At 66.0% G+C, this 57671-nt stretch carries 49 protein-coding genes and 1 pseudogene (1 of these 50 running past the window's edge); 28 read left to right on the forward strand and 22 right to left on the reverse strand.

The annotated features are described in order from the left end of the window. A pseudogene (locus tag AC1DRO_RS14505) lies at positions 1-290 on the reverse strand (ABC transporter permease); the annotation flags it as partial. A 52-nt stretch (positions 291-342) separates the two neighbouring features. Beyond that, positions 343-1338, reverse strand: a complete 996-nt coding sequence (locus tag AC1DRO_RS14510; protein WP_476951342.1) for a substrate-binding domain-containing protein — start codon at positions 1336-1338, stop codon at positions 343-345. Positions 1339-1583: 245 nt separating this feature from the next. Here AC1DRO_RS14510 and AC1DRO_RS14515 point away from each other — a divergent pair, with 245 nt between their 5' ends. The 3 genes from AC1DRO_RS14515 to AC1DRO_RS14525 all read left to right on the forward strand — a co-directional run bounded on the left by AC1DRO_RS14515 (position 1584) and on the right by AC1DRO_RS14525 (position 4506). Continuing rightward, entirely contained in the window at positions 1584-2468 is an 885-nt protein-coding gene (locus AC1DRO_RS14515) for a sugar phosphate isomerase/epimerase family protein (protein WP_476951343.1), read from the forward strand. Positions 2469-2750: 282 nt separating this feature from the next. Then, complete coding sequence (locus tag AC1DRO_RS14520; RefSeq protein ID WP_476951344.1) at positions 2751-4010, forward strand: NYN domain-containing protein; 1260 nt, start codon at positions 2751-2753, stop codon at positions 4008-4010. Between the two features lie 103 nt (positions 4011-4113). Beyond that, positions 4114-4506, forward strand: coding sequence for a VOC family protein (locus tag AC1DRO_RS14525; protein ID WP_243181647.1), 393 nt, complete (start codon positions 4114-4116; stop codon positions 4504-4506). 153 nt (positions 4507-4659) lie between these two features. Here AC1DRO_RS14525 and AC1DRO_RS14530 read toward each other — a convergent pair whose 3' ends face one another. Continuing rightward, on the reverse strand, positions 4660-5835 hold the full coding sequence (locus tag AC1DRO_RS14530; RefSeq protein WP_230010888.1) for a zinc-dependent alcohol dehydrogenase: 1176 nt from the start codon (positions 5833-5835) through the stop codon (positions 4660-4662). Between the two features lie 1197 nt (positions 5836-7032). Here AC1DRO_RS14530 and AC1DRO_RS14535 point away from each other — a divergent pair. Further along, on the forward strand, positions 7033-9297 hold the full coding sequence (locus AC1DRO_RS14535) for a hypothetical protein (protein WP_476951345.1): 2265 nt from the start codon (positions 7033-7035) through the stop codon (positions 9295-9297). Positions 9298-9613: 316 nt separating this feature from the next. Beyond that, the gene (locus AC1DRO_RS14540; protein ID WP_476951346.1) at positions 9614-10090 is read left to right on the forward strand and encodes a hypothetical protein; all 477 of its coding nucleotides are present in this window, start codon (positions 9614-9616) and stop codon (positions 10088-10090) included. 67 nt (positions 10091-10157) lie between these two features. Here AC1DRO_RS14540 and AC1DRO_RS14545 read toward each other — a convergent pair whose 3' ends face one another. From AC1DRO_RS14545 to AC1DRO_RS14555, 3 genes are all read right to left on the reverse strand, one after another. Further along, positions 10158-11162 (reverse strand): PDR/VanB family oxidoreductase, encoded by a 1005-nt coding sequence (locus AC1DRO_RS14545; RefSeq protein WP_476951347.1) that lies wholly within the window; start codon positions 11160-11162, stop codon positions 10158-10160. Positions 11163-11197: 35 nt separating this feature from the next. Beyond that, positions 11198-12295: an aromatic ring-hydroxylating oxygenase subunit alpha gene (locus AC1DRO_RS14550; RefSeq protein WP_028277775.1), complete on the reverse strand. Its 1098-nt coding sequence runs from the start codon at positions 12293-12295 to the stop codon at positions 11198-11200. 172 nt (positions 12296-12467) lie between these two features. Continuing rightward, the gene (locus tag AC1DRO_RS14555; RefSeq protein ID WP_459385646.1) at positions 12468-13049 is read right to left on the reverse strand and encodes a PadR family transcriptional regulator; all 582 of its coding nucleotides are present in this window, start codon (positions 13047-13049) and stop codon (positions 12468-12470) included. A 267-nt stretch (positions 13050-13316) separates the two neighbouring features. On the opposite strand from AC1DRO_RS14555, the gene AC1DRO_RS14560 reads away from it, so the two are divergent. Then, positions 13317-14660 carry an MFS transporter gene (locus AC1DRO_RS14560; RefSeq protein ID WP_476859945.1) on the forward strand — a complete coding sequence of 448 codons (1344 nt, stop codon included), beginning with the start codon at positions 13317-13319 and terminating at the stop codon, positions 14658-14660. 329 nt (positions 14661-14989) lie between these two features. Here AC1DRO_RS14560 and AC1DRO_RS14565 read toward each other — a convergent pair whose 3' ends face one another. Next, entirely contained in the window at positions 14990-15472 is a 483-nt protein-coding gene (locus AC1DRO_RS14565) for a hypothetical protein (protein ID WP_476951348.1), read from the reverse strand. A 288-nt stretch (positions 15473-15760) separates the two neighbouring features. Beyond that, entirely contained in the window at positions 15761-16540 is a 780-nt protein-coding gene (locus AC1DRO_RS14570; protein WP_476951349.1) for an SDR family NAD(P)-dependent oxidoreductase, read from the reverse strand. 83 nt (positions 16541-16623) lie between these two features. Here AC1DRO_RS14570 and AC1DRO_RS14575 point away from each other — a divergent pair, with 83 nt between their 5' ends. Together AC1DRO_RS14575 and AC1DRO_RS14580 are read left to right on the forward strand one after the other, a co-directional pair. Next, positions 16624-17241, forward strand: a complete 618-nt coding sequence (locus AC1DRO_RS14575; protein WP_476951350.1) for a TetR family transcriptional regulator — start codon at positions 16624-16626, stop codon at positions 17239-17241. Positions 17242-17343: 102 nt separating this feature from the next. Then, complete coding sequence (locus AC1DRO_RS14580; protein ID WP_476951351.1) at positions 17344-18012, forward strand: alpha/beta fold hydrolase; 669 nt, start codon at positions 17344-17346, stop codon at positions 18010-18012. A 16-nt stretch (positions 18013-18028) separates the two neighbouring features. Here AC1DRO_RS14580 and AC1DRO_RS14585 read toward each other — a convergent pair whose 3' ends face one another. The 3 genes from AC1DRO_RS14585 to AC1DRO_RS14595 are packed head-to-tail and all read right to left on the reverse strand — an operon-like array spanning position 18029 to position 21491. After that, the gene (locus AC1DRO_RS14585) at positions 18029-19717 is read right to left on the reverse strand and encodes a cytochrome b/b6 domain-containing protein (RefSeq protein ID WP_476951352.1); all 1689 of its coding nucleotides are present in this window, start codon (positions 19715-19717) and stop codon (positions 18029-18031) included. Positions 19718-19719: 2 nt separating this feature from the next. Continuing rightward, on the reverse strand, positions 19720-20703 hold the full coding sequence (locus AC1DRO_RS14590) for an electron transfer flavoprotein subunit alpha/FixB family protein (RefSeq protein ID WP_476951353.1): 984 nt from the start codon (positions 20701-20703) through the stop codon (positions 19720-19722). Between the two features lie 11 nt (positions 20704-20714). Further along, positions 20715-21491: an electron transfer flavoprotein subunit beta/FixA family protein gene (locus tag AC1DRO_RS14595; RefSeq protein ID WP_476951354.1), complete on the reverse strand. Its 777-nt coding sequence runs from the start codon at positions 21489-21491 to the stop codon at positions 20715-20717. A gap of 226 nt (positions 21492-21717) precedes the next feature. Here AC1DRO_RS14595 and AC1DRO_RS14600 point away from each other — a divergent pair, with 226 nt between their 5' ends. The 10 genes from AC1DRO_RS14600 to AC1DRO_RS14645 all read left to right on the forward strand — a co-directional run bounded on the left by AC1DRO_RS14600 (position 21718) and on the right by AC1DRO_RS14645 (position 32273). Further along, entirely contained in the window at positions 21718-22740 is a 1023-nt protein-coding gene (locus tag AC1DRO_RS14600; protein WP_476951355.1) for a LacI family DNA-binding transcriptional regulator, read from the forward strand. A gap of 153 nt (positions 22741-22893) precedes the next feature. Then, on the forward strand, positions 22894-24189 hold the full coding sequence (locus tag AC1DRO_RS14605) for a sugar ABC transporter substrate-binding protein (RefSeq protein WP_476951356.1): 1296 nt from the start codon (positions 22894-22896) through the stop codon (positions 24187-24189). 79 nt (positions 24190-24268) lie between these two features. After that, the gene (locus tag AC1DRO_RS14610) at positions 24269-25228 is read left to right on the forward strand and encodes a carbohydrate ABC transporter permease (RefSeq protein WP_476951357.1); all 960 of its coding nucleotides are present in this window, start codon (positions 24269-24271) and stop codon (positions 25226-25228) included. A 1-nt stretch (position 25229) separates the two neighbouring features. Further along, complete coding sequence (locus AC1DRO_RS14615) at positions 25230-26117, forward strand: carbohydrate ABC transporter permease (RefSeq protein ID WP_018775539.1); 888 nt, start codon at positions 25230-25232, stop codon at positions 26115-26117. Positions 26118-26153: 36 nt separating this feature from the next. Continuing rightward, positions 26154-27689 (forward strand): glycoside hydrolase family 32 protein, encoded by a 1536-nt coding sequence (locus tag AC1DRO_RS14620; RefSeq protein WP_476951358.1) that lies wholly within the window; start codon positions 26154-26156, stop codon positions 27687-27689. 174 nt (positions 27690-27863) lie between these two features. Beyond that, positions 27864-28871, forward strand: a complete 1008-nt coding sequence (locus AC1DRO_RS14625) for a DUF6454 family protein (RefSeq protein ID WP_476951359.1) — start codon at positions 27864-27866, stop codon at positions 28869-28871. Between the two features lie 80 nt (positions 28872-28951). Continuing rightward, positions 28952-30655 carry a phospholipase C gene (locus AC1DRO_RS14630; RefSeq protein ID WP_476951360.1) on the forward strand — a complete coding sequence of 568 codons (1704 nt, stop codon included), beginning with the start codon at positions 28952-28954 and terminating at the stop codon, positions 30653-30655. Positions 30656-30860: 205 nt separating this feature from the next. Then, the gene (locus tag AC1DRO_RS14635) at positions 30861-31274 is read left to right on the forward strand and encodes a hypothetical protein (RefSeq protein WP_476951361.1); all 414 of its coding nucleotides are present in this window, start codon (positions 30861-30863) and stop codon (positions 31272-31274) included. A 1-nt stretch (position 31275) separates the two neighbouring features. Continuing rightward, entirely contained in the window at positions 31276-31671 is a 396-nt protein-coding gene (locus tag AC1DRO_RS14640) for a PEP-utilizing enzyme (protein ID WP_476951362.1), read from the forward strand. Beyond that, a complete protein-coding gene (locus tag AC1DRO_RS14645; RefSeq protein WP_476951363.1) occupies positions 31668-32273 on the forward strand; it encodes a hypothetical protein in 606 nt (201 codons plus the stop codon). Before AC1DRO_RS14640 ends, AC1DRO_RS14645 begins: the two co-directional genes overlap by 4 nt. Positions 32274-32415: 142 nt before the next feature. Here AC1DRO_RS14645 and eda read toward each other — a convergent pair whose 3' ends face one another. The 6 genes from eda to AC1DRO_RS14675 form a co-directional block, all read right to left on the reverse strand. Continuing rightward, a complete protein-coding gene (eda, locus tag AC1DRO_RS14650) occupies positions 32416-33045 on the reverse strand; it encodes a bifunctional 4-hydroxy-2-oxoglutarate aldolase/2-dehydro-3-deoxy-phosphogluconate aldolase (RefSeq protein ID WP_476951364.1) in 630 nt (209 codons plus the stop codon). Next, entirely contained in the window at positions 33038-34453 is a 1416-nt protein-coding gene (locus AC1DRO_RS14655; RefSeq protein WP_476951365.1) for a mannitol dehydrogenase family protein, read from the reverse strand. The genes eda and AC1DRO_RS14655 overlap by 8 nt, the downstream gene beginning before the upstream one ends. A gap of 41 nt (positions 34454-34494) precedes the next feature. Continuing rightward, positions 34495-35436, reverse strand: coding sequence for a PfkB family carbohydrate kinase (locus AC1DRO_RS14660; protein WP_476951443.1), 942 nt, complete (start codon positions 35434-35436; stop codon positions 34495-34497). Between the two features lie 62 nt (positions 35437-35498). Beyond that, positions 35499-36710, reverse strand: a complete 1212-nt coding sequence (gene manD / locus AC1DRO_RS14665; RefSeq protein ID WP_476951366.1) for a D-mannonate dehydratase ManD — start codon at positions 36708-36710, stop codon at positions 35499-35501. A 62-nt stretch (positions 36711-36772) separates the two neighbouring features. Beyond that, a complete protein-coding gene (locus AC1DRO_RS14670) occupies positions 36773-37798 on the reverse strand; it encodes an L-idonate 5-dehydrogenase (RefSeq protein ID WP_476951367.1) in 1026 nt (341 codons plus the stop codon). Then, positions 37795-39177 (reverse strand): MFS transporter, encoded by a 1383-nt coding sequence (locus AC1DRO_RS14675; RefSeq protein ID WP_476951368.1) that lies wholly within the window; start codon positions 39175-39177, stop codon positions 37795-37797. Before AC1DRO_RS14675 ends, AC1DRO_RS14670 begins: the two co-directional genes overlap by 4 nt. A gap of 147 nt (positions 39178-39324) precedes the next feature. Here AC1DRO_RS14675 and AC1DRO_RS14680 point away from each other — a divergent pair, with 147 nt between their 5' ends. Beyond that, complete coding sequence (locus AC1DRO_RS14680) at positions 39325-40056, forward strand: GntR family transcriptional regulator (RefSeq protein ID WP_476951369.1); 732 nt, start codon at positions 39325-39327, stop codon at positions 40054-40056. 38 nt (positions 40057-40094) lie between these two features. Here the strand turns inward: AC1DRO_RS14680 and AC1DRO_RS14685 are convergent, their stop codons facing one another. From AC1DRO_RS14685 to AC1DRO_RS14695, 3 genes are read right to left on the reverse strand one after another with little or no spacing between them, the layout of a single operon-like run. Then, complete coding sequence (locus tag AC1DRO_RS14685) at positions 40095-41552, reverse strand: MFS transporter (protein ID WP_476951370.1); 1458 nt, start codon at positions 41550-41552, stop codon at positions 40095-40097. A gap of 32 nt (positions 41553-41584) precedes the next feature. Next, positions 41585-43588 carry a vWA domain-containing protein gene (locus AC1DRO_RS14690; RefSeq protein WP_476951371.1) on the reverse strand — a complete coding sequence of 668 codons (2004 nt, stop codon included), beginning with the start codon at positions 43586-43588 and terminating at the stop codon, positions 41585-41587. A gap of 25 nt (positions 43589-43613) precedes the next feature. After that, positions 43614-45002, reverse strand: coding sequence for a sigma 54-interacting transcriptional regulator (locus tag AC1DRO_RS14695; protein ID WP_476857600.1), 1389 nt, complete (start codon positions 45000-45002; stop codon positions 43614-43616). A 146-nt stretch (positions 45003-45148) separates the two neighbouring features. Here AC1DRO_RS14695 and AC1DRO_RS14700 point away from each other — a divergent pair, with 146 nt between their 5' ends. From AC1DRO_RS14700 to AC1DRO_RS14725, 6 genes are all read left to right on the forward strand, one after another. After that, positions 45149-45826: an MSMEG_4193 family putative phosphomutase gene (locus AC1DRO_RS14700; protein WP_476951372.1), complete on the forward strand. Its 678-nt coding sequence runs from the start codon at positions 45149-45151 to the stop codon at positions 45824-45826. A 13-nt stretch (positions 45827-45839) separates the two neighbouring features. Further along, entirely contained in the window at positions 45840-46541 is a 702-nt protein-coding gene (locus tag AC1DRO_RS14705) for an SCO1664 family protein (protein ID WP_476951444.1), read from the forward strand. Positions 46542-46661: 120 nt separating this feature from the next. Then, positions 46662-48152 carry a MocR-like pyridoxine biosynthesis transcription factor PdxR gene (gene pdxR, locus AC1DRO_RS14710; protein WP_476951373.1) on the forward strand — a complete coding sequence of 497 codons (1491 nt, stop codon included), beginning with the start codon at positions 46662-46664 and terminating at the stop codon, positions 48150-48152. 66 nt (positions 48153-48218) lie between these two features. Next, the gene (locus AC1DRO_RS14715; protein ID WP_476951374.1) at positions 48219-49349 is read left to right on the forward strand and encodes a sugar phosphate isomerase/epimerase family protein; all 1131 of its coding nucleotides are present in this window, start codon (positions 48219-48221) and stop codon (positions 49347-49349) included. Then, the gene (locus tag AC1DRO_RS14720; RefSeq protein ID WP_476951375.1) at positions 49346-50668 is read left to right on the forward strand and encodes an MFS transporter; all 1323 of its coding nucleotides are present in this window, start codon (positions 49346-49348) and stop codon (positions 50666-50668) included. The genes AC1DRO_RS14715 and AC1DRO_RS14720 overlap by 4 nt, the downstream gene beginning before the upstream one ends. A gap of 225 nt (positions 50669-50893) precedes the next feature. Further along, the gene (locus AC1DRO_RS14725; protein ID WP_476951376.1) at positions 50894-51733 is read left to right on the forward strand and encodes a hypothetical protein; all 840 of its coding nucleotides are present in this window, start codon (positions 50894-50896) and stop codon (positions 51731-51733) included. 162 nt (positions 51734-51895) lie between these two features. Here AC1DRO_RS14725 and AC1DRO_RS14730 read toward each other — a convergent pair whose 3' ends face one another. Continuing rightward, positions 51896-53422 (reverse strand): xylulokinase, encoded by a 1527-nt coding sequence (locus AC1DRO_RS14730; protein WP_476951377.1) that lies wholly within the window; start codon positions 53420-53422, stop codon positions 51896-51898. Positions 53423-53441: 19 nt separating this feature from the next. Continuing rightward, positions 53442-54632, reverse strand: a complete 1191-nt coding sequence (gene xylA, locus AC1DRO_RS14735; protein ID WP_476951378.1) for a xylose isomerase — start codon at positions 54630-54632, stop codon at positions 53442-53444. A 387-nt stretch (positions 54633-55019) separates the two neighbouring features. Here xylA and AC1DRO_RS14740 point away from each other — a divergent pair, with 387 nt between their 5' ends. From AC1DRO_RS14740 to AC1DRO_RS14750, 3 genes are all read left to right on the forward strand, one after another. Continuing rightward, positions 55020-56240, forward strand: a complete 1221-nt coding sequence (locus AC1DRO_RS14740) for an ROK family transcriptional regulator (protein ID WP_476951379.1) — start codon at positions 55020-55022, stop codon at positions 56238-56240. A gap of 211 nt (positions 56241-56451) precedes the next feature. Further along, positions 56452-57471 (forward strand): VOC family protein, encoded by a 1020-nt coding sequence (locus AC1DRO_RS14745; RefSeq protein ID WP_476951380.1) that lies wholly within the window; start codon positions 56452-56454, stop codon positions 57469-57471. Positions 57472-57477: 6 nt separating this feature from the next. Continuing rightward, a protein-coding gene (locus tag AC1DRO_RS14750; RefSeq protein ID WP_476951381.1) for a fumarylacetoacetate hydrolase family protein crosses the window boundary here: on the forward strand, positions 57478-57671 show its 5' portion. 769 nt of this gene lie beyond the right edge of the window; the window shows 194 of its 963 coding nt (coding positions 1-194); its start codon is at positions 57478-57480; the stop codon falls past the right edge of the window.

Genomic DNA, 57671 nt, shown 5'->3' on the forward strand with positions numbered 1-57671 from the left:
AGCGCCGAGGTGATCACGGCGACGCCGGTGGAGAGGTCGAACTCGCCGCCGATCATCAGCAAGGACACCCCCACCGCCATGATCCCGATCGTGGAGGACCCGTACAGGATGGTCGCCAGGGCACCGGGCTGGGTAAAGGTCGGGGACACCAACGCGAAGAAGATGAAGAGGACGATCGCGCCCACCAGGGCACCGACCTCGGGACGTCCGAGCAGTTTCTGGAACGGACTGCGCTTGGCGACGCGCTCATCGGGCGCCGGCGACTTTGTCTTGGTCTGGGTGATGGTCATGATAAGTCTCCTAGCCGCCGGGCCGGCGCGAACCGGCCCGGCCAGCGGGCTGTTAGCGGATACCCTGCTCGGCGAAGGTCAGGACATCAGCCGCATTGGACTTGTCCACGACGGCAGGACCGGTATAGACCTGCTGTCCCCCGCCTACCTTGAAGCCGCCTACCTTGTTCAGCCAGACCGAGTCCACAGCACCGTAGCCCTGCAGGTAGGGCTGCTGGTCCACGGTGAATTCCACAGTTCCGTCTTCGATGGCCTTTGCCAGCTCACCGTTGAGGTCAAAGGAGGCAACCTTGACCTTGCTTCCGGACTCCTTGACAGCTTTGACAATCGTCAGCGTGAAGGGGGCACCGAGGCCGACAATGGCATCGGCATCCGGGGTGGACTGGAGCTTCGCGCTGACCGTGGAGGAAACTGATGTCATATCGGCGCCGTTGACGTTGAGGATCTCCGATCCTGGTACCTGCTCCTTGACTCCGGCGCAGCGGTTCTCGAGGCCCACGTGGCCCTGCTCCATGATGACGCAGATCGGGTGCTTGATGCCCTCGGACGCGAGCCGCTGTCCGACGGTAACGCCGGCGAGCTTGTCGCTCTGGCCAAAGTGGGTAATTGCCCCCATGGCCTTTGACTGATCTTCGCCGGCGTTGAAGCTGACCACAGGAATCCCCGCGTCCACCGCCTTCTTCACCACGTCCTTGAGCGCTTCGGGCTTGGCGAGCGTAACGAGGATGCCGTCGACCTTCTGGTCAATGGCCTGCTGCACGAGCTGAGCCTGGCGTCCGCCTTCAGCGTCACCGCTGTACAGAAGGTCCACGTTGTCCTTCTTCGCGGCGGTTTCCGCGCCCTTGCGAACGATGTCCCAGAACGTGTCACCCGCCGCGGCGTGCGTGATCATCGCGACCTTGATGCGCGGGGTATCCACGGCCTGGCCCCCGCCGGCCGTAGCGCCTGAATCTGCCGGCTTGCCGCCGCTGCTCGAACATGCCGCCAACGCCAGAAGCGGAACGACGGCGAGTGCTGTAACGCCCCTCCGCCAAGTGAACTTTGCCACGTGAAATCTCCTTTGATTCGCGCCTTTTCGGCCCTCGGAACGCTTCTGTGTCATGCCGTGGCATGGAGGAAAACGGAGGCCGCCGGTTTGTGAACGATGGTGATCCACCTCTCACGATGGAACGTTCCAACCATAGATCGGGAATATTCTGAATGTCAATGGAACGTTCCAACAATGTGTGGTTTCATTCTTACATCGCACTGACCGCTCCCGGCGGCAGCCCGGATTTGCTTCAAAGGAGAAGAATGACCAAGCCCCATGCTCTGGAACTTGTCGCATCGTGTTGGACCAGCGCCGGCGCCGTGGCGCCGCTGCAGATCCCCGAGACCAGCCCAGTGCCCATCGCCGACCGTCTCGAAGCCATCGCCTCCACCGGGTGGTCAGGCTTCGGGCTCGCCCATGACGACCTCGCCGCCGCGCGCTCAGCCTTGGGCTTTCCGGCCCTGCGGAGCCTCATCGACGACGCCGGCCTCCGCCATGTGGAAGTTGAGCTCCTCAGCGACTGGTGGGACGAGAGCCTCGCGCATCGGTGGCGGCCCCAGTTCGACCTCCTTCTGGAAGCCGCCGAGACACTCGGTGCGCGCTTCATAAAAGTGGGAACGACTATCGGCGAACCCCTGGAGGAGCTCGATTTCCTGGTGGAACCCCTCCGCCGCCTGAGCGCTGAAGCCGCGCTTCGGGGGACGCGCATCGCTCTGGAACCGATGCCATTTTCGATGGTCGGATCGGTGCCGGCTGCGGCGGATCTCATGCGAAACGTCGACATGCCCGGTTGCGGGCTGGTCGTCGACTATTGGCATGTCTTCCGCGCCGGAACCTCCTTGGACGCGTTGTCCGGCAGCCTCGAGGCCCATCAGATTTTCGGAGTGGAACTCAATGACGCGGATACGGCGATCAGAGGTTCCCTTTTCGAAGACACCCGCGACAATCGCCGCCTCTGCGGACAGGGAGACCAGGATGTCTCAGGGTTCATCCAGACACTGAAATCCATCGGCTTCAACGGTCCCTGGGGCGTGGAAATCCTGTCCGAGGAACATCGCGCACTCCCCGTTCAGGACGCGCTGCGGGCCGCCCATGAAACGGCGCTGGCGTGCTTCCCGGAGGTTCCCGCGCTGCGCAGTGAAAAATAGGGTCCACCGGCAAGCGATTTGGGCGCCCTTGGACGGGGAAATTGTCGAAATACGCCTCGGAGACAGACCCGTACGAACAGGAAGGGTCGACGGCGTGACATCTGACGATCAAATACTGTGGATAGCTGCCGACGGCGCCGGGCCGCGCTCAATGTTCGAACGCGTCCACGACTTTTCGGTTTGGATTGAATACAGGTGGGAGTCAGCGTCCAGCGGGCAGTCACTGCCGGGCTGAGCGGCACCCTCTGGCACCTGCTGCCCTCCTGCTGGCACACTGAGCCGATGAGTGATCTCCTCCCCCAGTCCCGGCGGCCTGGCATCCGTGCCGCGATGTTCGTGGACTTCGACAACGTCTATACGGGCCTGATGGCCTTGGACCCGGCGGCCGCGAAGAGATTCGCCGAGGACCCCAAGCACTGGACGGAGGCGCTGGCCGCCGGCGGCGCGGGCGAAGAATCCCGGCGCTTCCTGATCCGTAACTGCTATCTCAATCCGGTGATCTACTCCAAGTACCGGCCGTACTGGACCCGCGCGGGCTTCCGTGTGATCGACTGCCCCTCCCTGACCCAGCGGGGCAAGTCCAGCACCGATATCAACCTGGTGTTGGACGCAATGGATGCCCTGGCCGGCGCGGCCCACATTGAGGAGTTCTTCGTCGCGTCTGCGGACGCCGACTTCACCTCGCTGGTCCAGCGGTTCCGGGCGGCCGACCGGATGACCACCGTCATCGCTGCCGGCGCTGTGGCGTTCGCGTACCGGGAGATGGCCGACAGCGTGGTGGAGTCCCACGATTTCGTGGCAATCCTCAACGGGACAGCGGCCGGCATCCCCCGCATGGTCCCGTCCGCCGGACTTGGCGCCCCGCTCCGCACCGTCCCGGGCACGCCCGGGTCCGCGACGTCGGCCGCCGACGAGGTCCGGGCCCTGGTGCAGGCCGCGCCGGGTCCGGTCACGGGAGCGGTCGCGGCGCACCGGGCCCTCACCGCGGACCCGTCGCTGAAGACAGATTGGGGCGGCCACGGCAAGTTCGGGGCCTGGATCGCCCAGATCGGCCAGGGCGTCCAATACTCGTCCACGCCGTCGCCCGGCTGGGTGTGGGACGCGAAGCGGTTTTCCCCGGAGCCCTCCTCGCTGGCCTCAGACGCCCGGCCCGCGATCGAGGAGCAGGTCACCCGGGTCACGGACGTTCCGGCGCTGTCGGCAGAACAGTTCAGACAGGTCTTCCTGTCCCTGGCGGTGAAGCTGCGCGACCATTCGGGCAACCGCAGCGAATTGGCACGCTCCGTTCGGGACGACTGCGTGGCGGCCGGGCAGCCGGTGTCCCGCTCTGCCGTCAACTTCGTGATCCAGGGCGTGGTGTACGCCGGCGGCTCCCTCGCAGGGGAGATTTCAGCGCGGGAACTCGCTGCCGCGTGGACCCGAAACGTGGAAGAGCTGTGCCGGCTGGCCCTCATGGAGTTCGACGACGCCGAAAAGCTCGCGCTCAGGCGCTGGGCCGGCGGCGGGCTGCTGGAGTCCGGCCCCGGCGCCTCCCGGGCGTAGCGAACCTCCCGCCGTCGTGGGCTTGCGCTGGGTGCGAAACAGATCGACAGTGTGATCTATCTCCATCGAGCACTAACCAAACGAATTCGGAAAGGAGCTGGAAATGCCCAACGACCTTACGGAGCTGGTGAGCGTCCGGTACATGGTGGCCGACGTCGATGCCGCGGTCGACTTCTATACAACGCATCTCGGATTCACCGTCAGGATGAGCGCCGCGCCGGCGTTCGCCGACGTCACCCGCGGCCGGTTGCGGCTCCTCCTGAGCGGGCCGGCCAGCTCGGCAGGCCGTCCCATGCCGGACGGCACGGTGCCCGTGCCGGGAGGGTGGAACCGCATTCACCTCATCGTGGGCGATATCGCGGCCGAAGTGGAGCGGTTGCGCGGCGCAGGCGTCACGTTCCGGAACGACATTGTCAAGGGCCCAGGCGGACAGCAGATCCTGCTGGAGGACCCGTCCGGGAACGTTGTCGAGTTATTCCAACCCGCCGGCGAATAGCGGCCGTTTCACACACAAGCGGACGCCGGCGGGATTCCTCTTCACCGAGGTCGCCTAGCTGGGCTCCCGTTCCCGTCGAATGGGGAGCCCAGCAGCGCTTGGGTCCGGCTGACGGAAGACCTGAGGAGATCTCCCGGAGCGGGGACATCTTCGCTACGGCTTCAGGACCACCTTGATGCAGCCGTCTTCCTTTTTCTGGAAGATCTCGTAGGCGGCCGCGGCACCGTCGAGGTCGACCTCGTGAGTCTTCAGGTCCATGACGCCGAGCGGGTCTGCGGAATCTTCCACGAGCGGGAGCAGCTCGTCCGTCCACCGGCGGACGTTGCACTGGCCCATCCGGAGTTGGATCTGCTTGTCGAACATGCTCAGCAGGGGCATGGGGCTCGCTGTACCCCCGTACACCCCGCTTAGCGAAACGGTGCCTCCCCGGCGCACGGAGTCGATCGCTGCATGGAGGACCGTCATGCGGTCTACGCCCGCAGTCTCCATGGCCTTCTTTGCCAAGGCATCCGGCAAGAGCCCCACCGCATTCTGCGCAAAGGCGCCGACGGGCGAATTGTGCGCTTCCATGCCGACGGCGTCGACGACCGCGTCGGGGCCCCTTCCATCCGTCATATCGCGAAGCTGGTCGCTGACGTCCTTTGTGAAATCGATCGTTTCCACCCCGTGCCGCTCGGCCATGCGGCGGCGTTCCGGAACCGGCTCGATGGCGATGACGCGCTGACCCAGGTGTCGACCGACGCGGCTGGCGAACTGCCCCACCGGGCCGAGACCAAAGACGGCCAGTGTGCCGCCGGCGGGGACGTCGGCGTATTTCACTCCCTGCCAGGCGGTGGGAAGAATATCGGAGAGGTAGAGGTACCGCTCATCAGGCAGTTCGTGCCCGACCTTTATCGGCCCGTAGTCGGCGTGGGGCACGCGCAGGTATTCCGCCTGCCCACCGGGGACCGAACCGTAGAGCTCGGAGAACCCGAACAGGCTCGCCCCGCTGTTGTGGGCATGGACCTGGGTGGTTTCACACTGGGACTGCAGCCCCTGTTTGCACATCCAGCAATGGCCGCAGGAGATGTTGAAGGGGATGACCACCCTGTCGCCCGGCTTGAGGTTCCTGACCTCGGAGCCGACCTCCTCAACGACGCCCATGGGTTCGTGCCCCAGGATGTCGCCGGCCTTCATATAGGGGCCAAGGACCTCGTACAGGTGGAGGTCCGAGCCGCATATGGCCGATGAGGTGATCCTGACGATGGCGTCCGTCCCCTTCTCAATGACCGGATCCGGAACCATCTCCACGCTGACCGACCGCTTTCCCTGCCAGGTAAGTGCCCTCATATTCACTCCTTCAGTCGCAACCAAATTAGTAAGTCTACTGATCAATAAGATCATTCCTTGTTTGCGCCCGGATGGGAAGGAGTGTCGGTCTGAGTTCTACGAGGACGGCGACTTAGATGGTCGAACCGGCTGGCGATAAGCTCGCTCGAAGGGCGGGAGCCAGCGGCTGAGGGCAGGGTGCGGCCACGGCCTGGCATCCGCCCTGGCCGCCCGCCCCAAGTAGCCGCCCGGCGGGTCAGCGGCACCTTCGCACAAAGCGGACGACGGCGGGACTCCCGCCGTCGTCCGCTGCGTTTGGTCTCGTTTACCTACAGTGCCGGCGCTCGAGTGGTTGTGACGATTTCGGCTTCGTCCGTGCTCGCTATTATGCGAGGACCGCCGCCACCGCCACCGCCACCGCCGCTGCCGCCCTCGTTAGTCAGAACATCGCTAATTGCGTCCCAAGCGCGACCGGTGAGGTCCTTAGCCGCGTCCCATATACCCGACAGACTGAACGCAGCTGCCTCAAACCCAGGGCTCGCTGTCCTTGAGACCACGAGATCTGGCGTCTTGCGTTCTGCATCGCATTCAGCTGTTAACAGTGCTGCCCGACCGTGCACCATTGCACGAATTCGATCGCTCTGGCCGAACGCTAGAGGTTCAGATGTAAAAACACCGGGCGCGTCTGCAACCGGCTTGAAGGAATTGCTAATCATTTTCTCTCCGTTGATCCCCAGATTCGGAGCTGTCTAACAGACGCGGAAGCATGAGCTTCGGCGTAAGTGATATTCCGCGGCAACCTGAAATTTGGCGCGGGAATAATCGGCACAGATGCATATTTTTGGCACGTCAGACTTTGAGTTATCCCCCCCATCATTGACTCCCACTCGTCATGGTCCTCGCAGGAGACGCGAAAGTCAACGGGCTGTTTACACGTGATTCCGCGCGGAAGTTTTGACCAAAGCAGCCAGCCGGGAGTGTGAATTGCATGAGCTACTGTCCCTTCGCGAAGCTCCTCGATCGTCGGTCCGCCGTGTCCGGCCTGCCTCGATCGTCTCGACGGTGCGTGACTGCGTCCGGGCCCACCCGGACCCATCAATGTGGCGGCCGGTCGCGAGGCAAAGCACCGGAACCGGGCCGCCGCTCCCCCGAAAATCAATCGGCTATCGAGCTTTGGGGCGATGTTCAAGGACGGTTTGTGGTGGTTATGATTCGGTCATGCCGAACCCGCGATTGTCTCTCGCCCTAGAACGGATTGGCCCTGGAGACTGGGAGATATTCGAATCGTTCGCGTCGGAGTTCTTAGCCGTCGAATATCCAGCCCTGCGGACGATGGCAGCTCCGAACGGAGACAAGGGTAGAGACGCCGAAATATTCACGATTGACGGGGTGCCAAAAGTTGCATTTCAGTACTCTGTCACGGTGAGTTGGAAGTCGAAAATTACGAGCACGCTGGACACCCTCAAGAAGAATTTTCCGTCGGTCAGCACCATGATCTATCTGACTAACCAGGTGATTGGTCCGGCTGCCGATGAACTCAGGGAAGAGTCTCGACGTGATCGGAATATAACCGTAGACATCCGGGACCGGTCGTGGTTTGTGGACCGCGAGAAGTCCTATCCGCAACGACGAGTGGCCAGTGAAGAGCTGGCTCAGCGATTTGTGGATCCGTTCCTGTCCAAACGAGGGGTCCTCGAAAGAATATCGACCTTGACCGCCGATGAGAGCAAGGTCGCGGTGCTGCACTTGGCTCTCGACGGCGAAGATCAGGCAACCGATCAGAGTCTTACCAAGAGCTGCTTCGAGTCATTGGTCTTGGGGGCGCTTCACGATTCGAACACATACAACAGGCTCAGCCTGAGCGAAATCGAAGATGGCGTCGCCCTCCGCATGCCCGTGGGGAAGCGAGGGCAGGTCGATGCTCTGACCCTGAGCGCATTGAACCGCCTGTCTCGGAAGGGCCCCATCAAACAACACAAATCAGCGTCCGGGGCCGAGGACACGTACCATCTCAGTTTTGAGGAGGCCAAGAGGATAAATGATCAGACAGCCAAATTCCTTCTTGATGAAGCTGCCCTCGATGCGAAACTCATTGCGGCGGTTCGAGCCGTCGAAGCACCGAAGGCACTGAGCGAAGCACAGTTGACGGAGATTTCCCGGCAACTGCGAACAGTGTTGGAAGAAACACTCCTGGAACGAGGTGAGTCTTTTGCCGAAGCCGTGGAAACAGGAGCACCGTTCCAACTCAGCCCTGTAGGCATAGCGGACCGAATTACAGCAAATGGTGGCATCCATGAACTCAGTTCTGATGCCGCGGCCGCGGCCATAATGCACGTACTGGAACAGCCTTCGCCGCAAACACAGTCGCATCTTCGGCGACTAGCCGACGCATACACGCTTTTCGCATTCCTAAAACAAACCCCGGACGTCCAGAAAGTCGTGCTCAACGTCTTCAGTGAAGGCGACATATGGATGGACACCACCGCGATCCTGCCCCTTATCGGAGAGAGCCTGGTAGACGATCCGGAAGAGCGCCACTTTACGATTCTGATGCGCGCAGCGGTAGACGCAGGGTTGCTTCTATATGTAACTGACGGAGTCGTTGAAGAAGTTGAAAGACACCTCAACCTGGCGGTTGCTTATGGTCACAACAGAACGTCGACTTGGTCAGGAAGGGTGCCCTTCCTTTATTCGGCCTTCGTGCTCTCGGGCCGACCAGAGACTGAATTCCTGGACTGGCAACGGAACATCTGTGGACGAGAACAGCCGTTGCAGGACGTCAGCGACTACCTTGCCGACGAATTCTCTATCGAGACCAAGAGTCTTCTGGAGTACTCGAATGCCGCATCGACCGAACTCCGGGGTGCAGTTCAGGAACTATGGAATGAGACTCACGAGAGAAGGCGTCAACGAGGTGATTACGGAGCCGAGCAAGGGACGCGGTCTCGCCTGGTTGCCCACGACGTCGAAAACTCAGTCGGCGTCATCGAGTATCGGAGGACGATTGGACCATCACCCATGGGCTACCTTGCATGGTGGCTGACGTTCGACAGAACAGCAATGAAGATGAAGGACCACCTACGGGAGCGCCTTGGCCCGCAAGCCCCTGCGTCGCCGGTGTTGAGTCCGGATTTCCTCACACAATTGCTTCGCTTGGGCCCGCTCCGAACCGCCATCGAACAGGATCTGAGAGTGCAGCTACCCCTGCTCACGGACATGAGCGTCAATCACTACGCTCCTCAGGCTCTGCTCGATTTGGCCAGGGAAACGCGAGAAAAGTCGTCGAGCCAGAATGAACGGGTGGTGCGTCGCGAAGTCCGTGACGCGGTGAACCGTGCAAGGCAGCAGATGGGGCCCGCGGCGGTCGGCGGCGTTCGAGCAATGGAGGATCGAATTTCAGCTTCCATCAGACGTCAGTCACCCGGACGAATCCTGCCGGCGGACGCACATAACCAGCAGTCGGACGGCAGCCGCATTCCATAGGGCGTCTGGCCGAGAGGCTGGCGCACGCCGTGAGACCAAACCTCACTTCCCGTTCCAAACGTTTGACCCTGCCGGCGGATCGATGGGGATCTTCTCCTCACGCGAGGATGCCGAGCGCTTTATCGCCGGTGATCCTTTCACCGTCGAGGGGCTCGCCGTCCCGCGAATCCTTGAGTGGAACGCCGTGCGTTTCGATTAGGCGCATTCGTCGGAGGCCTGAGCTTCGGCACGGCACCGGACGGTACCACCCCGGTTTCGCTCCGAACTGGGCTGCAGCAGCCGCACGCCCACTGCTGACGCATGGGAGTATTCATCTATGACTATCGATAATGATGCTGCCAACCTCCCGGCGCAATTGGACTCTCACGGCACAGACGACTCGATCGAAGTCAACCGTGGCTGGGACCACATCGGGGCCATCATTGTCGATGCGACCCTGCAGCGGCGACAGAACTACCACGCGACCGTCAGGCCGCGCGTTGTCGCTCTGGTCGGGGCATGGCCTGATGCCGCCACGACCAGTGGATTCCGGCGGCGCCTCGATACCGGGACGCTTTCCGAAGTTATCAGCTGGCCGTCCCCCGGCCGCCTCGCCCAGGTTGAGGACATGACGCGCGTGTTCGAGAGCCAGGGCATCGAGACGGTAGTCGAACTCCGAGGAGCACTTGGCGACGACGCCCGCAGAGCCGTTCTCCGGGAGGCCCTTGGGGCCGTGCGGCATGTCAGTCCCAAAACGCTCGATTACATTGACACCCTGAGCGGAGTGTCAACGGGCGGGGCCGTCGAAGAGTAAAAGCGGGGAGTGGTCCAGGTTCGCCAGCGGACTCCAGGTCCACCCCGAGCGGCGGAGTTGTGGGCACTCAAACGTCGATTGTGACGATGGCACAGGAGGTTTCCGAGTCTGCACGTGTGCCGGATTCTAAGCTGACGGCCCGGGAGACGCAGCAGCACATCTTGGCTGCGGAATGCTGCTGACGTTCGCTGTAGAAGACATCGCGGTGGTCGATGGAGCCCCGCAGGCCGAGCAAACGCACTTCACACAGCCCACATTCGCCCTTGCGGCAGTCGAACATCATGTCGACGCCGGCGTCCTCGAGCGCTTCCAGCATGGACTTTCCGGCAGGGACGGTGGCCTCGACGCCCAGCCGGGGCACGCGCACCACGAACTCCTCGGGGTCGAACCAGCCGCTGTTGCCAAAGGTCTCGTAGCGGAGGTTTGTCACGTTGAGCGCCCGGGCATCCCAGCCCCGTTTGACGGCGTCCATGAGCCGGATGGGGCCGCACATGTACAGCTCGGTGTCCGGCTCAATCGTGGCCAGCAGCTCATCTACGTTGAGGGCGGTGCCTTCATCGTCCACGTGGACTCGCAGCGCGTCGCCATGCAGCTGCTCCAATTGCGCCAGGTAGGCCATGGCGGGGCGGCTGCGGCCGGCGTACACGAAGGTGTAGTCGGCCTTGATGTTTCGGAGCACCCGGGCCATGTTGATCATGGCGGTGATGCCGATCCCGCCGGCCAGCAGGACGTAGCGCGGAGCGCCGATCCGCAGAGGGAAATTCTGCAGCGGCTGCGTGATCTCCAGCCGGTCACCTGGCTCTAGGGCCTGCATGAAGTGGGAGCCGCCCCGGGATTGAGGGGCCCTGAAGACGCTGATCGCCACACGTCGGCCGTCCCCGCTCGAATCGACGATGGAGTAGGAGCGCCTGTGCTGCTCGCCGTTGATCGAGACCATCACGTCAATGTGCGAGCCCGGCTCGGCTTTCATGGGCCTGGACTGTTCCAGGACCAGGCGCCGGGTCTTTGCGGTAATGTCCTCCGCCTCGACCACAGTGCCGATCTGCCAGACTTCGATGTTCGTTGCAGCCATGTCTTCTTCTAACTTCCTGGGATCGGGCGATCGGGTCAGGCGGTGGGGATCAGTCGGCCTTCGGCGGCGAGTTGTCGCTCTATCAGCCGTCGCACCCACATGCCGCCGGCGTCGATGTTGAGGTTGTAGAACTCGTAGTCCGGGTTGGCGTCGATGGCATTCTGCTGGGCCGCCAGCATTTCTTCGTCCTCGCCGAACACGCCGTGTACGCCGTTGCGCAGCTGGGTGGTGATCAGCTGGCTTTCCAGCCGGTAGTTGCGCATGAAGGCCCAGAAGTAGTGGCATGTTTTGGCGCTTTCCGGCGAAATCGTGTTCATCACGAAGCCGTTGACGCCCTGGCTGCGGTCGCCTTCGGGGGCGCCAGTGCCCGCCTTGGCTACTCCGACGTCGATGTTGATGGTCGAGGGCGACTGGAAGGTGATGATCTGCCAGCGGTCAACCCGCCCTTCGAAACCCGGGAACTTGTCCCGCATGTTTTTGAGCCAGAACGGCGGAGCCTCGATGTCGAGCATCCAGCGCGATACCGTGACGGTGTTGTCGTCATGGGTCACGACGAAATCGGACTCACTCAGCTCGTCCTGGCCGATCGAGGAAGAGTGGACGAATTCCTCATGGGTGAGGTCCATCAGGTTGTCCAGAACGAGCTGGTAGTTGCACGGTGCCAAAATGGTCTCGCCATCACCGGCCCAATCATCCGAGCTCATTTGGTGCATGTCCGGGATAAGGGCCGGATCCGCGAGGGTGGCATCCCCCAGCCACACCCACACATAGCGGTAGCGCTCGATCACGGGGAAAGACGGTACGGTGGCGCTGGGATTAATGGTTTCCTGGGCGGGCATGGAGACACAGCGGCCGGCGGAGTTGTAGATAATGCCGTGGTACGGGCACTGGATTTGGTCCTTGCCGAGGGTCTTGCCCATGGACAGCGGGGCCAGGCGGTGCCAGCAGGCGTCCGCCAGCGCCACTGCCTTGCCATCCTCGGTGCGGTACAGGGCGAGCGGGCGGTCCGCAATCCGGCGCGACATCGGCTTGCGGGTTACCTCGTGGTCCCACGCGGCGACATACCAGGCGTTAAGCGGATAACCAAGCACTTTGTTCGTTGTAGAGCTCATGGACTGCATCAGCGCGGTCATGATCGATCCTTCCCCTCACGGTATACCTATGCTCATAGGTAGTGGCTTGGATCACAGCATAACTATGTTGATAGGTAGTGGCAAGGCCCCCCAGCTGCCCCCATAAGCGAAACCGCAGAAGGGGACGACAAAAGGCCCGGACACCCAGGCGGGCATCCGGGCCTTTCGGCACTCAAGACTCGAGCTTGTCGATCAGTTCCAGGCCGCGCCTGGCCCACTCGATCTCCGCTTTGGCGCGTTCGATCATGCCTTCATAGGTGAAGATTTTGTAGCCGGCAATCTTGGCCCGGTCCTCCTCAGGCGCGGCCTCGAGGCGGCGCGCAAGCGTGGGGTTGCTCCGGTCTTCCAAGGCGGCAACCATGTTCTGCCACTGCTGCGCGCGGGAGGAGTGATAGGCAATATGGGCGCGCATCTGCGCTCGCGCGGCTTCGGGGTCGGCCCATTCAAGGTAGGCCGCCTTAAGATGGATCGGGTCACGCTCCCGGGCGTAGTCCAGGGTGGTATTCATCCATGCCCGGAAAGCCTCGACCCCTTCCGGAGTGATGTGATAGCGCTTCTTTTTGCCTTTTTTGCCCCAGGGCTCTTCCACTCCGCTCAGCAGGCCATCCTTTTCCATTCGCCGGAGTTCGGGATAGATCTGCGAGTCCGGTGCGTGCCAGACGTAGCCGACGGATTGTTCAAAGTGCTTGAAAACGTCATAGCCCGTGAGGGGCTGAGACGTCAGCAGCGCAAGCAGGGCATAACGCAAACTCACCCGCCACCGATCCTCTCCGTCAGGGCGCCCTGCTGCCGATGCCTTGCGGCAGGGCCGGGCGCCGCCTCCATTAAACCCCTTGTCAACTAACTACGTTCATAGTTATGCTGTGTCCCGCGCCACATTTACCTATCAGTATAGATAGTTTCCCGGCTGCCAGCCTTCAACGTCGAGGCCCGGCCTCCGCCTCCAGAAGAGCCACCAGATCTTCTGCACCTCAGTTTCAGCATCTGCCCGGACCGTCCGTGGCCTCTAGAAAGTAGTCCCATGCAACTTCAAGAACGCATCGACGCGTCCCGTATGTCTCTGTATCAATGGCTGATCGTGGGCCTGTGCATCGTCCTCAACGCCCTCGATGGCTTCGATGTGCTGGCCATGGCCTTCACCGCCAACAGCGTGACCCGGGACTTCGGCCTTAGCGGCGCCGAACTGGGTATCCTGCTAAGCGCCGGACTGGTCGGGATGGCCATCGGCTCGCTGGGCCTCGCGCCCTTTGCCGATGTCATCGGGCGCCGGCCCATGGTCCTGATTTCGGTCGGTCTCGCAACTGCCGGGATGCTGCTGGCCTCCGTAGCGCACTCTGCCGTGGAACTCGGGATTTGGCGCGTGGTCACGGGCCTCGGTATCGGCGGGATACTCGCCTGCACAAATGTCATCGCCAGCGAGTACTCCTCCAAGCGCTGGCGCGGGCTGGCCATCAGCATCTACACCGCGGGATATGGCATCGGGGCAACGCTCGGCGGCGCAGCGGCGGTGACTCTGCAGGCCAGCTTCGGCTGGCGTTCTGTGTTTCTATTCGGCGGCATCTGCACTGCCGCCGTCTTCGTACTGCTCGCTGTCCTTCTGCCCGAGTCTGTGGACTTCCTCGCTAACCGGCGTCCCCGCAATGTCTTGGACCGCCTGAACAGGATCGCGCGCAAGATCGGACAGCCCGCCGTCACCGAACTGCCGGCAGTGGCGGCCAAGAATGATCGCAGGAACAAGGTCTCCGAACTGTTCACAGCCGGCAACCGCCGCTCCACCTGGCTCGTCTGGCTTGCCTTCTTTGCCACCATGTTCGGTTTCTACTTCGTGAACAGCTGGACCCCGCGGCTCCTCGTCACGGCCGGCATGACCGAAAGCCAGGGAGTCGTCGGCGGGCTGATGCTGACCTTAGGCGGCACCTTCGGGTCGTTGCTCTATGGACTGCTGACCATCCGCTGGAACAGCCGGAAGGTGATGGTCATCTTCGCCGTCCTGTCGGCGGCCACCATGGTGATGTTCATTTCCACCGCGGGTATGCTGGTCCTCGCCTTCGTCGCGGGCGGCGTTGTCGGCATGCTCATCAACGGCTGCATCGCGGGCATGTACACAATTACCCCGGCGCTCTATGGCGCTTCCGTCCGGAGCACCGGCGTGGGCTGGGCCATCGGGATAGGCCGCGTTGGCGCCATCGTCGCTCCGCTCATCACCGGAGCCCTGCTCGACGCGCACTGGACAGCGTCCATGCTGTACATGGGCGTCGGCGTCGTAGTCCTGGTGGCAGGCGGCGCAGTTGCGGCAATGCGGCCATCCCAGCAAGATGACGGCGCCCTAATCGACGGAGAGAAGGAACTAGCTCTGCCTGCATAATCCAGGGTCAACGTGCGAGGCTCAGGCGGCCGTGGGCGATGTTGTTCCGGATGCTCCCGCCGAATCAGACGGCAGCACAACGCTATGCGCCTCAACGCCGACGAAACCAGACCCACACGGTGCGGACGACGGCGGGACTTCCCGCCGTCGTCCGCTCCTCCCTGCTGAACCCACAGCACATGACTCTGCGGCCCGCCATCCCTTGACCGAGTCGACGGCCTTGCAGCTAGGCCGGCGGGGGAAGAGCGCCATAGGTATTTGGCAGCGCCTGAGGATTGACGGGCCTGTCCGCGTCGGACGCAGAGGGCTCCCTGGTGTCTGAGGGTCCCTCAGGTCTGGTCCTCTGTGGAGGCGGCGCGCAGGTCGGGGTCCACGCCCCTGGTTCGCTGCGCATTCACAGTCGGTACCGGCTCGTTATCCGCACGGCGAAGATAGAGCCAGGCCGCGACTCCCGCGGTCACCGCAACCGCCGCCACTCCGGCAATCACCCAGGCCTTCCCGGACGCCGTCCGCCGCGACTTAGCCCGGGCGGGTGCCGTGACAACACTCGGTGCAACCCGTTTCAGGCCCTCTTGAACACGGGGAGCAAGAGTTTCCACTCCACCGGCGAGGTCGTCAGCGAGCCGCCGTAGTCCGGTCTGGATTCTCGGAGACGCCGATTCAATCCCGGCATCGAGCCCGGCCACCACTCTTTTCAATGCCGCCTCGACTCCGGGAGTGGCCCACTCCCTCCCCTCGGTGAGCTGAGAGATGAGATTCTCTGAAAGATGGCGGATCTGGTCAGCCTGGTTCTTGGGTGTTGCCGTGCGCATGAGTGCCTCCTCGATGTGGTGGATGCCCATAGCCTACGGCGGTCGGCACCATAGAAACAGGCCCTCCCGGCCGCCGCCACCACGAACGCCGGGGTTTCCTCGGTGCGCTCCCTTCCTACCGGAATCCTGCCTACTGGTCGGCCCTTTGAGAGACATGTTTCCGCGACGGCCCGGAACGGCGGCCGCGACGGACGATCATCGGCGAGGCAGGTCGGGTGTGAACCCTGCACCGCAAGCGGACGACGGCGGAGCTCCCGCCGTCGTCCGCCTGCGTTTTGGTGAGGTGCTTTACAGCGCGGACCAGCCGCCGTCGGAGGCGAGGATGGCGCCGTTGATGTTGGTGCCGTCGTCGCTGAGCAGGAAGGTGATGGACGCGGCGAGCTGCGCGGCGGTGGCGGGCGTGGGGACGGTGGCCTGCATCAGCGGGCCGAGGCGTTCGGCCGCGAGCTGCGATCCCCAGTTGGCCACGATGTTGGTGATGGTGGGGCCGGGGGCCACGGCGTTGAAGCGCAGGCCCCTGGGCCCGTACATCACGGCCGAGTTTTTGGTCAGGCCGACGACGGCGTGCTTGGACGCGGTGTACGCAGCGCCGGCGGCGGACCCGCGCAGGCCGGCCTCGGACGCGACGTTGACCACGGAGCCGGTGCCGGCGTCCAGCATCAGCGGCACCACCGCGCGGGTCAGGCGCATGAGGGCGGTGACGTTGATCCGGAAGACACGGTCCCAAGTGTCGTCGTCCACCTCGTGGATCGGGGCGAAGTTGTCCATGATCCCGGCAACGTTAGCCAGCGCGTCGATGCGTCCGCCGGCGGCAGCGACGACGGCGGCCACGGTCTCCTCGGTGGAGATGTCGCCGGCCACCGGGACCAGGTCCAGCCCGGCGTTCTCGGCCACCAGATCGTCCAGGCGTTCCTTGCTGATGTCGGCGGCGATGACGCGGCCGCCTTCCTTGGCGATGCGCAGCGCGGTGGCCTGGCCGATGCCGGAGGCGGCGCCGGTGACGATGACGGTCCTGCCGGCGAACCGGCCGGTGGTGGTGGCTTCCTGCCATGTAGCTTCGTTGCCCATGATGTCCTTCCAGACGTTGCTGACGGTGATGCGGCCCAGCTTATGACACTCTGTGTCATTATGTAAGGGTGAATACTGGTGGGATGCCTTCGGATGCTGTGACCACCGCCGTCCCGCGTGCCGCCGGGCGTCCTGTGACGATTGATCCCGACGCCGTGGCCGCCATCGCGCTGCGGCTGTTCGCCGAGCGCGGCTACGAGCAGACCTCCATGGAGGACATCGCCCGCGCGGCCGGAATCGGGCGCAAGAGCCTGTACCGCTACTTCTCCAGCAAGGCCGAGCTCGTCTGGGGCGGCATGGACCCGGTGGTCGAGGCCTCGGGGCGGGTCCTGGACTCCGCCCGCGCTGCCGGTGGGGCCGGCGGCGGCGTCCTGGCCGGGCTGCGCGACGCGGCGGTCGCCGGGGTTGCCGTCTTGCCGGACCTGGCGGTCACGCGCGGCCGGCTGCGGCTGATCGCCGAACACCCCGAACTGGCCAGCCGGAGCTACGAGTCCCTGGCGCCGCAGCGCGAGCGGACCCGGGCGTACCTGGTGTCCGCGGGCGTCTCCGGGGATGTCGCCGGGTATCTGTGTGCCGCGCTGATCGGCGCGACGTTCGAGGCCTGGATGCAGTGGGCCGCCGGGACGGACCCGGATCCGGTGCCGTACCTGGTGGCGGCTGTTGGGGTGCTGCGGGTGCCGGAGGCGACGCGGGCGGGGTGACAATGGGGAGATGAGATCCGCATCGAAACGAAGCCGGCCCAACGGCCGCCGCCTGCCGGTCCGGCCCCGGGGTCCCGCCGTCGTCGTTTGGCCGGTGCGGCGGTGAGCAGATTCGTCCTGATCCCCGGAGCGGGCGGCGCGGCCTGGTACTGGAGCCGCGTCGTTCCGCTGCTGCAGAGGGCCGGCCACGAAGCCGTCGCTGTCGATCTGCCCGGCGACGATGAAAGCGCCGGGCTGCCCGAGTACGCGCGCCGGGTGCTCGAAGCCGTCGGTGGACGCCAGGACGTGGTGCTCGTTGCGCAGTCGCTGGGTGGATTCACCGCCCCGCTCGTGTGCGAAAAAGCCCCCGTCGCCGGGCTTGTCCTCGTGAATGCGATGATCCCCGTACCGGGCGAGACCCCCGGCGCATGGTGGGACAACACCGGCTGGGCTGCGGCGCAGCAAAGCGCGGCCCAGGCCCACGGGTACAGCACTGAGTTCGACACGGACACCTATTTCCTGCACGACGTTCCGCCGGAAGTCGCCGCGGAAGGCGAACCGCACCAACGCCCCGAAGCAAACAGAGTCTTCGAATCAGTCTGCAACTTCACGGACTGGCCCAGGATTCCGACCCGCGTCCTGACCGGAAAGGGAGACCGCTTCTTCCCCCTGGCCTTCCAACAACGGCTCGCCCGCGAACGCCTCGGCATAGAGCCCGACGTCCTGCCCGGCGGCCATCTCCTCGCCCTGGCAAACCCGGACGGCGTGGCCGATTACCTGCTGCGCCGCTGAACGCGGGAATTCCGGCCTAGCGGCTGCTCACCTGGCCGAACAGCTTCGCGATAGGCGCGAGCACCAGCGGGCGGGCGGCGTACCATCCGGCCGCCGTGATGGCGATGGCGGCCGCGAAGAGCCAGAACCCGGCCCAGTTCACCACGTCGGTGCCGCCGAACATGTGGTTCAGGTTGCGCAGCGCACCGGTCGCGAACACGAGGCACACGTGGATGAGGATGAACAGCACGAAAAACAGCATGGTCGGGAAGTGCGCCGCACGCGCAACCTCCACCGGGTAGACCTTGTTCAGCGTTTTCGCGTTCTTCGGCCAGAACTCGCTCATGCGCGCACCCGTGATCGCAGCGACGGGGGCCGCGATGAAGACCACCACGAAGTACATGATCTGCTGCAGGCTGTTGTAGTTCACCCAGCCGGTCTCAACGGGCCAGTCCAGTGTCATGTACTGCAGGAGCGCGGAGAGCGCGTTCGGGACGGCCTCCCAACTGCTCGGCACGATCCGCATCCAGCGGCCAGAGGCAAACAGCAGCACCACAAAGATGAGCCCGTTGGCCAGCCACAAAATGTCGAGCGACTGGTGCAGCCACAGGTTAATGCTGATTTTCTTGCCACCGCGCTTCGGCGTCCAGTACGCCGGCGGCTTCTGCTGCGTGCGCACCTGATAGCCGGAGCGAATGATGAGCACCATCAGGAAGATGTTCAGGAAGTGCGCCCACTGTGCCCACCATGGGAAGCCGGGCTCCACCGTATCGGGCAGGTCATAAGCGCCGGGGTATCTCTCGAGGAACTCGGGCACGCCCGGCAGGGTCGTCACGCCGCGCGCGGCGAGCACGAGAATCGCTGCGGCGGCCACTCCGCCGACGGCGAAGAGCACGACGAGCTTGATCCACTGGCCCAGGGTACGTGAGCCGTAGAGCGTTGCCTCGGCCTTGGGCTTCACGGGCTTTTCGACGGCGGCGGGCCGTGCCGCGGGTGCCGGGGCGGCGACGGCGGGCTGTGCCACCGGCGCCAGGCCGGCGGTGGCCGCGGGTGCACTCGACGCCTCGGCGTCGGCCTTCACCACGCTGGTAGCCGGGGCAGGGACAGCGTCGGCAACGCGTTCGGGATGTGCCTGCACCGCGGGGGCGGCAGCGACCGCCGGAGCAAGCCCAGGCGGCGGCCACGGCTCGCCACCGGGGGCACGGGGAAGCCCGCGACGCAGCGAGGTGGTTCCCGTCGTCCGTGTGGCGGACGCGGCTGCCGGAGCAGCTGCAGGCGCCGCCGCCGTCGGCACTGCTGCTTTCTCACCAGCAGCCGCGGCAGCATCTGCGGCCGCATCTACGGCAGATGCCGTCGCGGCACCGGTGGCCGGAGCCCCGGACAGAGCCGCCACCGGTACCGGAGCCCCTCCCGCCGGCGGCCAAGGTTCGCCGCCCGGCACGCGCGGCAGGCCGCGGCGAAGCTGCCGCGCCACCGCGGCGGCCGGAATCACCGTCGGGACCGGCGCGGACAGCGCCGCACCCGGTGCCGTTTCCTGGACAGCAGCCGGGGCGGAGGGCGCGGCGGCCGCGGCCGATTCCACCCCGGAAACAGACGCCGAGAGATCGGCCGCTTCTGCCGCTTCTGCCGTGGCAATGCGGCCGGGCGCCTGGCCTGCTGGAGGCCAAGGTTCGCCACCTTCGACGCGCGGCAGGCCCCGCCGGATGGACCGAGACAGAGTTGCCATCGCTACTTCTTCCGGGCCTCAAGTGCGCTAATGAGCTGGGGAACAACCTTGAAGACGTCGCCGACCACACCGTAGTCCGCGACCTCGAAGATCGGCGCATCCCCGTCCTTGTTGATGGCAACGATCATCTTCGCGGTCTGCATGCCGGCCCGGTGCTGGATCGCGCCGGAAATGCCCAGCGCGACATACAGCTGAGGTGACACGGAAACCCCGGTCTGGCCGACCTGATGCGACGTCGGGACGTAGCCGGCATCCACCGCGGCGCGCGACGCACCAACGGCGGCACCGAGGGTATCGGCGAGCTGTCCAACGAGTGCGAACTGTTCTTCCGAGCCGAGGCCGCGGCCGCCGGCGACAACCTTCGCGGCACCACGCAGCTCCGGCCGCGAGGTGGCGGCAGGCGCCTCCTCGAAGGAGTCGATCCGCGCGGCCGGCTTCGCGGAGCCCGTCACGGCCAAGTTTTCCGACGCTGGCGGCTGAGCCGCCGCCCGCGCCTCGATGGAGCCCTGGCGGACCGTAATCACCGGCGCCCCAAACGTGGACGTCGACGTCACGTTGTAGGCGCCGCCGTAGACGGAGTGGTGTGCCACGACGCCCTCGTCGTCACGGGACACACCGACCGCATCGGCACAAATCGCCGCACGCGAACGGGCAGCGTAACGGCCGGCGAGGTCGCGCCCGTTCAGGGAATGCGAAATCAGGATCGCGTCCGGCTGCACCTGCTCCACGGCGGCGGCAAGCGCGTCAACGCCCGGCACCCCAAGCACGGAAGGATCCGGAGTCTCCGCGATGAGTGCGCGCCCGGCACCAAGGGCCGCGGCCTCCGCGGCGGCGGCGCTTCCGGCGCCGGGTGAGGCAAGTACCAATGCAATCGGCGTGCCAACGGCAGCGGCGGCACCAAAGAGCCCGGCCGCAGCCTTCTCGAGCTCACCGGATGCCCGGGCTTCCACGACAACGAGGATTGCGTCACGAGGGAATTCAGTCATGTCGTTGATCCTTAGGCCAGTCGGTTTTCGATCAGGAACTCAGCGAGCTTCTCGCCGGCATCACCCTCGTCGATGATCTTCACGCCCGCCGCGCGCGGGGGCCTCGCCGCAACGGTCAGCATGATCGAACGCGCCGCCTCCGGATTGTCGGCCGTGACCCCGAGGTCCGCGAGGGTCAGGACCTCAAGGGGCTTCTTCTTCGCGGCCATAATGCCTTTGAAGTTCGGGAAGCGCGCCTCGGGAAGTGCCTCGGTAATGGAGATCACGGCGGGCAGGTTCGCTGAGACCTTCTGCACGCCGGAGTCAACGGCCCTGGAGCCAGCCACCGCACGGTCGCTGATCTCGACGGAGCTGAGGCCGGTGGCATGCGGCACGTCAAGCAATTCTGCAAGCATCGCGGGAATCATGCCGCCGGATCCGTCAGTGGAGACGTTGCCGGTGATCACCAGGTCAAACCCCATGCGACGGATCGCTGCGGCGAGGGTTTCAGCGGTGAGTCCAAGATCCGCACCCCGGAGCGCCTCGTCAGCGACGTGGGTGGCGCTTCCCGCGCCCATCGCAAGCCCCTTGCGGATGGTTGCCGTCGCACTCTCCGGGGCGAGGGAAAGGATTGCGACCTCAGTGCCCTCGTTCGCGTCTGCGTACGTCAGGGCCAACTCCAGGGCCCGCTCACCGATCTCATCAATGACTGCCTCACTTGCTCCTCGATCGGCGAGGCCGGTTTCAAGGTTCAGTTTTCGGTCCCCGTATGTGTCGGGGACCTCCTTTACGAGGACGGTAATCTTCATCGATGGCTCTTCCTGTGGCGGCTTGTCCCTGGAGCGGAGACATTGTCGAACCCATCGAGTCTACGAAACCCGCGCCCTTTCCGGCTGACAGGGCCCGTGTCGTGACGTGAAGTGCCTCGCCATAGGACCGGGATCACGGTGGAACCGGACGTCCCGTTGACAACTGCAAAACGTTTTGTGTAACGTGTCTCACACCAGATACAAAACGTTTTGCAAGGGGAAGTCAATGACGACACGAGTGGGAATACGCGACGTGGCCAAGGCCGCCGGGGTCTCCGTCACCACGGTGTCGCATGCCCTCAACGACGCCACGAGCTTCCGGGTGAAGGCGGCGACGCAGCAACTCGTCCGGGACGTGGCCAGGGATCTTGGGTATGCCCCTAACAAGATGGCCAGCGGCCTGCGCAACCAGCGCTCCCAAATCCTTGGCCTGGTCAGTGACGAAATCACCACCACCCCCTTTGCCGGGGCCATGATCCGCGGGGCGCAGGACGCCGCCTACGACCGCGGCTACGTGGTGATGGTGGTCAACTCCGGCCTGGACAGCGAGTTGGAAAACCGTGAAATCAATATGCTGCGCCAGCACCAGGTGGACGGGGTGGTCTACGCCAGGATGTACCACCAAAGCGTGCAGGTCCCCGCGGAACTGGAGGGACTTCCCACCGTACTGCTGGATTCTGTTACTGACGACAAGTCCATTTCCTCGGTTATCCCCGACGAGGTGGGCGCCGCCGAGACGGCCGTTGAAGCAATCATCCAAGCGGGCCACACCCGGATCGGGATGCTCAACAACATCGACGACATCCCCGCCACGCACGGCCGCAGGGAGGGCTTCCTGAACGCTCTCCGGCGTCACGGCCTGCAGCACGACCCCCGCCACCTCGTGATCGGCCAGCCCGAACCCGCGGGAGGCCGCGAGGCCGCGCTGGGCCTGCTCGGTCAGCCTGACCGCCCCACAGCCCTGTTCTGCTTCAGTGACAGGGTTGCCATGGGCGCCTACCAGGCGGCCACCGCATTGGGGCTGCGCATTCCGGAGGACGTGTCCATTGTGGGGATCGACAATCTCGAAATCATCGCGGACGCCCTGTGGCCGGGGCTCACCACCGTCGCCCTTCCCCACTACGAAATGGGCAGTTGGGCGGTCCACCGAATCCTGGACGACATCGAAAATCCGGGCGCACCCGCAGTCCAGACGCAACTGGACTGCCCCCTGATTGAGCGGGGGTCGCTCGGCCCGCCGCCAAGTTAGCCGATTGCCGGCACCAAGCCGGCATCACCACACCGTTCCACTGCTCCTCTGCCCGGGGACCGCAATAAGAAGGGACGCAGCCGTTGCACCGGCCGCGTCCCGAAGGACCCGGGGCAATCTCCCACGCCAAATTCAGCAGAAAGATTGACCATCATGAACAAGCGATTCACCCGGATCCTCGCCACCAGTGTAGCTGCGGCGGCACTTGTCGGCTCCCTGGGCGCCTGCGGCAAGGGCAGCGCCTCTGCCCCGTCCGCGGGCTCCAACGAGATCACCATGTGGACCCACAACGCGGGCAACGCCGAAGAACTCAAGGCGGTTGAGAACATCGTCGATTCCTACAACAAGAGCGCCGGCGCCAAGGCCAAGATCAAGGTCCAGGCGTTCCCGCAGGACTCCTATAACGACTCCGTGGTCTCGGCCGCGGCTGCCGGGAAGCTCCCCTGCATTGTTGACATCGATGGCCCCAATGTTCCCAACTGGGCCTGGGCCAAGTATCTGACACCCCTGAAACTCGACGCGGATGTTTCCAAGAACCTGCCGAGCACGGTGGCCAAATGGGAGGGCGAGACCTACGCCGTTGGCACCTATGACGTCGCACTGGCGATGCTCGCACGCGCCTCCGACCTCAAGGCAGCCGGTGTCCGCGTCGCCACGGTCGAGAAGCCGTGGACCAAGGACGAGTTCCAGGACGCGCTGACCAAGCTCAAGGCCCTGGGCAAGTGGGAATACCCGCTGGACATGGGTACCGCCGGAACCGGCGAATGGCTGCCCTACGCCTACTCCCCGTTCCTGCAGTCCTTCGGTGGGGACCTGATCAACCGCGACGGGTTCCAGTCGGCAGACGGCGTCCTCAATGGCGACAAGGCCATCGAGTGGGCCCAGTGGTTCCGCGGCCTTGCCGACCAGGGCTTCATGGCTAAGAAGAGCGGCAAGGACTCCACCCAGGACTTCCTCAACAACAAGAGCGGCCTTCTCTACACCGGCTCCTGGGCCGCGGACAAAGCACGCGCAGCGGTAGGTAAGGACCTCGTGGTCATGCCGTCCGTGGACCTCGGGACCGGCCCCAAGATCGGCGGCGCCTCCTGGCAGTGGGGCGTGACCAGCGGCTGCAACAACTCCGCGGCAGCCATGGACTACCTCTCCTACTCACTGAAGCCGGAAAACCTGGCCGCGGTGGCTAAGGCAACGGGCACCATCCCGGCCACCGACGAAGCCGCCGCGCTCATCCCCGCATATGCCAAGGGCGGCACGAACCGGATCTTCATGGACCTTTCCCGCAACTACGCGGTGATGCGTCCCGAGACCCCGGCCTATCCCTTCATCGCCACCGAATACGGCAAGGCGGTTCAGGACATCCTCGCCGGCGCCGACCCCAAGACGGCGCTGGACAAGTCGGTCAAGGCCATCGACGCCAACATCAAGTCCAACGGCGGCTACAAGAACTAGCCGGCTGCCAAACGGTACGACGGCGGTGCGCAACCGCCGTCGAAAGTACCTCCGGCCCTGACTGTCGACGGAGAAAACCATGACAACCACCCAACTCCCCTCCCCCGGGCGCCGTCTGGCGGATCCGGCCCCGGCCGCACCGCCCAGCAAACCGCGCCGCCGGCCGCGCCGCCTGCGCGAACAAATCAGCGGGTGGGGCATGATCGCCCCGGCCGCGGTCCTCCTGCTCGCCTTCGTCTTCCTCCCGGCGGTCCTGGGCTTCGGCCTGGCATTTACGAACGCCCGGCTTGTTTCCCCGCGGCCCGTCGAGTTTGTCGGCACGGACAACTTCGCGCGGCTCTTCGCGGATCCCGTGTTCTGGCGCTCGCTGCTGAACGTCAGCTACTTCGCCGTCGTGGTGGTGCCCGTCCAGTCCGGACTCGCCCTGGCGATGGCCCTCCTGATCAACAAGAAGTTCCGCGGCGTGAACTTCTTCCGCACCATCTACTTCCTTCCCGTGGTGACGTCCATGGTGGTGGTGTCCCTGCTGTGGCTGTTCATGTACCGCAAGGACGGCCTGATCAATGAGTTGCTGTCGGCGGCCAGTTTCGGCCTCATCAACGGCCCGGACTGGCTCAACGATCCCGCCACCGCCATGCCGGCCATCATCGCCCTGTCCATCTGGCAGGCCGCAGGATTCCACATGATCATCTGGCTCGCAGGCCTGCAAAGCATCTCCGGGGAACTGTACGAGGCCGCCCAACTCGACGGGGCCAGCCGCTGGCACCAGTTCCGCTACGTGACCTGGCCCGGCCTCACCCACACCCGCACCCTGGTCCTGGTGACCATCACCATCCAGGCGCTCGGGCTCTTCGACCAGGTCAGCGTCATGACCCAGGGCGGGCCCCTCGATTCCACCACCACCATCATCTACGAGGCGGTGCGCTCCGGCTTCAAGCAGCAGGAGACCTCCTACGCCTCGGCCATCTCGCTCGTGTTCTTCGTGCTCGTCCTGCTGATCTCCGCAGTGCAGCGCTACCTGACCCGAGAGAAGGACTGACGTGAAACAGACACTCATTTCCAAGGGTCTCGGCAGTGCCGCCACCACGGCGGTCCGCCTCCTGTTCGCCGCCGTCGCCGCCTTCCCCATCGTGTTCATGATGGTGTCCTCGCTCAAGCCGGACCAGCAGATCTTCGGCGACATGTCCTCGGTGGCGGCGTTCCTGCCGGTCGGCAACATTTCACTGGACAACTACGCGGCCGTGTTCGACCGGGTACCCGCCGCCCGCTTCCTGATCAACTCCATCGGCATTTCCGCGGTCACGGTGGTGCTCGGCATCTTCATCAACAGCCTCTGCGCGTTTGCCCTGTCCCGCATGGAGGTCCGCGGCAAGCGCGTGGTGTTCACCGCGATCCTCGCCACCCTCATCGTGCCCTTCCAGACGCTGGCGCTGCCGCTGGTGTGGTGGGTCAACCAGTTGCCGTACTTTGAGCTCAACGGGTTCAGCCTCGAGATCTCGAAGGGCTGGCTGGACACCTACCAGGTCCAGATCATCCCGTTCATCGCCAACGCGTTCTCCATCTACCTGTTCCACCAGTACTTCGAGTCCATCCCGAAGGAACTGGACGAGGCCGCCCGGATCGACGGCGCCGGCTGGTTCACCATCTACCGCAAGGTGGTCATGCCGCTCGCGGGACCGGCCACCGCCACCGTGGCCATCCTGACCTTCCTGCCCGCCTGGAACTCCTACCTGTGGCCGCTCATGGTGGTCCAGTCCGAGGAACTCCGCCCGGTGATGATCGGCATCCAGTACTTCTTCCAGCTCAACGTCTCCTGGGGCGAGGTGATGGCTTACGCGTCCCTCATCACCATTCCCGTGGTGGTCCTGTTCATCGCGTTCCAGCGATCCTTCATCAACAGCATCGCCTCCAGCGGCGTCAAGGGCTGACCAGCCTCCTCACGCGAAAGCCTGTAAAGAACCCTCATGAAAGCACTTACAGAACTCGACTGCCAGTACCGGCCAAAGTGGCACTACTCGGCGGAGCGCAACTGGCTCAACGACCCCAACGGGCTGGTCTACGCCAACGGCATCTACCACCTCTTCTACCAGCACAACCCGCACGGCGAGGAGTGGGGCAACATGTCCTGGGGCCACGCCACCTCCACGGACCTGCAGCACTGGGCCGAACAACCCGTGGCCATCGCCTGCGATGAGCAGGAGGCCATCTTTTCCGGCTCCGCGGTGGTCGATGTCCATAACACCAGCGGCTTCGGCGTCGGAGGCGTGCCCCCGCTCGTGGCCATCTACACCAGCGCGTACTCGCCCGCCTCACCGCTCGCCGGACGGCAGGCACAGTCCCTCGCCTACAGCACGGACGACGGCGCCACCTGGACCAAGTACGCCGGGAACCCGGTACTGGACCGCGCCTCCGCGGACTTCCGCGACCCCAAGGTCTTTTGGCACGACGGCGCCGCCGGCAGCTACTGGGTGATGGTCGCCGTCGAGGCGGTCCACCACGAGGTGGTCCTGTACAAGTCGGCGGACCTGTTGACCTGGGAGTACCTGAGCACCTTCGGCCCGGCGAACGCCACGGAAGGGGTGTGGGAATGCCCGGACCTGTTCGAACTGCCGGTGGACGGCCACGCCTCCAACACCCGGTGGGTCCTGGTGGTCAACCTGAGCCCCGGCGGCATCGCCGGCGGCTCGGGCGGCCAGTACTTCATCGGAACCTTCGACGGCGTGACGTTCCGTTCCGAAACCACCGTCACCGACGGCGTGCAGGCCGACGACAGCCGGATGGCCGACTACGGGTGGCTCGACTGGGGCCGGGACTACTACGCGGCCGTGTCCTTCAGCAACGCCCCGGACGGACGGCGGCTCATGATCGGCTGGATGAACAACTGGCAGTACGCCGCTTCAACGCCCTCGGACGGCTGGCGCAGCGCGATGTCCCTGGTCCGTGAAGTCCGGCTGGTCTCCCGCGGCGGGCGCCCGGTGCTGGTGCAGGAGGCGGTGGACCCGTTCCAAAGCCACGGGACCGAGGTGTTCGCCCTGGACCGGCAGCCGTTGGCGGACGGGGTGACCTGGCTTCCGGCCGAGGCCTGCGGTGATGTGCTGCGAATCGATGCGGAGTTCGAGCCCGGCGCTGCCGGCAGGGTAGGTCTGGTGCTTCGGGCAGGCGGCGACGCGGGCGGGGAATCCCCCCACCTCGCTGGAGCCGGATCGCGCACTGTCCTGGCCTACGACTGCCGCACGGCGGAGCTCAGCCTGGACCGGACCGAATCCGGCAATGTGGGGTTCCACGAGTCGTTCCCGTCGGTGGAGCGGGTTGCCGTTTCCCTGGAGGACGGCCGGCTAAGGCTCCGGGTCTTCCTGGACCGCTGCTCGGTCGAGGTGTTCGCGCAGGACGGCCTGGCCACCATCACCGATCTGGTCTTTCCCGCGAACTCCGGCACCGCCGTCGGACTGCTGGCCGAAGGCGAGGGCGGCACCCTGGCGGGCCTGGCCGTCCTCGCCTGAGCGGCTGAAAGGGTCCAAGCCAACAACGATGGGGGATCAGATCCGCGTTGAAACTAAGCCGGTCTGCCGGACCGCTGCCGGCCATCTGCCGTTCACCTGCCCGTATCGGGGATTAATTACCGGGAAGTAGCGTGGCGATCTCTTGTTGAGATCCAACCTTTGAGAGGCTCCCGAATGAGCACGACTCACACCCGAGGCATCCTCACGGCCGCCGCAGCAATCGTCCTGGCCGCGTCCGCAATCAGCATCACCGCGGCCGCCCAGGCCGCAGACAACCCCACCGGTGCCGGCAACCACGGTGACAGGAACACGGCTCTGGCCGACGCCTTCAACGGCGTTGACCGGAACACGAACTGGCAGCAGACGTCGAAGCTGAAGCTGAACTTCCCGACGTACCACACGGAGGGAATCGCCTACAGCCAGGACCACATCTTCCTCTCGGCCGTTCGGATCATCGAACCGACTGTGAAGTTCCCGACCCCGCAAAACGGCTTCGACCGCACCCCCGGTAAGGGCGTCGGCCACCTGTTCGTCATGGACAAGGCCGGCGCCCTGCAAAAGGACATCGTCCTGGGAGCGGGCGACATGTACCACCCCGGCGGCATCGACTTCGACGGCACCAACGTTTGGATCCCCGTGGCCCAGTACCGGCCGGACAGCAGCGCCATCATCTACCGGGTAGACGCGACCACCCTGGAAGTGCACAAGCAGTTCGAGGTGAAGGACCACTTCGGCGGCATCGTGATGGACAAGCAGACCGGCCACCTGGTCGGCAACACCTGGGGCTCGCGCCGCTTCGCCGAATGGGATCTGCAGGGCAAGCAGCTCTCGACCTGGCAGAACGCGAACTACTTCATCGACTACCAGGACTGCCAGTACGTACCCAACTCCCGGATGCTCTGCAGCGGGATCACCAACCTCCCGCAGACCCCGGCGGCCGGCGGCACCGGCGCCACCTACGAACTCGGCGGGATGGCGATGATCGACCTCAAATCCCGCAGCGTAATCCGCGATGTCCCCTTCCAGCAGTGGTCCACCGCAGGCCATGTGGCCACGCGCAACCCGTTCAAAATGACGGCCGACGGCGGGCACCTCATCATGAAGGTGGCCCCAGACAACGGCGAGGAAGGCAACGGCACCGAAATCCTCACCTACGAGGCCACTGTCACGCCGGCCAAGTAACGCAGGCCGGCCACCCAAGCAACAAACGAATGCCTGCCATCAGCCGCTGGCATCCCTGCACACAAACGATTGGCTCCCCCATGCCTCATCCAGCACAACGATTCACCCGGAAGCGGGTCGCCGCCACGGGCGCGGCAGCCCTGGCCGCCTCGGCACTGACAGCCGGAATGTTCGGTATCGGCGCAGGACCGGCCTCTGCCGGCGAAAACCACAGCGGTACCGCGACGCCAATCAAGCACGTGGTGGTGATCTTCCAGGAGAACGTCTCCTTCGACCACTACTTCGCCACCTACCCCAAGGCTGCCAATCTCCCAGGTGAAACCCAGCAGGGCACCGGCACCGCGACGGCCTACTTCACCGCGGCCAAAAACACCCCCAAAGACATCAACACTCTGGCGACTGCCGGTCTCCTGGCACCGAGCAACCCCAATTCGGCGCAGCCTGCCCGGCTCTCACCGGCGCAGGCCGTCACCTGCGACCAGGACCACGGATACACCGCCGAGCAGAAGGCATACAACGGCGGCGCGATGGACAAGTTCGTCGAGTTCACCAGCCGCGACGCCTGCGGCACCAACCAGTACGGCCGCCCCGGGCTCACCATGGACTACTACGACGGAAACACCGTCACCGGTATCTGGAACTACGCCCAGAACTACTCCATGAGCGACAACCACTTCAGCACTGTCTTCGGACCCTCCACACCCGGGGCGCTGAATCTGGTATCCGGCCAGACCCACGGGGCCACCGAGTACACCGCCGCAGGGCAACCTGTGGCCACCCCGGCGGCCGGCAGCAGTGCTGTCAGCCTGCCGGATGCGAACGGCGTCGGCACCGTCATCAACGACCCGGACCCGGTCCACGACGACTGCTCGAACAGCAACCACGCCAAAACCGGCAACCTGGCCGGCATGAGCGGCAGGAACATCGGCGACCTGCTCAACGCCAAGGGCACGTCCTGGGGCTGGTTCCAGGGCGGTTTCACGCCGACCACCGCCGCGACCGCGGACTCCCCGGCGTCGTGCCTGTCCAGCCACACGAACGCCGCCGACGCCAGCGTGGTTGACTACTCCCCTCACCACGAGCCGTTCCAGTACTACGCCTCCACCGCCAACCCGCACCACCTGGCGCCGGCGTCCGACGCGGAAATCGGCCACAACGGACAGGCGAACCACCAGTACGACCTCACCGCGTTCAACAGGGTGGTCAACACCGACAACATGCCCGCCGTGTCCTTCCTGAAAGCGGGAATGTTCCAGGACGGCCACGCCGCCTACTCTGACCCGATCGACGAGCAGAACTTCATCACCAGCACCGTGAACCAGATCCAGAAATCCCGGAACTGGGACAACACTGCCGTGGTGCTCGCCTACGACGACTCGGACGGCTGGTACGACCACGTCGCCGCCACGGCAAAGAACTCCTCCAACACCGCCGACGACGACGCCTGGTGCCAGCACGCCGCAGCCAGCGGCGTCCCGATGGCCGGCGGCTACGCTGACCGCTGCGGCCCCGGCCCGCGCCAGCCGCTGGTGGTCATTTCCCCCTACGCGAAGAAGAACTACGTGGACCACACCCAGACCGACCAGGCCTCGATCCTGCGCTTCATCGAGGACAACTGGCGCACCGGCCGGATCGGCGACGCCTCCGCCGACGCCACCGCCGGGTCGGTGAACGCCATGTTCACCTTCGACAAACAGCGCAACGACAAGGTCCTGCTCAACGAACAGACCGGCGCCGTCGCCTCCACCGAACACGGCAACAGCAACAGCAACACCGGAAAGTAACCTCCTGCAACAGCCCGGTCGTGGACAGCCGGCAAAACAGCCCCTTGGAACGCCACCCGACAGTTGGCCGGGTGGCGTTCCTGTCCGCGCCCTCTCAACGACTCGTCCTTCCCCCGAAACATCAACAGTTCGTTGACAACAGGATGTTGATGCCAGAAGCTGGTGGAGTCGAGGGGCGCCGAACCAACGGGAAAGAGGGTCTGGAATGAACGAGACCGACGGGACCCGTCCGGGCGGCGACGCTGCGCAGGCTCAGCGCCAAAGCGAGGCCACGCGGATGTTGCTGGACCGGGGCGCCGCCGAACTCCCGCCCCGGCCCTGGCTGGGTGAGCGGCAGCCCCCTTCAGCGAGTGACCTCATCCAGCACGTCCTGTGGCGGTCCAACGGGACAGACCGCGGAGAGCCGGTGGATGGTCTGGACGTGCGGGCCGCCCTCACCCTTGTGTCAGCCGCGCGGGCAGAGACCGATGGCCTGGAAACGGCACTCCTGTTCCTGGCGCGGGCGGAGGGGCTGACCTGGCCCCAGATTGCCCAGAGCCTGGGCCTCCGCTCGGCGCAGGCCGCGCAGCAGCGACTGGATCGGCTGTCCGGCAGGCCCGAGACGGGCCTGGTGGGCTGACGTGGAATTCACCCCTGAGGCCAGTGCCGGAGCAGAAGGCAGGGATCGCGCCGGCGCGGTTCTCACCGGCATCGGCGCCAGCCCGGGCACCGCCTGCGGGACCGCCCGGACCGTTCACAGCGTCGACGAATTCCCCGCGCTGGCCCCCGGCGACGTCCTGGTCTGCCGCACCACTGACCCCGCCTGGACGCCCCTGTTCGGGATCGCCGCCGCCGTCATCACGGAAACGGGCGGGATGCTCTCGCACGCCGCCATTGTGGCCCGCGAACAGGGCATCCCCGCTGTTCTGGGGGTGGCCGGCGCCCTGACCCGCATCACGGACGGAACGACGCTCGTGGTCGACGGAACTCACGGAACCGTCCGCGCGAAACCGGCAGGTCCCGGAGCGGGTCCATGAGCCCGCAGCAGCCATCCATGCTGCTCACCCTCCACGCCCTGAGGCTGCTCGGCTTCGCTGACACTGAATCAGTTGCCGCCCGGTTTGGCCAGGATCCGCACGACGTCGAACGGCTCCTCATTGACGCTGGCGCGAACGGGTGGGCGTCGCGCTCCTCATTCGGGGGAAACCGGGGCTGGTCCCTGACCGTGGCCGGCAGAACTGAAAACGAACGGCTCCTGGCCGAGGAGCTGGACAGCGCGGGCGGCCAGGCAGCAGTCACCGCCGTGCACGCGAAGTTTGCACCCCTGAACGCTGGAGTCGTGGCCGCCTGCAGCAAACTCCAACTCCGCTGGCTCGCCGAGGGAAGTCAGTCCAACGATGGGATCGACGAGCCAACACAGCAAACCTTCACCCAGGCGTTGGCGTCCTTCAGCGATCTGGAAGTCCGCCTGACCGCTGTGTTGCCGAGGTTCAGCGGATACGCGGAACGCCTCGATCTGGCAATGGAAAACGCAGCCACGGAGCTGGCGTGGCTCACCGCCACAGACCGCGACTCCTTCCACCGCATCTGGTTCGAATTGCACGAAGATCTCATCGCCACCCTCGGCATCCGGCGATGAACGCCGGGCTCCGCCGGTCCGGACCCGGGGTCCGGTCGTCGGAGTTTGGCTGGTACATCAAGCCACGGCTCAGAAGGGTGGATTGGTGGGCTCGCCTGATTTTCGTCAGGCGCATCCGCGGCCCCCAGCTCGGCTGGTCCGCCTAGTCCAGGCTGAGTCTGGACGCTTCGCGTGCCAGCTTGGTGATCTGCTCCCAGTCGTTGTTGTCCACGGCTGTCTTTGGAGTGAGCCAGCTGCCGCCGACGCAGGAGACGTTCGGCAAGGCGAGGTATCCGGGTGCTGAGTCGAGGCTGATGCCGCCTGTTGGGCAGAACTGCACCTGCGGGATGGGCGCCCCGACGGCGGCGAGGTAGTCGGGGCCACCGGCGGGTCCTGCAGGGAAGAACTTCATGGCCGTCAAGCCGCGCTCGAGGACGCCCATCACTTCACCTATTGTGGCAACGCCGGGCAAGAACGGCACGCCGGTGGTCAAGAGGTGGTCCAGCAGGGTTTTGGTGATGCCCGGGCTGACCAGGAACTGGGCTCCGGCGTGGATGGCGGCGTCAGCCTGCGCCGGGGTCAGGACGGTACCGGCACCAACCAAAATGTCAGGCACCTCGTCTGCAATACGTTTGAGCGACATGAGGGCGCTCTCTGTCCGGAGGGTGAGTTCGATGATGCTGACACCGCCGTCCGCCAGCGCCCGGGCTATGGGAACGGCGTGTCGTGGGTCATCGATGGTCACTACCGGGATGACGGGTGAAACGTGCAGGATGCTGGCGGCATCAGCCATGGTTGATCTCATTTCCCAGGCCGTCCAGCCCGTGGGTGTCGATAATGCGGTACCAGTGGATGAGGAGGTCGGCAAACCCCTGGTGTGTCGCGAGTCCGCCGTCGAAGACGCTGCGGCAGCCAAGCAGCGCGGTGACCACGGTGGCCGCTGTGCGCGTAGCCGGCAGTGCTGCGTGGAGCTCGGGCGCGAGCGGGTCGTTGAGTTCCGCGGTCGGTGTGGAGGCCACGTGGTGCATCCAGGCCGCCACGGCCAGGGCGGCCCAGCGCGGCTCGCGCCCGGCGTTCAGGCTGCCGCGGACCGTGGTTAGGAGCCTCAGCCCGATCTTTTGGGACCCATCGCTGCCCACCTTGGCCGTGGTGTGGCCGAGCGCGGGATTCGCGAACCGGGTGAGCACTTGCGCGCAGTACGCTGCCCCGTCCAGTCCGGCTGGCAGCGTGATCGTGGGCAGGGCATCCTCGGCCATCATGCGGCTGCAGGCGGTGCGGAAGGCCTCCTCCCCCACGGCGTCGCTGATCGTGGCCTTTCCTGTTGCCAGCCCCAGGTAGGCCAGCATGGAATGGCTGGCGTTCAGCAGGCGCAGCTTGGCGTCTTCCCAGGCGGCCACGTCGGAGCTGAAAAGCGCGCCGGCGTCCTCCCAGCGCGGGCGGCGCGAAGCGAAGTTGTCCTCGATCACCCACTGCAGGAAGGGTTCGGCCACCACCGCGGCCTCGTCCCGGAGCCCCAGTTCGCGTTCGACGGCATCCAGGTCACCGGCCGTGGTGGCCGGCACCATCCGGTCCACCATGGTATTGGGGAACGTGACATTCTCTCCCAGCCAGGACAGCAGCGGCTCCGCCTCGGCGGCCGGGAGCGCGGCGGCGAAGGCATGCACGAGGGTCCGGGTGAGCTTCCCGTTGCCGGGCAGGTTGTCGCACGAGACCACGGTGAGGGGTCCGGCATCGGTGCGGGCGCGCTGCTGGAGCCCGCGGGCAATCTGTCCGATGGCTGTCTGCGGAGGCCGTCCCGCGAGGTCGGCCCTGACCTGGTCGTCTCCGGTGTTGAGGGTTCCCGTGTGGGGATCGATCCGGTAGCCCTTTTCGGTGATGGTGAGGGTGACAACCGACGTCGCAGGGTCGGCTATCCGGTCCACCACGGTTCCGGGGTTGTCCCGCCCGGAGATGGCCTCCACGATGCTGGACACCACGAGCAGCGGCGCGGCACCGTCCCCCCGCTCGGTCACGGTGAAGAGCCCGTCCTGCGGCGTCAGTTGGCGTGCGACGGTGTCGGAGCGCTGGGTGACTCCGGTGATCCCCCACCCGAAATCGCCGGAGGCCAGCATCGCGTTTTCGGTGAACACGGCCGTGTGGGCGCGGGCGAAGGCGCCCAGGCCGAGATGGACGATCCCGGGCTGCAGTTTGTCCCGCTGCAAGCGGGCCTGCTGGCTTCCACCGGCGGCCAGCGAAGCGGAGCTTAGGCGTGTGATGACAGCTCTCCTTTGGTGGCCTGCCGGGCATGTGCGCTTGTCTGCTCAAAGGTGGGGATCAGGCCGGTCCCGCCCTTGCCGCCAACTACAAGCGATGCGGCCGCAGCCCCGTATCGGGCGGCCGCTGCGAGGCTGTCGCCCAGCACCATCCGGGCGGTCAGCGTGCCAACGAAGGCATCGCCGGCACCCGTCTGGTCCACGACCGACGGGGCCGGTATCGCATCAACCCACGAGCACTCGTGGTCAACGGTCAGCAGTTTGCCGTCCAGCTGGATTCCCTCCGCGCCGCAGGTCACGGCCACGTTCGCGGCGCCCAGGCTGCGGAGCTTCGCCGCCGCCTCCTTTGGCGTGGTGCAGTCCAACAGCGCGGAAGTTTCGCCCGGAAAGGAGGGAGTGATCAGGAAGGTCCGCGGGGCCAGCTCTCCGAGCAGGGCAGCCGCTTTCTCCACCGAGGTGAGCCTGGGCCGGTAGTTGGGGTCAAAAACGAAGCGGCGGGACAGTGCCGATGCCTTGAGGACGGCGGCCCGCGACGTGGCCGAGATCGCGCAGGCGATCCCGCCGGCGATCACCGCCTTCGCCGTGGAGAAAACGGCCGGATTAACGTCCTCCGGGGACAATGTGGAGCCGACGCTGCCCTTGCGGGCGTAGGAGAACTCGCGCTGGCCTACCGGGTCGGAGTGCACCAGGTAAACGCCCTGCTGGCCGGTCCTGAACTTCAGCAGCTCGTCCGAAATGCCGAGTTCGCGGATCCTGGCGGCGATCGCCTGGCCGAGGTCGTCGTCGGTCAGCACTGCCAGCAGCCCGGTGCGGGCTCCGGCCGCGGCGGCGGCAGCGGCGACGTTCAGCGCATCGCCGGAGATGCCTAACCGGGCGGGAACGCCGTGGCCGAATGCGACGTCGGTTGCCACCTCCACGAGGATCTCCCCCATCACCACCACGTCGAAGGGCCGGTTCTCCTGCGTGGAGTCGTTCGATTCGTATGTTGAGGCGCTCACCAGTCGTGCACCGACCCGTCGAGCCGGCGGTTGATGGGCAGGTACTTCGGTTCGAACGGGAAGGCCGTGGCCGCTTCCTCATTGAACTCGACGCCGATGCCGGGGGCGTCCCCGGGGTGCATGTAGCCGTCAGTGAAAGTGTAGGACGTCTTGAAGACCTCACCGGCCGGATCCCGGTGGCCCATGTACTCCTGGACGCCGAAGTTCGGAATGCTCATGTCCACATGCAGGGCCGCGGCGAAGGAAACCGGGGAGAGATCTCCGGCGCCGTGCGAGCCGGACCGGACCCCGTACAGGTCTGCGAGCGAGAAGATGCGGCGCAGGTGCGTGATGCCGCCCGCGTGCGATACGGACGTGCGGATGTAGTCGATCAGGCGTTCGGTGATCAGCTGCTGGCAGTCCCAGATCGAGTTGAACACCTCGCCCACGGCGATGGGCGTGGTGGTGTGCTGGCGGATCAGGCGGAACGCCGACTGGTCCTCGGCCGGCGTCGGATCCTCGATCCAGAACGGCCGGTATTGCTCCAACGAGGCGCCCAGGCGGCCGGCCTCGATCGGCGTCAGCCGGTGGTGTACGTCGTGCAGGACGTGCACGCCGTAGCCGAACTGCTCGCGCACGTGCGCCATCATCTTGGGCGCGAAGTCCAGGTAGGAGGTGGTCTCCCACATGTCCTCCTGCGGGACGTTGCCGCTGGCCGGCTCGTAGGTCTTGCCGTCCACGGGCGCGATCCCGTAGGTCTTTTCCAGTCCCGGCACGGCAGCCTGCGCCCGGATGGCCTTGTAACCGAGGTCCAGGTGGTGCTGGAAGTCGGCGCTGAGGTCCTCCAGCGTGGAGCCGCTGGCGTGCCCGTAGACCATGACGCCCTCGCGGGCTGCCCCGCCCAGGAGTTCGTAGACCGGCATGCCGGCCACCTTTCCCTTGATGTCCCAGAGCGCGATGTCGATCGCGGCGATCGCGGTCATGGTCACTGGCCCGCGGCGCCAGTAGGCGCCCTTGTAGAAGTACTGCCAGGCGTCCTCGATGCGGCGGGCGTCGCGGCCGATCAACAGCGGGCACAGGTGCTCCGACAGATAGGACGCCACGGCCAGTTCGCGGCCGTTCAGCGTGGCGTCGCCAACGCCGGTAACGCCGTCTTCGGTTTCAATAACGAGCGTGACGTAATTCCGTCCTGGCGACGAAACCACTACTCGTGCGTCGGTGATCTTCACTGGCTGGTCCTTCGGATGTCGAATGCCCTGAGATGGTGCGGGGCTTGGTGGATTGGCGTGCCTCAGCCGAGGCGGAGCATGACCTTGCTGCTGCCGGAGGCGGGGTCCGCCGAGACGCGCATGGCTTCCTCCGCCTGGTCGATGCCGAACTTGTGGGTGATGACCGGGGAGACGTCCAGCCCGTCGGCCATGGCGCGGAGGGCGTCGCCGATCTCGTCCACGAACCGGTAGGAACCGATCCAGGTGATCTCGCGGGTTACCAGGTCGCCGAGGGCGGCCGGCGCCGGGGCACCGGGAAGGTTGCCGACCTGGACCAGGGTTCCACCGCGGGCGGTGGCCCGGAGCACGCCTCCGAGTACTGCCGGGATTCCGGTGGCTTCGAAGACCAGTTCCATGTCTTCGGGAAGGCTGACGCCGCCGGAGACGTTCAGGACGTCGTCTGCTCCCATGGCCTTGGCGATCCGCAGTGATGCGTCGTTGATGTCCACGGCAATGACTGTCCTCGCGCCGGTGTACTTGGCCGCGGCAACCACCAGCGAGCCGATCGGCCCGGCCCCATTGACCAGGACGTCTCTGCCGGTGAGGGTTCCTGCCCTGCTGACGGCGTGCATGGCGACGGCGAGCGGTTCGGCGAGCGCGCCGCACAGGGTGTCCACGCCGTCGGGCAGCGGGCGGATCTGCGAAGCCTTGGCGAGCTTCCGCTCGCTGAAGCCGCCGTCGGTGTGCGGGTCAAAGGCCGCCGAACCGAAGTACCTGATGTGCGGGTAGAGGTTGGTGCGCCCCGCCAGGCGCTCCGGCATGGTTCCGTCTCCCACAAGTTCCGCGGGGTGCACGGTGACGGGTTGGCCGACCTCGAGGTCGTGGACACCGGCGCCCAGCTGGGCGATTCGGCCGGCCACTTCATGGCCGAGGACGAGCGGCGACTTCAGGACCGCGGTCCCGGAGGCGCCGTGGCGCCAGTAGGAGAGGTCCGAGCCGCAGATCCCGCCCCATTCGACGTCGATGACTACCTCGCCGGCTCCGGCGACGGGTTCGGGACGGTCATCAATGCGGAGGTCGTTTGCTCCGTGGACGACGACGGCTTTCATACGGCATCTTCCAGACGGACCAGGTCCCGGCCGCGGACCTCGGGTCCCACGGCTGCCGAGATCAGGGTGATCAGGGAGTAGCCAATGAGCATCGCGGCGAGCGGCCACCACTGTCCGGTGATGGCGGTGAGGGTGGCGGCCAGCAGCGGGCCGATGGCGGTAGCCAGGATGCCACCGATTTCCTTGGCCAGCGCGAGCTGGGTGAAGCGGGTGCGTGCTCCGAAGAACTCGGCCATGGTGACGCTCTCCATGGCGAAGAGGCTCAGGACGCCGAGGTTCAGCCCGATGACCAAGGCGATAGTGATGAGCGCGGAATTGCCGCTGGTGACCATGAGCATCATCGGGATGGCGAACAGTGCGGTGAGGGAGCTCAGCACCAGGTACAGGGGCTTGCGGCCGAACCGGTCCCCCAGCACGCCCATGACGGGGATGGTGAGAAATCCGAGCAGGGAGCCGTACACGATGGCGGTGGTGCCCACGCTCTTGTCCACCAGCAGGACCGTGGCGAGGTAGCCGATCAGGAAGGTTTGGATCAGCCCTGAGTTGCCGGCCTGGCCGAACCGCAGTCCCAGGGCGATCAGGAAGGCCTTGCCCTTGCGCTGGTGCAGGGCAGCTTCGATGGTGCTGGTGTTTGCGAGCTCATCTGCCGCGACGATTTGACTCTTGGACAGTGCCACGCCGTCCACCACGTCAGCCCGCTGTTCGAAGACCGGGCTTTCCTTGAGGGAGCGGCGGATCCAGACGGCGAAGAGCATCAGCACGAAGCTGAACAGGAACGGAATGCGCCAGCCCCAGCTCAGCAACTGCTCCTCGGAAAGTGTGCTCACCAGGACTGCCCAGAGCGCGGAAGCGGCGAGCGTGCCGGAGTTCGTGCCGAGGCATACGAGGGAGGAGATGAGGCCTCGCCGGCGGGCCGGAGCGAACTCGGCCAGCATCACGGTGGCACCGGCGATCTCGGCGCCAGCCCCGAAGCCCTGTGCCAACCGCAGCACAACCAGCAGAATGGGAGCCCAAATGCCGATCATCGCGTACGTGGGCAAGAATCCGATGAGGGTTGTTGAGGCGCCCATGAGGGCGATGGTGATGAAGAGGACCTTCTTGCGGCCGATCCTGTCGCCCATGCGGCCGAAGTAGACGGCACCGGCAAGACGGGCAACGTAGCCCACGCCGTAGGTGGCCATGGCGGCTATGAGGCCCACGACCGGGCTGACATCGGGGAAGAAGATCTTGTTGAAGACGATGGCTGCTGCCAGGGAGTAGAGCTGGAAGTCCATGAATTCCATGGCAGTTCCCAGCCACCCGGAAACAGCAACTTTAGCCAGTTCCTTGGTGGGTTTGGTCTCCGGCAAGGTGGTGGGCGGCGCAATGCTCTCGGTCATCTGATGCTCCTTTGCAGGCGATGAAAAACGAAGGGGAGAGTCGAACGGAAGAAGGCCGGCGTTCTCTCAATGTGACCGGCGGCACCTCGCTAACTACTACCATACAAGCACTACCATTCTAGTGTGTCAAGGGAATAGACTGAGGGCATGGCATCCGAAAAACACAGCAGGGGACAGTCGCCGCGGCTGTCCGTGCGTGACCAGACCCTGGAGACGCTGCGGCGGCGCATCATCTCCCTGCAGCTGCCGCCGGGTGAGCCGCTCTCGGAGAACGAGCTCGCGCAGGAACTGGGGGTCAGCCGCACGCCGGTGCGGGAAAGCCTGATCCTGCTCAGGGAAGAGGGGCTGGTCCAGGTCTACCCGCAGATCGGTTCCTTCGTCTCGCTCGTGGACCTCGGGCGGGTCTCAGAAGCGCAGTTTGTCCGCGAGGCCATCGAGTGCGCTTCCCTGCGCGACCTCTCGGTCGATGTAGCGGGCATCGCGGGACTTCGTGCGATCCTTCAAGGCCAAACGGAGGCTGAGGCCGCTGGTGACGTGGAGGAGTTCTTCCGCCTGGACGAGGAGTTCCATCGAGAGCTTCTCCGGCTTGCAGGGCACGAATCCGCCTGGGCCGCGGTCAACTCCGCCAAGGCGCATCTCGATCGCGCACGACGCCTGAGCCTGTTGGAGACGAGGCCCATTGCGGCGCTGATCCAGCAACACGCCGCGGTAGTGGACGCCCTGGAAGCCAACAACCTGGCGGACGCCGACAGCTCATTGCGCCTGCACCTGCGAGGCGTCTTTGAGGATGTTCAACGCATCCAACAGGCCACTCCGCAACTTTTTTCCGACGGAGCCACGCGCCGGCCGACTCGGCGCAGCGTGGCTCGCCTGGCCTGACCGGCGCCCTGACGGGCTCTGCCGGGAGCGGCAAGAGCTCATCCGCTGCTGGATGACCCTCGCGCGGCGGCCTGGACCTGCTTGACGGGTTTCGTCGCGGGCATGCCGATGACGGCGACGACGGTGAGCACGGCGGCGATCATGACGGCCAGGAACACGGCGGATGACGCCGCCACGATCGTGTGGGGATCCGTATCGCCGTGCGGGGTACCGGCGTAGACAGCGTTCGCTATCGCGCCGAAGACGGCGACGCCGATGGAGCTGCCGATCGACCGGGCGAAAAGGTTGGTGCCGGTGACCACGCCGCGCTCGTTCCATTCGACGCTCGTCTGGGCGGCGATCAGGGTCGGGGTCGCGACCAGCCCGAGTCCGAGCCCGACGATGAAGCAGCTGAAGGCGACGAGCGCAACGTTGGGGACGGAGGCGGTGACGGCCAGGACTCCCGTGCCGATGACGGTGACCGTGATGCCGATCAGGGCAGTGTTCCGGAACCCGATGCGCAGGTACAGGCGGCCTGACTGGGACGCACTGATGGGCCAGCCGATGGTCAGCGCCGCCAGGGCGAGCCCGGCCACGATCGGGGAGGTCGAGAGGGCTCCTACGAGGAACGTCGGAACGTACGATGTGATGCCCAGCATGACCGCTCCCACGCCGAAAGCGACCATCGCCGTCGTCGCCAGCAGCCGCCGGGACACCACCCACGAAGGCAGGACCGGCTCCGCCGCCCGCCGTTCGACAAGGATAAACGCGACGAACAGGAAGGCACCGCCGGCGAACACTGCGTCGCTGATGCCGGAGTCCCAGGCCCAGGCCTGGCCACCCTCGAGGGCCCCGAGAATGAGCAGCGTGAGCGAGACCGTGAGCAGCCCCGAGCCCAGATAGTCGACCCGGTGCTTCACGGGCTCGATGTTCTCGTGGAACGACCGGACCAGCATCCATCCGGCCACAAGGCAGAGGGGGATGTTCACGAGGAAAATGCCGCGCCAGATCCCGAGCGAGGCAAACACTCCCCCAAGCGTCGGGCCCACCACTGAGGAGACAGCCCACACGCTCGCCAGGTAGCCCTGCACTTTTGCCCGCTCGGCGAGGGTGTAGATATCCCCGGCGATGGTGATGGCCATCGGCTGGACCGCGCCGGCGCCCAGGCCCTGCACGACGCGGAAGGCGATGAGGGCCGGCATGCTCCAGGCGGCTCCGCACAGGATCGAGCCGAGCAGGAACAGGCCGATTCCGATCAGCATGATCGGCTTGCGGCCGATGGTGTCGGAGAGCTTCGCGTAGACCGGGACGGACACGGCCTGCGCCAGCAGATAGGCGGAGAACAGCCAGGGGAACGACGTGAACCCGCCAATGTCGTGCACGATCGCGGGCACGGCTGTCGCCACCACGGTCGCGTCGATCGCCACCAGGCCGGTGGAGAGCATCAGGGCAATGAGGACAGGTCCGCGTTTGGAGCGGAAACCGACTCCCTCGGCAGGCATCGTGGTCACGTGCATCACTCCCGGTGCGGTCGTCTATTGAGCAGTGTCTATTGCGCCCAGTCGGCGTCGTCGTAGGGGCGGCCGCGGAAGTGGGCGCGGAGGTACTCCCCCACCACGGCCGCGCCCAGGTCCCCGGCCTCGGGCGCCACCACGCGGCCGTCGATGCGGCGGGCCATCCGCTGGACGAAGCGTTCCAGGGAAGGGTCGTCGCCGAGCCGGAAGAACGTGGCCTGCGTGCCGGCGCGGGCCAGGCGGTCCAGTTCGGCGACCGTCAGGCGGATGGTCTCCGGGTCCGGCGGCCAGCAGAACCAGGACTCGCCGTCGGCCAGCAGGTGCGCGGTGGGTTCGCCGTCGGTCACCACGAGCAGGACGGGCTGCATCGAGGGGTGCTGGCGGAAGAACCGGCCGGCCAGCAGCAGGCCGTGATGCAGGTTGGTTCCCTGTTCCCGCAGGGCCGGCAGGGCCGTGAGCTCACCAATGTCCATGGTCTGCGCGTAGCGGCCGAACGTGATCAGCTGCAGCCGGTCGCCGCGGAACCGGGTTGAGACGAGGTGGTGCAGGGCGAGGGCGGTGCGTTTCATGGGCACCCAGCGTCCCTCGGCGGCCATCGAGAAGGACACATCCGCGAGCAGGACGACGGCGGCCTGCGTGCGCGCCTCCGTCTCCGTGACTTCGATATCACCCACGGCGAGGCGCAGTCCGCGGCCCGGGTCACCGCCGTCGGCGATCGTGCGGCGGATCGCGTTGGTGATGGTGCGGGTGACGTCCCACGGCTCGGCGTCGCCGAACTCCCATTGGCGGCTGGAGCCGGTCTGCTCCCCGGCCGCCCCGGCAACCCGCGTGTCCCGGCGGCCCTGCCGGCCGGAGAGCTGCTTGGCGGTGTCCCGCAACAGCGACCTGCCGAGCCGCCGCATGGCCTGCGGGGACAGCCGGAGATCACCGTCGGCGCTGCGCTGGAGGAAGCCGCCGTCCTGCATGGCCCGCTCGATCTCCGCGAGGGTGCGGGCCGACACGGCGGCATTCTGTCCGAGCTGGCGGGCGAGGGCGTCCAGGTCCAGGTCATCGAGGCGTGACCCGCTGTAGGCCTGGGAGAGCTGTTCGGCCAGCTCGTCCAGTTCGGCGATGTCCTGGAGCACGCCGGTGCCGTCGCCGAGCCCGAGTCCTTCCTCGCCCTCGAAGCGTTCTGAGCCGGACCAGTCCTCGCCGGGGCGCAAAGCCTGCAGGTTGGAATCGAGTTGGCCCAGCTGTGCCATAAGCTCGGGCGAGCCGAACGCCTGCGCGGAGAGCCGCATCAGCTCCTCGCGCTGCTCGGCGGACATGGATTGCAGGAGCCGCTGGGCGGCGGCCGCGCGCTGGGCGAGCGCGTCCACCAGCTCCTCGACCGACTGCGGGTTCTCCGGGAAGAACTGGCCGTGCTTGGCCATGAATTCCTGGAAGTCCGCGTCGGTGTCCTCGCCGCGGCGGTGTTTGCCGAGGAGCCCGTTGAGGTCCTGCAGCATCTCGGCCACGGCCGCGCGATCCTCCTCGGTGGCGCCCTCGAGCGCCTCCTTCATGCCAGCGAACCGCTGGTCCAGGAGTTCGCGGCCCAGCAGATCCTTGATCCGCTCGTAGGCCTCCCGCGCGGTGCTGGACTGCCAGTCATAGGAGGCGAGCTCGTTGACCGCCGCCGCCGTGGAGCGCGGCAGGTTCTGCAGCTGCATCTCCCGGAAGGCGCGGTCGGTGTTGTCCATCATCGCGTCGCGGGCTAGTTGTTTGCGCTCCTCCAGCACCGCAGTCTCCAGCAGCTTCTGGACTTCGCTGAGGGTGCCGTCCAGGTTGTGCCGGGCCAGCAGTTCACTGCGCCGCTGCTGAACGCGGCCGGCGAGGTCGTCGAGGCCTTCCCGGTTCCGGCCGCCGCGGCGCAGGAACTCCCGGAGGGCGTGCCGGGGCGAGTATCCGGCCATGACGTCCTCGGCGACGGCGTCCAGCGCCTCCGCCAGGTCCACCGGCGGGGCGAGCGGATCCGGTCCTCCCGTGTACCGGCCATACCTGGACCGGTTGTGAGCGGTCATGAGGCCTCCTTAGCCGTAAAGCTGCCTACCCGTAGATCGTCTCCTCGTCGTCGGACTCCTTGGAGATCCGCCGGGCAAGGTAGAGCCCTTCCAGTGCAAGTTCGACGGCGGCGGCGCGCTGCCCGTCGTTTTCCGCGCCCAGGCGCTCACTGATGTCGTCGTAGAGGCTGGATCCGTTGAGGGACGGAAGATTGTGAAGGAACTCCCGCGCGGTGACCAGTTCCCCGGTGGTGACCGTGGCGTGGCCGTCGAGCGCGGCCACGAGCGGGCCCATGTCCAGGCCGTGGAAGTGCGCCCGCACGGCTTCCGCGGTGGCCATGCGCAGGAGGTGGTCCAGGACGTCCTGTTCACGGCCTTCCTCACCGGATTCGAACTCGATCTTCCCGGCGAGGACGTCCACGGCGGCGTCCAGGTCGATGATCCGGGCGACAGCCTCGTCCTCGCCGCGCACGCTGGCCCGGCGCAGGGCCGCCGCGGCAACGGTTTCGGCGCCGGCGATGGCGAACCGCGCGGAAACCCCGGAGGTCTGGTTGACCGCCGGCGACTGCCGCAGCGCCCGGGTGTAGCGGGCCAGGATCTCCAGGATGACGGGCGGGACGCCGGCCACCAGCTGACCCTCCTGCCGGATGACGGCGACCTCGTCGTCGAGCTCGATCGGGTAGTGGGTGCGGATCTCGGCGCCGAAGCGGTCCCGCAGGGGCGTGATGATCCGGCCGCGGTTGGTGTAGTCCTCCGGGTTGGCGGACGCGACCACCAGGACGTCCAGCGGCAGCCGCAGCACGTAGCCGCGGATCTGGATATCGCGTTCCTCCATCACGTTGAGCATCGAGACCTGGATCCGCTCGGCCAGGTCGGGCAGCTCGTTGATGGCAATGATGCCGCGGTTGGAGCGCGGGACCAGGCCGTAGTGGATGGTTTCCGGGTCCCCGAGCCGGCGTCCCTCGGCCACCCGCATCGGGTCGACGTCGCCGATCAGGTCCGCGACGGACGTGTCCGGCGTCGCGAGCTTTTCGACGTACCGTTCCGAGCGGTGCCGCCACGCCACCCGCAGCCGGTCCCCCTCGGTGAGGGCCAGGGCGCGGGAATGCTCCGTGATGGGTTCGTACGGGTGTTCGTTCAGTTCCGAGTCCTCGATCACCGGCGACCACTCGTCCAGCAGCCCGGCCAGGGTGCGCAGGAGCCGCGTCTTGCCCTGGCCCCGTTCGCCCAGCAGGACGACGTCGTGCCCGGCGAGCAGGGCCCGCTCGAGCTGGGGCAGGACGGTCCGGCTGAACCCGAACATCCCGGGCCAGGGATCCCGGCCGGCGGCAAGGGCGGCGAGCAGGTTGTCGCGGATTTCGCGGCGCAGGTCCTTGTGGACGTGGCCGGAGGCACGCAGTTCACCAACAGTGAAGATATCGGGGCGATCACTCACTCCTCCACCGTAGACCTCTACCGTGCGGGGAATCGAGGGTTCTTGCAGATTCCTGCGCATTGGGCCGGGGTGCAAGAGAGCCGCCCGGGTCCCCGGTCCGAGCTTGCGAGGGACGGGGCAGGCGGTGAGCGTTAGGCTGATTCTTGATGACTGCATCAACCGCGCCGGCACCTCCGGCCCCCGCGACCTCACCCGAGCGGCAGGGCACGCTCCTGCTTCTGGTGCGCCACGGGGAAACGCCGACCACGGGCATGGTGCTCCCAGGGCGCGCCCCCGGACTGCATCTGTCCGACCGGGGCCGGGCCCAGGCGGAACGGGTCGCGGAACGGCTCGCGGGCTTGTCCGTCGACGCCCTCTATTCCTCCCCGCTGGAGCGCGCCTGCGAGACGGCAGAGCCGACGGCGGCCCGCACGGGACTGGCGGTGGCGCACGACGAGGGGCTGCTGGAGTGCGATTTCGGCGAATGGACCGGTGCCGCGATCGCGGACCTGGCGGCCCTGCCCGAGTGGCAGACCGTGCAGCATAGCCCATCCGCCTTCCGTTTCCCGAACGGTGAGAGCTTCACGGAAATGCAGGCGCGGATCATCGGAGCACTAGAGCCCCTGTGCGCGGCCCACGCCGGGGGTGTCGTGGTCTGCTTCTCCCACGCCGATCCCATCAAGGCCGCCGTCGCCTACGCCTTGGGGACGCGGCTGGACCTTTTCCAACGGATCGTTATCAGCCCGGGCTCGGTGTCGGCCATCTCGTTTGTGGAGGGGCAGGACCCGGCCGTGTTGATGGTGAATTCGACGTCGGAACCGCTCAGCGGGCTGCGGGCGTCATGAATTGGGGCAGCCGGTGTCCGGCCGGGAGCTGACCCTGCTCACGGAGGGCCGGGTCGAGCTGGTCGGACGCATCCCGCGCAGCAGCAACGAGACGTTCCTGGTCCAGGTCTCCTGCGGCGAGGACGAGGGGTACGCGGTCTACAAGCCGGAGGCCGGCGAAAGACCGCTGTCCGACTTCGAGCCCGGACTCTACAAGCGCGAACGCGCCGCCTACCTGCTCAGCGAATCTCTGGGCTGGGGTTTCGTCCCGCCGACGGTGATCCGCGACGAGGCCCCGCTGGGCGTCGGGTCCCTGCAGTGGTTCATCGAATGCGACTTCGGCGAGCACTACTTCACCCTGATCGAGGACGCCCCCGAGACGCACCGCGACCTGGCCCGCATCGCCCTGTTCGACTACGTCGCCAACAACACCGACCGCAAAAGCGGGCACGTGCTGCGCGGCGACGACGGACGGGTCTGGGGCATCGACCACGGGCTGTGCTTCTCCGCGAGTTTCAAACTCCGCACCGTGATCTGGGACTTCGCCGGTGATCCCATCCCCGATGCGCTGCTCGAGGACATCGCCCCGCTCGCCGAGGCCGCTCCTCCCGAGGTGGCCGAGCTCCTCGACGACGACGAGGTCGCCGCCCTGCAGCGCCGCGTCCAGCGCCTGCTGCACGCGCGGGTCCTGCCGGTTGACCGCACCGGCATGCGCTACCCGTGGCCCCTCGTTTAGGCACCCGCCCGTCCGGGTGTCCAACGATCCCGCCATCTGCCGCAACGTCCGGACCGACGGCCAGCTGGAATCGGGCCCGTAAAATGGGGCCATGGTGAAATCAGCTCCGCGGTTCGCGGGATGAAGAGCGCTGGTGGCCGACTGCTGGCCGGACTTGAGCTCGACCGCGCAGCGGCTGAGCCTTTGCACCAGCAGCTGTATGCGCAGTTGCGCACCCAGATCCTGACGGGTTCTATGCCGAGCGGAACCCGCTTGCCCTCGACCCGCACACTCGTCACCGAGCTGGGAGTATCGCGGATCACTGTCGTGGCTGCGTTCGAGCAACTCACTGCTGAGGGCTTCCTGCGCTCACGTGCGGGTGACGGCACGTACGTCGACACCCTGTGGAGCGATGCCGCCCCGCAGCGGCCGATGTCCCGGCCGCCGCTGTCCGAACGCGGAGCCGCCACCTCTTCGCGGGGCACCGACCTGTTCAGCGAGGCGCCGCACACGTGGGCGCCGGCCGAGACCGAATCGTTCGTTGCCAGTCAGGTTGCGTCCTCGGCTTTCCCCGCGGCGACCTGGAAGCGCCTGTTGGGGCGCCATGCCGGGCGCACCGATCCGCTTGCGATCGGCTACAGCGATCCCCACGGCTACCGCCCATTGCGGGAAGCGATCGCGGAATACGTCAACGACGTGAGAGCCCTGGGGTGCACGGCGGACCAGGTGGTCGTCACCTCCGGTGCGCAGCAGGCCTTCAACGTGCTGGCGGTTCTCCTGCTCGACGCCGGCGACCCCGTCGTCGTCGAGGACCCGGGGCACATCTCCGGACGGCTCGCCTTCCAGTCCCAGGGCTGTCCTGTCCGGGGCGTCCCCGTCGACGACGAGGGAGCAGTCCTCCCGGACGACGACGCGGCTCCGGCACGCCTGGCCTGCCTGACCCCCGCGCGGCAGCATCCGCTCGGCATTGCGATGAGCCCGGGGCGAAGGGCGGAGTGGATCGCGTGGGCGCAACGAAACGGGAGCTGGATCGTCGAGGACGACTGCGACAGCGAGCTGCGCTACCGCGGGAAATTCCTCCCCACCCTGTTCGGGCTCGATTTGAGCAGGCAGGTGATCACTGTGGGCTCCTTCAGCAAGGTGCTCGCGCCGTCGATCCGCCTCGGATACTGCGTGCTGCCGGAGGACCTGGTGAAGCCGTTCGCATCCGCATCATCGGTCATTGGGCGCCCGCCCGCGATGGTGCTCCAGATGGCCCTCACGGACTTCCTGTCGGAAGGGCATCTGCACGCCCACCTTCGCCGCACCCGGCGTCTCTACGCGGCACGTCAGGACGCCCTGCTCGAAGCAATCGATCACCAGTTGAGCCACAGGATTGAAGCCGCCCCGGTCGACGCTGGCCTGCACGTCATGGGTTGGCTCCGTGAACCGGTCGACGATATCGAGGTAGCCAGGGGACTGGCCGCGGGCCGGGTGTACACCTACCCCCTCGGCGAGTACCGGCTCACCCGGCAGCTCCCCCCGGCGCTGCTGATCGGGTTCGCCGGCACCGCGGAGGAGCACATGCCGCAGGCTGTCGGCAGGATGGCCGCCGCGTGGGACCGATGGGAGCGCGTCGCCGCAGGTTCCTGAATGGACTTAAAGACTGTGGCCTTAATGGATCTTTTTTGCGTTCCATTATCGGCGTACAAATGGTGAGTGACATTCGCCACCACCCCTGACACGCCTCCCGAGGAGCCAACGATGCCCCCTGCCGATGCCCAATTTCAGGCGCTCCTGAGATCCCGCCTCAACGAAGAGGAGATCGGGTCCCTGCCCCGCCTGACCGACGAGCTGGCCCGGACCCTGATCGAACGGATCGACCGCGCCCCTCTGTTCGCACACGCTTACGCCCTCCTTGGCAACCTGACCTACGGCGGGTACGGGCCCGATGATGTGCTCGACTTCGCGCATCGGCACGGCCTGGCCGGCGCCTGCATCCACCTCCTCGACGGCGAGGAGCGGAGCCTGGGCCGGATGAGCGAGAACAGGCTGCGCGAGTTCGCCGACCGCGCGCGCCACCTGGGCCTGAGCATCCACCTCGAGATCAGCACCACCCTGCGCGCGGACGTGGACGAGGTGGTCCGGATCGCGGGGGTCCTCGGCGTCCGGCACATCCGCGTCTACTCGCGCTTCGAGGGCACGCTCTCGCAGGTGATGACATTGATCGAGCAGGACCTGCGCCGGCTCGCCGTGCTCGCAGACGAGCACGATCTGCACTTCTCCTTCGAGCAGCACGAGGAACTGCGCTCCACCGAGATCGCCGAGTTGCTGGGCCGGGTCTCCCATCCGCGCCTGCACGCCATGTTTGATTTCGGGAACATGATCAATGCCTGCGAGCGCCCGATGGATGCCCTCTCCGCGCTCGCGCCGCACATCCTGCAGGTTCACCTAAAAGGGGTGCATGTTCTCCCCGAGGGGGACGGCTATGGTCACCGCGGTGTGCTGCAGGGAAGCCCTGAGGACGACTTGCCCGGTGCGCGGATGCTCTTCGAGCTCCTGATGCTCGGCGAGGACGAGCCCCAGGTGATCGCCCTGGCCCTCGAACAGGAAAATCTTTACTACGCTCCCGCCTTCCGGCACGCCGGCGAGGGCGCGGACCCGTTCATCCCGTACCGCGATCTGAGCGCTACCGGCATCCCGGCCGGATGGACCCGGGACGAGCTGCTCGCTGCAGAACCCGGCTGGGCCGACCACCAGGTGGCCTATGTGAAGGATCTGCTGACCTCGCTGCGCAACGTCGCCGTCGCCCAGCTCGACACAACCAACTCTCTGGCAGGTGCACGATGACCACATTGACTCAGACCCCCGGGAAGTCCACGAACCGTGTCGACTGGAGCAAGTGGATCCGCTTCGCCCTGCTCGTTATGGCGGGCGGCACGATCTATAAGCTCGCCAACCTCAAGGACGCGTTCTACGTCCCCATGCAGGAGGCGATGGGCCTCAGCCACACTGAGATCGGTACGCTGCTGAGCGTCAACTCGATGGTCGCGACGGCGCTCTTCATTGTCGGCGGTTACCTCGCCGATCGCTTCTCCACGCGGATCCTCATCCCGCTCGGACTCGTCGGCACCGGAGCGCTGGGCCTGTTGCTCAGCACGTTCCCCGGCTTCAGCACGCTCCTGCTCCTGTTCGCGCTGCTCGCCGTGTGCTCGGACTGCCTGGTCTGGCCTGCGTTGCTGAAGAGCATCCGTCAGCTTGGCGGCTCGAAGGAACAGGGGCGGCTCTTCGGCCTCCTCGAGGGCGGTCGCGGTGTCGTCGACACTGCCGTGGCGTTCTCCGCGCTGGGAATTTTCGTCCTGCTCGGTTCGGGTACCGGCGGATTCCGTGCGGCCATTGCCTTCTACGCCATCATTGACGTCGTCGTCGGCGTGCTGTTGTTCCTGCTGCTTCGCAGTCGGCCAAGCAATCAGACAAGCGAGCCGGCGAGCGAGCCGGCGAGCGAGCAGCCCGTGGCGAAGAAGAAGAAGGCCGGCCTCGGCGAAATCTGGCGTGCCGCGAAGCAGCCGCAGCTGTGGTGGGTGAGCTTCACCGTGTTCATGGTGTACGTCGTGTACTGCGGCCTCACCTATTTCATCCCGTATTTGACCTACGTGTACGGGCTGCCTGTCGCGCTGGTCGGCGCCTACGGCATCATCAACCAGTACGGTCTGAAAATCATCGGTGGCCCGCTCGGCGGAGTCCTCGCGGACAAGGTAGTCAAGGGTGCGAGCCGGTACATCCGGTTGGCGTTCCTGTGCCTGATCCCGGTGGTGGCGGTGCTGCTGCTCCTCCCGGCCGATCCGGGCAGCCAGATCCCGGCGATGATCGTGACCCTGCTGTTTTCACTGATCGTCTTCACCATGCGGGGTGTGTTCTGGGCGCCGATGGACGAGGTCGGGATTCCGGAGGAGACCAGCGGCACGGCTTTCGGAATCGCTTGCCTGGTCGGCTATGCACCAGGGATGTTCGCTTTCATCGTCTACGGGGCAATCCTCGATGCGAATCCGGGAGCCGGCGGTTACCACATCGTGTTCCTCGTGCTCGCGGCCCTCGCCCTCGTGGGAGCGGCCGTGTCCAGCGGGCTCGTGCGGGCCGCCCGGGCCCGACGGACTGCGGCGGAGGTCTGATCGTTTACCGGACTCTTTACCGGACGGCGGCGGGGCTTCCGCCGTCGTCCGCTGGCGTTTGGGCGAAGGCGACTACAGTGCGGGCCAGCCGGCGTCTGAGGCGTGGATGGCGCCGATCATCTACCGTGAAGCGTCTCAAATTTTTACGCAGGCAGCCAGGAGCCACCCGCCAGCAGGGTAAAGTTATCTGTTCGTAACATTTATCTGACTGAAATGTGTTTGAAGATGCCTGCAGACTCCGCTATTGAAGACAAGCCGAAACAGCTCCTCGGGCTAAGTGGCACCCAGACTATTGGATCGGCGTTGGCCGCTGTGACCTCTGCCTTGGTGGGGTCCTTTCTTGGCGTTGCCGGGACGCTTATTGGCGCCGCACTCGGCTCCATCGTTGCCACGGTGGGCGCCGCCCTGTATGCCCGGACACTCAGTTCGGCCGCCACCGTGGCAATGACGAAAATCCCAAAGCGACGCCGGGGTGGACTGCCCGCTGACGACGCCGGCGTGCTGGCCGCCAGCGCCCCGGCCGAGAACGACGGACCTCGAGCCAAACGGCTGAAGAGGCAGTTCACACCGAAGACCTGGATTAAGGTCGGGGCGGTCAGCGCTGCCGCATTCGTTATCGCGATGGTCGGTGTCACTGCGGTCGAATTCGGAACCAATAAGCCCATCTCCAGCCTTGTCTCGTCGGCGTCGAGCATCGAGGGCGGTGCGACCGGACCCACGACGACGCTGGGCACGGCCCTGGGCGGCACTCCGACTGCCCCGGACAAAACGGACGCATCCACCAAGGACGTGAAGGAAGGACCTGGGCAAGTTGAGCAAGTGCCTGCGAAAGTCGAGGAAGGCGCCAACAAAGTAGATGGCCTGACCACGGACGGTAGCACCAGTGGCGCGGACAGCGGCTCGGCCGGAACCGCAGTGCCGGGAGCCGGCGCACCAAGCGACAGCACGCCAGCGGACGTCGCCCCCGAAACCGGCCAGAGCCCGGAGCCTGCCCCTGCAACTGAACCGACCCCGCAGCCCGAGGTGTCCTCGGATTCGGGATCGGCCGGGCAGCCCGCACCGTAATGGTGATGATAGGGATCAAGGACCGATAGGCACCTGTTAGGGATGGCGGGGCCGGGCGGCGGTGTTGTGGCGGCTGGCTCATCCGACGAGGACCACCGTATTCTCAGCGGTCAGCCGGCATTTCGTTACCCCGATGAAGCAAAGGCAATCATGAGCTCCGGCTCAGTTGCCGGGGTCTACGCGACTGCTCGCCCGCAGGTAGTTTTGCATAATGGCCGGGTGGAAGTCCGGGGCGGGTGCGGCGTCCACCGCGACCGGCCAGGCCGGCCGGTTGCCGCTGGAGGCCCAGGCTGCCTGGACGGCAGCCCCCCGGGCCACGTACTCCCCCGGGTTCGGGACCACGACCGGCAGGTCGAAGACCTGGGCTGCGATGGCCTGCACCGCGGGGTTCTGCACGGCGCCGCCGATCAGCAGGAGCCGTGTTGCCGCGCCGCCTTGCGCCCGCAGGGCTTCCAGGCCGCCGGACAGCCCGCAGAGCATGCCTTCGATGGCGGCCCGGGCCAGGTTGCTCCTGGTGCTGGAGGCAATGCTGAGCCCGTGGAAGCTGGCCTTGGCGTGGGGCAGGTTGGGCGTGCGCTCACCTTCGAAATACGGCACCAGCACCACGCCGCCGGCGCCGGGTTCGGCGCCCAGGGCAAGTCGCGCAAGTTCGTCGAAGTCCACGCCCAGGATGCCGGCCACGGAGCCGAGCACGCGCGCGGCATTGAGTGTGACGGCGATGGGCAGGTATTCTCCGCTGGCGTCCGCGAAGCCCGCCACCGTTCCGCTGGGATCGGCAACGGCCCGCGAGGCCACCGAGAACACCGTGCCGCTGGTGCCGACAGACACCACCACGTCACCGGGTTCGGCCCCCAGACCGAGGGCGGCGGCCGCGTTGTCCCCGGCGCCGGCACCGAGGAGAATGCGGTGCCCGGGTCCGGCCGGGCTTGATCCGGACTGGCCGGGCAGCTTGGTCGCGGGTCCGAAGCAGCCGGGGTGAACCGCCCCGGCGGCGTCCCCGGGGCCGAGCACCCGCGGCAGAACCACGGTGCCTGGATCCCGGTGCCCGGCACCCCCGCTGGCCTCCCTGGCGTCCCGGCCGAAGGCCAGTTTGAACAGCTCCAGATCGTATTCGCCGGCCGAAGGGCTCCAGTATCCGGTGCCGCTGGCATCGGAGCGGTCGGTGGTGAGCTGGTCCAGGTCCGGGCCCAGCGGGCTGGCTGCTGCCGGGCCGTAACCGCGGAGCCGCCAGGTCAGCCAGTCGTGGGGCAGCGCAACAGCCGCCACCCGGTCCGCCAGGTCCGGTTCGTGGTCCCGGACCCAGCGGATCTTGGTGATGGTGAAGGAGGCCACCGGGACCAGCCCGGTCCTGCGGGCAAAGTCCTCCGCCCCCACTTCGTCGGTGAGAGCGGCCGCTGCCGACGCCGATCGGGTGTCGTTCCACAGCAGCGCCGGGCGCACTACGTTGCCGTCGTGGTCCAGCAGCACCATGCCGTGCTGCTGGCCCCCCACCGAGAGCGCGCTGACGTCCGCCAGCCCGCCGGCGTCGTCGAACGCCGCTGACAAGGCCCGCCACCAGTGGTCCGGGTGGACTTCCGTTCCGTCCGGGTGGGCGGTCCGGCCCTCGCGGACCAGCGTGCCGGTGCCGGCGTCGAGGACCACCACTTTGCAGCTTTGGGTGGAGGAGTCGACGCCGGCAACAAGTGTCATGGGAGCAGCCGTCACGGTCTTAGCGGGCGCCGAGCAGGTGCTCGATGAAGAGCTGCTGCAGCTTCACGAAGCCGAAGCCCTTGCCGCCGAAGTAGGCGTCGGCGTCGAAGTCCTCGTAGGAGGCGCGGTCGGCGCGGAGCTGTTCGTAGCCTTCGCCCGGATTGAGGGTGGGTTCGTTGATTTCCGCCACGCGGGAGGCCTGCAGCGCGGCCCGGACCTCGGGGTCGGCGCGGAAAGCCTTGGCGCGTTCCTTGAGCAGCAGGTAGGTCTGCATGTTGGCGGCCGCGGAGTCCCATACGCCGTCGATGTCCTCGGTGCGGCTGGGCTTGTAGTCGAAGTGGCGCGGGCCGTCGTAGGCCGGTCCGCCGTCGGGGCCGCCGTTTTCGAGCAGGTCCACGAGGGAGAACGCGTTCTGCAGGTCGCCGTGGCCGAACACCAGGTCCTGGTCGAACTTGATGCTGCGCTGGCCGTTGAGGTCGATGTGGAAGAGCTTGCCCTGGTAGAGCGCCTGGGCGATGCCGTGGGTGAAGTTCAGTCCGGCCATCTGCTCGTGCCCGGTCTCGGGGTTGATGCCCACCAGTTCGGGGCGCTCGAGGGTTTCGATGAACGCCAGGGCGTGGCCCAGGGTGGGCAGGAGGATGTCGCCGCGGGGTTCGTTGGGCTTGGGCTCGATGGCGAACCGGATGTTGTAGCCGTTGTCCGTGACGTAGTCGCCCAGCAGGTTCACGGCTTCGCGGTAGCGTTCCAGCGCGCCGCGGATGTCCTTCGCGGCGTCGTATTCGCTGCCTTCGCGGCCGCCCCACATGACGAAGGTTTCCGCACCCAGCTCGGCGGCGAGGTCAATGTTGTCCAGGACCTTGCGCAGGGCGAAGCGCCGGACGCCGCGGTCGTTGCTGGTGAAGCCGCCGTCCTTGAAGACGGGGTGGCTGAAGAGGTTGGTGGTGACCATCGGGACGATCATGCCGGTGGCCTTCAGCGCACCTGTGAGCCGGTCGATTTCGCGCTGGCGGTCGGCCGCGGAGCAGCCGAAGGGAAAGAGGTCGTTGTCGTGGAAGGTGATGCCGTAGGCGCCGAGGTCGCTGAGCCTGTTGACGGCTTCGACCGTATCCAGCGGCGGGCGGGTGGCGGAACCGAACTGGTCCTGGGCCTCCCAGCCCACCGTCCAGAGGCCGAAGGAAAACTTGTCGTCACGGGTGGGCTGAATCGCCATTGAATGCTCCGAAGGTAGGGGTGGCTGCTGTTGCGCGGCTGGCGGGGAAACCAGCGGGAATTGTTCTAGACCCAAACATATTATGAATTTTGTCGGTGTCAACCCCCGCTAGCGCGGAATGGGTACCCGGCTCTGGCGCTGCGGGTGAGTGGATGTTAAGTTGTGCATAACAGCAATTTGGGCGGCAGATCTAGCAATGAGGCCCTTGAGGGAAGGATCCCACCGTGATTGATCAGATGGTGACCGAACGCAATTGGCCGGAAAGCCTCAGCTCCGAAACCCATCCGTGCACTGCGTCGGAACCGCAAGACCTCCGGCTGGATTCGGATGGGAAATTCCGCAACGCCTTCCTGAACTGCACGGTGGCCGGCCGCTGATAGTGTCACGATGATGCCTCCACGTACTCTTGCTTCCGCGGCGGCGAGGGAGCCGGATCCGTCCCGCCGCAACAATTTGTCGCTGCTGACCTCCCTCGTCCACCACCACGGCGTCCTCAGCCGTGCCCAACTGACCCGGCACACGGGACTGAACCGTTCCACCGTCGGGACGCTGATCGGACAGCTCGTTGCGTTGGGCCTGGTCTATGAAACGGCGCGCGCCGGTGAAGGGCAGGTCGGCAGGCCGAGTCCGGACGTCCATCCGAGCCCGTCGGTCGCGGCGTTGGCAGTCAACCCAGAGATCGACGCCGTCACTATCGGCCTGGTCAGTCTCGGGGGGAAGGTGCAAAAGAAGATCCGCTTCGACACTGAACGGATTCCGAGCGCCCGCGAAGCGGTGAATATCGCATCGGCTGTTATCGCCGGGATGCGCTCCGAGCTGGATGCGTCCTACCGGATCACGGGCATTGGCATGGCCGTGCCGGGCCTGGTCAACCGCGACGACGGCGTGGTCCGGCACGCTCCGCACCTGGGCTGGCGGAACGAGCCGGTCGCCCGAATGCTGAGCGAAGCCACCGGCTATCCGTGCCAGGCCGCGAACGACGCCTCCCTCGGCGCCGAAGCGGAGCTGATTTTCGGCGCCGGCGCCGGGCAGGGGAACCTGATCTACCTCAACGGCGGCGCCAGCGGCATCGGCGGCGGAATCATCTCCGACGGGCAATTGCTCAGGGGGGCCTCCGGCTACGCCGGGGAGATCGGCCATACCTTTGTCCGCTCCGGAGGAAAGAGCTGCCACTGCGGCGCCACGGGCTGCCTGGAAACCGAAGTCTCCCAGTCCCGCCTCCTCGAACTGGCCGGCCTAAGCCGCGGCGACACCGCCGACCTCGAAAAGGCGCTGGCGACCAGCAGCAGTGCTGAGGTGAACGACGAAGTGGCACGTCAGCTCATGTTCCTGGACATAGCCCTGCGCAATGCCGTGAACATTTTCAACCCCGAGGCGATCGTCCTGGACGGTTTCCTGGGAACGCTGTACGCCCTCGCACCGGAGTCGGTGGACGGAGTGCTGCTCTCCCAGGCAATGGACGGCCCGGCCGGCCAGGTCGAGATCTACCGTGCAGCGCTCGGTTCTGACCTGTTGATGATCGGGGCCGCGGAGCTGGCGTTTACCCCCTTCCTGGCCGACCCAGCGGGCTTCGGCACAACCACCCGCACCGCGCCCGCGGCGGGCTAGGAACCCGGCACTGGTTCACCCGGCACTGGTTCAAAAGCCGGAGCAGCGGGTACGGCACTGCGCGCGGATCGACCACTCAAGCCAGCTATCTGCCATACAAATAGGTGGCATCAGGAAACGCCTCTTCACCGAATACCTCTTTTGCCTCAGTCTGGTTACTAGACCTGCAGCGACCCCACTCAAGGCAATCAGTACTTAGAAGGAATTCAACGTGGAAACTCCCCTCTCCCATCTTGCCCACCTCGAGATCACCACCCCCGACGTCGAAGCCTCGGCACGGTTCTACGAGGAAGAGTTCGGCATGCGCATCATCGACCGCGTGGACGGCAACGTCTACCTGCGCTGCTGGGGTGACTACTACCGCTACAGCCTGGTCCTCACCGAAGGTCCGGAAGCTTCCCTGGGCCGGATGGCCTGGCGCGCCACCTCCCAGGCTGCCCTGGAAGCCGCAGCCCAGCGCGTCGAATCAACCGGTGTCCAGGGCAACTGGACGCCAGGCGGTCACGGCTACGGCAAGGCCTACGAATTCACCGGCCCCTATGGCCACCCCATGCGCCTCTTCTTCGACGTTGAGAAGTTCGTGGCCGAGCCCGGTTTTGAATCCACCTACCCGGACCGGCCGGAGCGCCGCAGCAGCCATGCCGCAGCGCCCCGCTTCCTGGACCACGTCACCGTGGCCTCCTCCGATGTCCGAGGCTTCGCCAAGTGGTACAACGAGGCCCTGGGCTTCCGCGTGATGGCGTTCGTGGACCTGGACGAGGCACCCATCACCGTCTTCTCCGTGCTCACGACCAACGAAAAGTCCCACGACCTGGGCGTGGTCCTGGACACCTCCAGCCGCGCGGGACGCGTCAACCACATCGCCTTCTGGGTGGACGCCACCGAAGACCTGCTCCGTACCGCGGATGTCATGATGGAAAACGGCACCGCCATGGAATACGGCCCCTCCATCCACGGCGTGGGCGAGCAGAACTTCCTCTACTTCCGCGACCCGTCAGGCCTGCGCGTCGAGCTCAACTCCGGCGGATACCGCAACTACGTCCCGGACTGGGAAGCCAACACCTGGAAGCCCTCCGAGGGCTCCAATAACTTCTACAAGAACGGCGCCATGCCGCACTCCATGACCGAATCCTTCCCTCCCGCGGAAGGCTTTACCGCCACCGAAGAAGGCGCGTCCCCGGAGATGAAGGAAGCCCTCCTGAACCCCTACGCCAAGCAGGGACGGGGCTAGGACACCATGGCCGAAACACAATATGCACTCATCCGGTTCCAGGAGACCGGTGACAGCAAGGCCCGCGCGGGCCTGCTGGTCGGCGACCGCGTCCTGCCGCTGGATGGGGAGATCAACGCCCTGATCGAGCACTGGGACACGACCGAGAGCCAGCTGGACGCCATCGCCGCATCGGCCGGCGAGGATACCGGCCTGGCAAT

Source organism: Arthrobacter sp. P4_F11, assembly GCF_056401395.1.

What these genes read in the sequence shown, in the direction of transcription:
- AC1DRO_RS14690 (WP_476951371.1), bottom strand. Translation starts at nt 43,588, where the DNA reads ATGACCGCTCACAACCGGTCCAGGTATGGCCGGTACACGGGAGGACCG.
- AC1DRO_RS14620 (WP_476951358.1), top strand. Translation starts at nt 26,154, where the DNA reads ATGAAAGCACTTACAGAACTCGACTGCCAGTACCGGCCAAAGTGGCAC.
- AC1DRO_RS14660 (WP_476951443.1), bottom strand. Translation starts at nt 35,436, where the DNA reads ATGGGGGAGATCCTCGTGGAGGTGGCAACCGACGTCGCATTCGGCCAC.
- AC1DRO_RS14645 (WP_476951363.1), top strand. Translation starts at nt 31,668, where the DNA reads ATGAGCCCGCAGCAGCCATCCATGCTGCTCACCCTCCACGCCCTGAGG.
- AC1DRO_RS14730 (WP_476951377.1), bottom strand. Translation starts at nt 53,422, where the DNA reads ATGACACTTGTTGCCGGCGTCGACTCCTCCACCCAAAGCTGCAAAGTG.
- AC1DRO_RS14625 (WP_476951359.1), top strand. Translation starts at nt 27,864, where the DNA reads ATGAGCACGACTCACACCCGAGGCATCCTCACGGCCGCCGCAGCAATC.
- xylA (WP_476951378.1), bottom strand. Translation starts at nt 54,632, where the DNA reads ATGGCGATTCAGCCCACCCGTGACGACAAGTTTTCCTTCGGCCTCTGG.
- AC1DRO_RS14545 (WP_476951347.1), bottom strand. Translation starts at nt 11,162, where the DNA reads ATGGCTGCAACGAACATCGAAGTCTGGCAGATCGGCACTGTGGTCGAG.
- AC1DRO_RS14595 (WP_476951354.1), bottom strand. Translation starts at nt 21,491, where the DNA reads ATGAAGATTACCGTCCTCGTAAAGGAGGTCCCCGACACATACGGGGAC.
- AC1DRO_RS14515 (WP_476951343.1), top strand. Translation starts at nt 1,584, where the DNA reads ATGACCAAGCCCCATGCTCTGGAACTTGTCGCATCGTGTTGGACCAGC.
- AC1DRO_RS14570 (WP_476951349.1), bottom strand. Translation starts at nt 16,540, where the DNA reads ATGGGCAACGAAGCTACATGGCAGGAAGCCACCACCACCGGCCGGTTC.
- AC1DRO_RS14635 (WP_476951361.1), top strand. Translation starts at nt 30,861, where the DNA reads ATGAACGAGACCGACGGGACCCGTCCGGGCGGCGACGCTGCGCAGGCT.
- AC1DRO_RS14585 (WP_476951352.1), bottom strand. Translation starts at nt 19,717, where the DNA reads ATGGCAACTCTGTCTCGGTCCATCCGGCGGGGCCTGCCGCGCGTCGAA.
- AC1DRO_RS14590 (WP_476951353.1), bottom strand. Translation starts at nt 20,703, where the DNA reads ATGACTGAATTCCCTCGTGACGCAATCCTCGTTGTCGTGGAAGCCCGG.
- eda (WP_476951364.1), bottom strand. Translation starts at nt 33,045, where the DNA reads ATGGCTGATGCCGCCAGCATCCTGCACGTTTCACCCGTCATCCCGGTA.
- AC1DRO_RS14740 (WP_476951379.1), top strand. Translation starts at nt 55,020, where the DNA reads ATGATGCCTCCACGTACTCTTGCTTCCGCGGCGGCGAGGGAGCCGGAT.
- AC1DRO_RS14535 (WP_476951345.1), top strand. Translation starts at nt 7,033, where the DNA reads ATGCCGAACCCGCGATTGTCTCTCGCCCTAGAACGGATTGGCCCTGGA.
- AC1DRO_RS14630 (WP_476951360.1), top strand. Translation starts at nt 28,952, where the DNA reads ATGCCTCATCCAGCACAACGATTCACCCGGAAGCGGGTCGCCGCCACG.
- AC1DRO_RS14600 (WP_476951355.1), top strand. Translation starts at nt 21,718, where the DNA reads ATGACGACACGAGTGGGAATACGCGACGTGGCCAAGGCCGCCGGGGTC.
- AC1DRO_RS14725 (WP_476951376.1), top strand. Translation starts at nt 50,894, where the DNA reads ATGCCTGCAGACTCCGCTATTGAAGACAAGCCGAAACAGCTCCTCGGG.
- AC1DRO_RS14575 (WP_476951350.1), top strand. Translation starts at nt 16,624, where the DNA reads ATGCCTTCGGATGCTGTGACCACCGCCGTCCCGCGTGCCGCCGGGCGT.
- AC1DRO_RS14550 (WP_028277775.1), bottom strand. Translation starts at nt 12,295, where the DNA reads ATGACCGCGCTGATGCAGTCCATGAGCTCTACAACGAACAAAGTGCTT.
- AC1DRO_RS14610 (WP_476951357.1), top strand. Translation starts at nt 24,269, where the DNA reads ATGACAACCACCCAACTCCCCTCCCCCGGGCGCCGTCTGGCGGATCCG.
- AC1DRO_RS14560 (WP_476859945.1), top strand. Translation starts at nt 13,317, where the DNA reads ATGCAACTTCAAGAACGCATCGACGCGTCCCGTATGTCTCTGTATCAA.
- AC1DRO_RS14700 (WP_476951372.1), top strand. Translation starts at nt 45,149, where the DNA reads ATGACTGCATCAACCGCGCCGGCACCTCCGGCCCCCGCGACCTCACCC.
- AC1DRO_RS14675 (WP_476951368.1), bottom strand. Translation starts at nt 39,177, where the DNA reads ATGACCGAGAGCATTGCGCCGCCCACCACCTTGCCGGAGACCAAACCC.
- AC1DRO_RS14565 (WP_476951348.1), bottom strand. Translation starts at nt 15,472, where the DNA reads ATGCGCACGGCAACACCCAAGAACCAGGCTGACCAGATCCGCCATCTT.
- AC1DRO_RS14540 (WP_476951346.1), top strand. Translation starts at nt 9,614, where the DNA reads ATGACTATCGATAATGATGCTGCCAACCTCCCGGCGCAATTGGACTCT.
- AC1DRO_RS14525 (WP_243181647.1), top strand. Translation starts at nt 4,114, where the DNA reads ATGCCCAACGACCTTACGGAGCTGGTGAGCGTCCGGTACATGGTGGCC.
- AC1DRO_RS14530 (WP_230010888.1), bottom strand. Translation starts at nt 5,835, where the DNA reads ATGAGGGCACTTACCTGGCAGGGAAAGCGGTCGGTCAGCGTGGAGATG.
- AC1DRO_RS14520 (WP_476951344.1), top strand. Translation starts at nt 2,751, where the DNA reads ATGAGTGATCTCCTCCCCCAGTCCCGGCGGCCTGGCATCCGTGCCGCG.
- AC1DRO_RS14605 (WP_476951356.1), top strand. Translation starts at nt 22,894, where the DNA reads ATGAACAAGCGATTCACCCGGATCCTCGCCACCAGTGTAGCTGCGGCG.
- pdxR (WP_476951373.1), top strand. Translation starts at nt 46,662, where the DNA reads ATGAAGAGCGCTGGTGGCCGACTGCTGGCCGGACTTGAGCTCGACCGC.
- AC1DRO_RS14685 (WP_476951370.1), bottom strand. Translation starts at nt 41,552, where the DNA reads ATGCACGTGACCACGATGCCTGCCGAGGGAGTCGGTTTCCGCTCCAAA.
- AC1DRO_RS14680 (WP_476951369.1), top strand. Translation starts at nt 39,325, where the DNA reads ATGGCATCCGAAAAACACAGCAGGGGACAGTCGCCGCGGCTGTCCGTG.
- AC1DRO_RS14720 (WP_476951375.1), top strand. Translation starts at nt 49,346, where the DNA reads ATGACCACATTGACTCAGACCCCCGGGAAGTCCACGAACCGTGTCGAC.
- AC1DRO_RS14670 (WP_476951367.1), bottom strand. Translation starts at nt 37,798, where the DNA reads ATGAAAGCCGTCGTCGTCCACGGAGCAAACGACCTCCGCATTGATGAC.